This window comes from Rhizobium sp. ERR 1071 (assembly GCF_007828675.1).
In the GTDB taxonomy this organism is placed as follows: Bacteria; Pseudomonadota; Alphaproteobacteria; order Rhizobiales; family Rhizobiaceae; genus Rhizobium; species Rhizobium dioscoreae.
The window spans coordinates 1-55597 of sequence record NZ_VITM01000014.1; the positions used below are offsets into that span (position 1 = coordinate 1).

The window sequence follows — 55597 nt, forward strand, 5'->3', positions numbered from 1 at the left end:
GACAGCTTTTTCATCGTCGGCTATGAGCCATCAGCTGTTGCACATGGCGGGATCCGCAATCTGTTTCTCGCTGCCTATAGGGGTCACGATCTCATTTACGTCGGCAATGTCGGAACGGGCTTCAACGAGCGCAATGCACCCAAGCTTCGCAAGGATCTGGACAAGCTCAAGACCTCGCGGTCGCCGATCGCGCTGAAACAGCGCGGCGTCGTTTGGGTCCAGCCGACACTGATCGCCGAAATCGAGTATCGTGCCTGGACCGATGACGGCAAACTGCGTCACGCTTCGTATAAAGGTCTCCGGGAGCGGCAGGACAATGCCGAGGTCTATCGTCTACCGCTATGAGGCTCAGCACTATCCTCGGAGCGCGGTCCGTATCGAGGCGATCGCGTTACCGACATCGTGTGGTTGATTGTGGTTGGTGAACACGTCGATCTCCTCCTTGGCCGGCGCGAAATCAGTCCTCCTACTCTGAGAGGGGAAAGCTCCCTGTTGAGCGCAACCCGAAGCGGCGCCGCGAGTGGCCCAGAAACAACATTTCAACAGGTTGGCAATGAATCCAGGATCGGATCAGGCCTGAAAATCTCCGGTCCAAAACGGAGGCGGCCGTCAAATGGCCGGATGTCTTGTAAATCCAGGCTGTCGATCGCGAACGAAACGTGGGGTGTGTAGTCTCGATAAAAACCACGTCATTCCCGCCCGGCGAAACTCAGTGTGACGGCGTGAAAGCTTGACGGAACCAAAGGCCAGCACGACGATGCCTCCAAAGTTCAGGATAGCTCTTCGTTGGCTCGCGCGGATCGTCAAATCGTCCGCGGCGGGTACCACCTGCCGCCAAGCCTTCGCGTCATGGAATTTTCTGACGGTAACATGCAAAGCGGTCGCCGGTACGATCTCCCGGAAGCCTTCCGTGATCGCCCATTCAATTAAGTCGTTTCGATTAAGAAGTTCCCTGATGACGAACATGCGCTTCTTTCGCAGGAGTTTCAGGAGGGCGTTCATCTCGCGTTTTTTAAGTTATTGCAAAGGTTTATGAAATCGAGGACAAGACCTTGGTTCGATTCTCATCAGGAGCATTGGGCACCCCGTGTGCGTGACGCTTGCGCGGCCGCTGTCAGGCGATTTTGGAGGGGCAGAACCTCTACTTCTTCGGTAAGACGGAAGAACGGCACAAAGGCTCTACCTCAGCCGCAGATATTGCCACGAGACGCGGTTCCAAATTAGCCTTTATTGATCTGAGCCACACGATAGAAAACGGTATGATCACATACAGAGGTCTGCCGGCTCCACTGATCTGCGATCATCTCTCTCGACTAAAGTCGCGTGAAATCTGATCCTCCTACCGATCGTCCGTTGGATCCAGCTTCCGGACGACCGTGCCGGCCGATCTTTGTCCCAGTTGAGCAAGAATCGTGACGGTCTCGCGCATCGGGGCAACGTGCTGAGCATAACAGCCGATGGTACCGTTTTCGTTTACCAGGATGTTGCCGGGAAACGGCCCTACGAGCGCACAGTCGGACAGTCCGCGCACTCAGTCGACCAAAGTCCGCGCTTTCGAATAGCCGTTAAGTGGGACTTCGGCCTCCGCTTTACGCTGTGCAGAGGGGTCAGCGCAATGGGCCAGCTTCTTGCCGCGTCATCTTTTATACACGGCCAGTCGCGTCGAGATGGCCCATTCTTCGCTCTAGCTTTGTCATGTGATGTTTCGCGAGGGCTTGTCGATTGACCGACCAACGCTGGCCTGCGGGCAGGAATGGTCATCGCCGCCGCGAGTGGCTGAGAGCCGAGATAGAAATGAGTACTGCGATTTGATCTCGCTCGACTGGATTCGCATACTCCAGCGATACTGGATGGCTCTCCGATCATAGCGGGGAAGATGTATGGGCATCAACGTTTAATTACCACCAAAATGCTTTCCACCAGCTTTGGAGCCTGGAACAACCCCTGAGGAAGCTTACAAATTTCAACGAGCAGATCCCGGGAGCCAGCCAATAATAACCTCCGACAATGACCTAGGAGCTTCCAACGGTATCATATGTCCAACACCTTCTATGACGACAAACGAAGATCCTACCAACTCCTTGTGAAGCTCGACCGATTCTTCTCTCGATCGGAGCTTGTCGTGACTTCCGGCGATGATAAGACTTGGACATTTGATCGAACTAAGTTCACCACGCTCGTCCCGTCGAACGAGTAGTGATTGCCTTTCAAAGACCGCAAGGCCCAACCGCTGGCCCATAGCCTGAATCGAAGAGATAATATCTTCTCGGTCCGCGTTATCAGGATGAAGCGAGGACTTTATCACTGCGCTGCTCAAGCCCTTGAAGGCTTCAGGCGGGGTGTGCTGGCCGATGGCCGCCCTTCGACGTCCGTGTGCAGCGCCACCCTCTCGCGCCGAGGTCGCAATTAGTATCAGTGCGCTGACTCTCTCGGGCGCCTGCCGAACGATCTCCCGGGCCACGTAGCCGCCCATCGAAAAGCCGATCAGCACAAAGTTGGACGGTGTGCTGGCAAGGGCGCGCCGCGCCATGTCGGCAATAGAAGCGTCTTTTGACAAATCAGCATGAAAGGCGGGTCCGTAGACTCTCAACATGGGCTCGACCTCGCGCCAGAGATCGGCGTCCAGCATGAACCCAGGAACAAAGAGAATTGCCATTTACGTGCCTTTATGGATGCTCCGGCGATATCCCGCATATGGCCGGCCACGTCATGCGTAACGCGTTGGCCGTCGGTCTGGTAACGAATAGTCCAGTGATTTTGATCGATCTTAAAGATGTCATCCCTTGCTGCTTAAGCCGTGAACGACAATTCCGCATCCCGCCCGCTGCCTGTCCGCAGATCGAACACGAGTGCTTACGCGTCTATAGCCACAGAGAACAGACCGCGCCGAGGGCCAGCAAAGCGACATTGCAGCACAGTGCAACCGCGAAAGCATGGGAGTAAGAGGTTAGATCGCTGGCTGCGCCAAGCATATTGAAAAAGACGCCGCCAACAAGCGCGACGCCAAGCGCCGCTCCGACCTGGAACGTCGATATGACAACACCGGATGCTAATCCGACATGGCGCTGCTCGATGTTGCCGATCACCGCCTTGATTACCGAGGGCATGACAATGCCGAATCCGATACCCGCCACAGCGAGGCTGAGCTGCATATATGCGCTGGATCCATCGGCAACTTCCAAAGCCAACGCTCCAAAGCCCGATACCTGAACGGCGAAACCGAGGGTCAGAGCGCGCGGACCAAAACGGCGCATAATTGGGGCGGCGGCGAAAGAGGAAGCGAAATATCCGAAGCCGAAGGGAAGCATGAACAGCCCCGCCTCAAGTGGCGTCAGGCGCAGACCACTCTGAAGATAGACCGAATACGTCAGATAGAACGCGGATAGCATGTAAAAAACCAGCGCCATTATGATTCCGATCGAAAATCGCCGCTGACGAAACAGCGAGAGATCGACGAGTGGCGAGCCGCCCCGCGTCTTCAGCCGGTTCTCGTAAATGATGAACACGGCGAGGGCGACGGCTGAAGTGGTGAACATCGCGAAGATTTCGGGCGACCAACCTGTAACTGGGCCTTCGACCAGCGGATAAACGATCAACCCGAGCGATGCAGAGAGCAGAATTACGCCGCCGACATCGAGTTTCTGCGCCTTGTCCGATTTTGTGTCGGCGAGAAAGAGCAGGCCACCTACAAACGCAAATAGGCCAATCGGAATATTGATCAGAAAGATCGCCTGCCAGCCGAAACCAAAGGGACGCGCCCAGACCAGGATACCACCCAGGATCTGGCCAAGAATGTTTGCCAGACCGAACGTAGCGCCGTATAAGCCGAGCGCTTTTTCCTGCTCAGATGGAGGGAAAAGCGTGCGGATCGAGGCGAGAACCTGGGGCGCCATGATGGTAGCCGTCAGACCCTGCAAAATGCGGCCGAGGATGAGGACGCTCGGCGACCAAGCCATGCCGCACAGGACGGATGCAAGCGTGAAGCCAACGACGCCCAGCATGAACATCGGCTTGCGGCCGAGCCAATCTCCGAGCCGCCCGCCCGTGATCAGAAAAATGGCATAGGTCGTCGCATAGGCGGAGATCACGAACTGGATATCGCTGGACGTTGCGCCGAGGCCCTGTCGGATAGCCGGCAGTGCGAGGTTGACGACGTTGAAATCCAGAACCGGCAGGAACGCGCCGGTCAGCAATATTGGCAAGGCGAGCCACCGCCTGGCATCGCCCCAACTGTTGACGGCCTGCTGTTCGAGCTGCATGTTCGTATTGGTGTTCATTAAACGCTCCCGGTGGTGTCATGAGCTGCATCCGGCCAAACGGATCGCATTTGATGGCGAAGTTCACGGTTGCCGGCTTCAGAGCGTCGGATGCCTGCGATGCCAGTCTGTTACCCGCTGATAGGCATGTCCGGCTCGCAAAAGCAGTTCCTCGCCGAGATGGCGACCGACAAGCTGGAACGAGAGCGGCAGACCCTTCGCGGTAAATCCCGCTGGCAGGGTGATGGTCGGGCTGCCGGACATGTCGAAGGGCGTGGCATAGCGGAGGAAGCCGGCGAGCCCCTCCGATGTCGAGAACAGCCGCTGCTCTTCCCGTATCGTGAAATCGGCGCGCGGCTGCGTCGGGATGAGCAGGAGGTCGACCTGTGTAAACAGTGCCGACAATGCGCCGCTGAAGATCAGCCTGTCGTGATGGGCCTTCATCAGTTCCACGCCGCCAACCTGCTTGCCTGCCTCGATAAGGCCGGCAAGTCCACCATAGCCGGCGGCGCGGGCGGGATAAGTCGCTTCATGCGCGATGGCGGTCTCGACGGAGCAGTACATCCCCCATGCCGCGATCACGCTTTCGGGGTCGGGGAGCGTCGTCTCCACCAGCTCGGCCCCGAGACTTTCGAGCACGCGTCGGGCCTCGCTGACGGCGCCAATGACATCCGGGTCGCATCCGTCCTCATTGTAGGCTCGATCGAGACCGATACGAATGCCACGGACACCCCTGTCCAGGCTGGCCAGATAATCCGGAACAGGCGCCGCCAATGTCGTCGGATCCTTGGGGTCGCGCCCCGCGATGACGGCAAGTATCGCCGCCGCATCGGCGGCCGAGCGCGTCATCGGGCCGATATGGTCGAGACTGTCGGCCAATGCGAAGACGCCGTGCCGGCTGACGCGGCCCCAGGTCGGTTTCAAACCCGTGATGCCGTTGGCGGCGGAAGGGAAACGGATGGATCCACCGGTATCGCTGCCGAGCGACGCGAAACAGAGACCTGCCGCCGTAGCGACGCCGGAGCCGCTGGACGATGCGCCGGCATAGTAGTCCTCGTGCCAAGGATTGACCGGGACCGTCACGTCCGGATGATGATTGACGAAAGCGCCTTCGGTAAGTTGAAGATTACCCAAAAGGATAGCGCCTGCATCCTTCAGTCTCGCATAGACAGTCGCGTCGAAATCCGGAACATTGTCCGCATTGATCGGCATGCCGGCCGCGGTTACCACACCGGCCGTATTGACGATGTCCTTCACCGCAATCGGGACGCCATGGAGCGGTCCGCGATAATCGCCCCGGGCGATTTCGGCTTCCGCCTGACTGGCCTGGGCGCGGGCGACGTCAGCCGTAACCGTTGCGAAGGCGTGGAGGATGGGATCCAGGCTTGCAATCCGCTGAAGCATCGCCTCGGTCAGATCGACAGGCGAGAGGTCTTGCAACTTCATCGCGTCGGCAGTTTCAAGCAGGGTTTCGTAGTGGCGTTCGGACATTTCCGTTTCCTCGTCGAGATCAAGTTGCCGTTCGTTCGGCCGCGGCCGGATTTCAGATGTCGACGAAGCGTATCCGCAGTTTTAAAATAACGAAATGTGATGTATAAATATATCAAAGATAACGAATTGGTATGATGCTTATGACAGTCCTAGAAGTCGAAGCCGTACGGGCGTTTGTGCTCGTTGCAGATTTCCAGAGTTTCACCCGTGCAGCGGAGGCTCTCGACACTTCGCAGGCGGCGATCAGCATGAAGTTGAAACGGCTTGAGGAGCGGCTTGGCGAAAAGCTGATCGAAAGAACGCCGCGGCAGGTGCGAGTTTCCGCGCGCGGCGCTTCCTTCCTCCAGTCGGCGCGCGATTTCCTTGCGGCTCACGAGCGTGCGATCGCGGAGCTGACGATCGCGCCACGGCGTTTTTCTCTCGGCATCGCCGATCAGGTCGCCGGCACGGAACTGCCGGCCCTTCTGGCTCGTCTTAATAGCTACGATCCGGCTTTGCTGATCGAAGTGCAGATCGAATCTTCCCGCGCCCTACTGGATGCGTTCGATCGCGGTGCCCTCGACGCCGCGATCGTTCGCCGCGAAGACGATCGACGCGACGGCGAGTTGCTGGCTGAGGAGCGCTATGGCTGGTTTGCGACGACAGGCTTCGAGCATCGCGATGGCGATCCTCTGAGGTTGGCATCGCTCGCCGCCTCCTGTGGCGTGCGAAACATCGCCACCCGCGCCCTCGACAGGGCCGGCATGCGCTGGATCGAGGTCTTTCTGGGTGGCGGCATGACTGCGGTGACCGCCGCGGTTTCGGCCGGCCTAGCTGTCGGAGTGCTGGCGCGCCGCATCGCGCCGCCGGGCGTGATCGATGTCGGCGGAAAGTTCTCCCTGCCGTCGTTGCCTTCTTCAGACATCGTGCTGCACTCGGCGCTGACGGACAAGCGATCTCGCGGCGCCCTGAAAACGATCGCTGCTGCATTTCGCGATCATCGCGCCTCAGCGGTCTGACGCGGCCGGTTTCGACCTTCCGCTTTGCAGCAGGTTATTTGGCCGTGGCTGCGATCATGATTTCCTTCGGTCGAATTCCGCGCGTGCTTCATCCAGTTCGGAAAAGTTCTGCTCGGCCCAGCGATCGAGTACGTCGAGCGCGCCGCTAAGGGAGACGCCGATGGGGCTAAGGCGATATTCGACGTGCGGCGGCACGGACTGCATGTCATTGCGGATCACCAGCCCATTGCGCTCCAGCTCCCGCAAAGTCTGGGTGAGCATTTTCTGCGAGATACCTCCGATCTTTCGCAACATGGCGCTGTGGCGCATCGGCCCTTCCGCCAATGCCGGCAGGATCAGCACTGCCCATTTGCTGGCGATCAGTTCTAGCGCATCGCGAGCGGAGCAGGAGGGATCGTAGACGTTGCCGGATTTGTGTGTTGCGGCCATGAGGCAATAGGTACCAAAAGGTGCGTTATTGACCAAGAGTGCCTTTGCGGAAAAGACTGCCCGGCGTAAGCAAGCCGCATCGAGGCCGCCATGAATATACTGATTGTCCTTGCCCATCCCGAACCGCAATCCTTCAACCATGCATTGACGGCCGCCGCCTCGGATGTGGTCAAGGCGCGAGGTGACGAGATCCGCGTTTCGGATCTTTATGCGCTCGGCTTTACGCCGGACGAGCATTCTCGCCATTTCCGGCAGCGCGCCAATCCGGCCCTCTTTGATGTCCAGACCGAGCAGAGGTTCAATGCCGCAAAGGCGTCGCTTCCTCCCGATGTGAGACAACAGATCGAAAATCTGCATTGGGCGGATATCGTGATCCTTCAGTTCCCGCTGTGGTGGTTTGGTATGCCTGCCATTCTGAAAGGCTGGATGGATCGGGTCTTCGTCTATGGCGAACTCTATAGCGGAACCCGGCGCTTCAATACGGGCGTTTGCCTTGGCAAGCGCGCGGTTCTTTCGGTAACGCTAGGTTCTTCTACCGAAGCATGCGGCTGCGACGGGCAGGAGGGCGACACGGGTCTCATGCTTTGGCCTACCAATTACGCGCTTCACTATCTCGGCTTCACCGTGCTCGAACCGCGAACCGTTGCAGGCATTCGCCGGGGATTTAGCGATGAGGAGGCCATAACGCAGCAGCATTTTCTCAAAGAGGCAATCAAGGATCATCAATGCTGGATTGCAGGCTTAGATAAAGCCGCAGTTGTCGCCTTCAACGCCTCGGAGGATTTTGACGACCAGCGCCGTCTGAAGCCTGGCGCACCCGTTTATAACCCGTTTATCCGGCACCGCTTAGCACAGCATAAAGGATGACCTCGAAACGGTATTTCCGGGCCTTGGTTACAGATCAAGATGCAAGAACTGGCTAAAGCCGTTGGCCTTATAATCGGCGAAGGGTAGGCCGGGCTCGAAACCTTTCCTCCTGTAGAGAGCAATCGCCGGCCCGAACTTGTCTCCGCTGCCGGTTTCAAGGCTGAGGCGCTTCATTTCCCGCGCGCGAGCGGTGGAAATGCTCTGGTCCAATATTGCAGTTGCAGCACCCTTGCGAATGAAATTGGGATGCGTGCGCATCGACTTCACTTCGCCGTTGCCGTCCGCAAGCCTCTTGAGCGCTCCGATGCTGGCAATCTGCTCTGCCGACCAGGCACTCCAAAGCGTCACCTCCGGCACGCGAAGGCCAGACAGGTCCAGCGCAAAAACGTTTCCGGCTGGCGAGTCGGCATGCATTCCTGACAAATGCATGCCAGAAGCTCAAGTGTCTGAGGGTGCGTCATGTCGTCTTCGCGAACTATGAGCAATTGCATCTCCATTGTGACGTTGTGGGATTTCGAAGAAAAATCGGCTGCAATGGTCATCACCGTTCGCCCCTTGAGACATAAGGCGAGGACGACCATGCACGCGAACTGGTTGCCGACGATCGGATCCGTTACCGCTCGACATCGTCAGTCAGGTATCACCAGTGGGCCGCAGTCACTGTCGGCCACGAAGGTCGCAAGTAATTCGGCTGGCTCGGTTTTGCTGATATTCTCCGCAAATAGATGCAAGGTTCCAGGCGGTTCGAACCAGGTTTCACCCGCGCGATAAGTCCCCGCCGGGCCGCCGTCAAGCTGCGAGCGGAGAGTTCCCTTAAGCACGAAGGCCGAGACGGAGCCTGGATGGCGATGGCGTGGTGTATAGGCGTCGGGCGGATAATCGACCACTGCAACCGTAATCGATTTGCCCGGCACGTTTGGCAACGGCTCGCAGGAAATGGGTTTCACTGTGGTCTGGGGCCGTCCGACAGCATTTGGATCGGACATCTCGGCCATTTGGTGGTGTGCATGGTCTGGATCGACCCCATCGCCCAAGTTAACGGCAACGGCGAGGAGTGAAGCAATCGCGGTGGCAGTTCCTACACTCATCACAATCAACGGCGGGAGGGGGCTCTTCCAAAGAACCGAGGTGAGGAAAGAAGGGACTGGTCGTTTCAGCATTGGGTGTCTCATCGAGCGACAGTGGTTCCGACTACATCTCCCGAGTTGCGGTTCTCAGATCCGAAACTCCGACGTCCACCCGAGTTCGCGGACAGCTTTTGCGGACGTGATTTTCGGACCCGGTTCGGCAACGTTGTAGATGCCGTGCGTTCCTGCATCTATTGCAAGCAGGGCTGCCCGTGCCGCCGCATCGACGTGCACAGCGAGAGTGGCATCCGGAGCATCTGCACCGGTTGCGGGACCGTAGAGATGCCCATATCGCAGAACGATACCGGTAACGGCCGTAGGCCCTCCAAGCACGGCGGTTTCCAGCGCTACAACACCCGAGACGCTGATGCTGCGAGGCTCGGGCGCCGCAAGATCCAGTGGTGCTGACTCGTCATAAGGCTCTTTTCCGGCGGCATAGGCCCAGGCGATGCTTTGCGCAACGACACGCCCAACACCCGCTGCGATCGCGGCCTGCATGAGGTTGGCGGTCCCCTCGCGGCGGATGCGTGCATTCCGGGCAGCGAATTCGGCCCCTCGCGATGGATCGACGGCCGGTGGCAGATCGGTCAGCTGGTGGATGATCACGTCCGGTTTTGCTGCTACCACCGCGCGCTTCAGCCCATCGGCATCGAAGACATCAACCACAACCGGTCTTACGCCAACGGCTTGGAGGTCGCGCGCCTTGTCGGCCGAACGAGTCGTCCCGAATACATCATAGCCGGCCGCGCGCAATTGCGGCACAAGTCGTTTACCAATCGCGCCTGTGGCTCCCGCCAGAAAAATCGTCTTTGACATGGCATTTCCTTGTTCATCGTTGTCCAGTTACTTTGCCGCCGCTATCATCTAGAAAAAAGGACCGAGATTGAACAAAAAGACTATACCATCGAGCGAGCATCACGCCTTGGTCTTTACGGTTGAGCGACGCTCTGGAAAAACGCTTGCGGACCAGCTGACTCAGTCGATTGAGGCCGCCATTCTGGATGGTCGGCTCTTGGCAGGCGCGCGGCTGCCATCGTGGCGCGATCTTGCAAGCCAGCTCGGGATCGCGCGCGGAACGGTCAAGGTAGCTTACGATAGGTTGATCGACCGGCAACTGCTGGTCAGCCGTGGTCCTGCCGGAACGCGGGTCTGCGACCACCTGCCACCGCGTACGACGGGTGAGCGCCGAAGGCCACCCGACGACCCCTTCCAAACGCTTGGGATGACCACACCCGGCGCGCCGCCGCTTGTGTTTCAGCTAGGAGTGCCGGCACAGGATGCTTTCCCTGCGACCACCTGGTCACGGCTTCTGGTGCAGGCCAGCCGGCAATCCGCCCGGCTGCCGCTGAGTTATCCGGACCCGCGCGGCGAATTGACCTTACGCCGCGAGATCGCAGCCTATCTTGCTGTGGCCCGATCGATTGTCTGTCATGAGGAGCAGATCTTCATCACAACGGGTTTCACAGCGGCACTTGGGCTAATTGCTGACGCGCTCATAGCTGGCCCATGCAAGGCCTGGGTGGAGGATCCGGGCTATCCCCTGGCAAGGGCAGGGCTTGCGCTGAAGGGGATAACGGCGGCGCCTGTCCCGGTTGATAGCGAAGGGCTCGACGTGGCCCACGGCATGGCGCACGCGCCAGACGCTTCGCTTGCGGTCGTGACTCCCGGGCAGCAGGCGCCGCTTGGAATAACGATGTCGCTCGCCCGCCGCCGCGCGCTTCTCGACTGGGCGGCGGCCTCAGACGCTTTCATCATTGAAGACGACTATTTAGGCGAGTTGCAGCTCAACGGGCGCGCCGCGCCGGCCCTGGCATCGCTCGACGCCGAAGAGCGGGTTATCCACGTGGGGACGTTCAGCAAGACGATCAGCCCGGCGTTGCGGCTGGGCTTTTTGGTGGCGCCTCCCCGGCTATTGGACCAAATTCTGCAGCGAGCCATGTTTCTCTCGCCTGCTCCGGCGGCGGTGACGCAGATTGCGGTTGCCTCCTTCCTCGCCGAAGGCCACTTCCTTCGGCATCTGCGCAAGATGCGCCGGCTTTATGCGGAACGGAGTGGTCTTCTCATGAGCATTGTGGGCACGGCGACAAAGGAGCGTAATGGGGGCGGATTGGCGCATATTTTCAATCTTCCGGATGGCGTTGACGATGCCGCCATTGCGCGTCGCGCTCGCGACTTTGGGCTGGGGCCGTCACCACTATCTAGCTGGTATACCGATACGGCCCAAGCGCGGCGCGGGCTGCTACTGGGTGTCACGAACGTGATACCGCAGTCGATCGGTGCAGCGTGGCAGGCGTTGCAAGGAGCCATCGGCGAGTTCGTCGACGGTTGAGCCCCTCGGTCCGTGGTTAAAGGCCGATAGCAGGTAGCTCTGGGACATCGAAATAGCGATCAAGCCTCAGCTCGGAGCTCCGACAAGTGCTGCCGCGGCCTCGCCGGCGCTTTCAAAATAGACTGGGTCCCGATGAAGCAAAACCACCGAAAAAGCACCGTCGAGAAGCAGAATGATCTGCCGGGCGATTAGGCGTGCGTCTTCGGGCAGATGCCGCTCGCTAAGCAGGATGTACAGCCAGTCTTCGACATTCTTCTTGTGCCGGCGCCCCGCGACGATGGCCGGATGTCCAGGGGTTTGTACGAGTTCGACCGAAGTGCGAAGGAAACCGCAACCTTTCCACTTTGGGTGCCCGGCTGCCTTTGCGAGGTTTTGGAAGATGGCCTTGATTTTCGTCGGCAGATCGCCGTCCTTCTCCGCGTACCACGTCTTGAACGTTTCCAGATTGGGCTGGTCGCGCTGCTGCAGATAGGCGGCGATTAAATCGTCCTTGCTGCGGAAGTGATAATAAAGGCCGCGTTTGGTGACCTGCGCCTTCTCCGCAACCGCGTCCACGCTGACAGCGTGGATGCCCTCCTTGTAGAAAAGCTGGGCAGCTGCGGCGACGATGCGATCTCTGGTCGACAGGGGCGACTGACTCATACCCGATAGTATACTCACCAGTGAATATACTCAAGGCTGATGACGATTTATGGTCGGTTCAGACAATGCTCAACCTCGGTCGCTCACATGTTTCATTCTCAATCAGTCGAGATCGTCTGCGCGGACCAGACGCCGCTTGCTGGTGACCTTTGGCTTTCACGCTCGTCTGCGCTTGGTAGGATTATCATCAATCCGGCGACCGGTGTCGCCGCACGATATTATCATCAATATGCGGCGTTTCTGGCCGGGCATGGATTCGATGTCCTGACATACGACTACCGCGGCATCGGCCGCTCGCGCCCGGCTAGTTTGCGAGGCTGCAAATATCGTTGGCGGGATTGGGGCGAACGCGATTTCCAGGCGGCCTTGCGTTTCATGCATGAGAGAGGAGATAGCAATCCTATCTCTGTGGTTGGACATAGCATCGGCGGCTTTCTCCTCGGGCTTGCTACGAGCGTGCCGCTAATCGACCGGGCACTGACGGTCGGCGCACAATATGCCTGGTGGGGTGATTATGCCCGCAAGCGGCGCCTGGCGCTGTTCTGGAAATGGCATGTGGTAATGCCAATCGTCACCTCGGCCTGCGGATATTTTCCCGGGAAGCGGCTCGGTTGGCTCGAGGACCTTCCTGCGGGGGTCGCTTATGAATGGAGTTTTCGACGCCCACGCTTCGAGCGCAGCCATCCACCAGGTGACAGACGGGACGTCTTGCGCCGCGGTGCATCGGTGGAGGCGGAAATCCTTGCCCTGACGGTATCTGACGATGACCTCGGGACGCCGCAGGCGATCCGACGCGCGCTCGATTACTTTACAGGATCGCGGAGAGCGACTGTCATATTGGAGCCCCGGGACTACGGCCGCACCGCAATCGGCCACTTCGGTTTATTTCACGACAGCCACGCAAGCGGCTTTTGGCTGGATACACTCCTATGGCTTCGGGACGGGATAAACCCGTGGCCCAACCGCCTCGCTGGGTGACGGATGTCTCGTCCACATTGACCAAATCAACTCAATCTCATCGGTCTGCCGCGTGAACGTGCCCACCGCCCTCTGCCGCAATGCAAACAAACCAGAAAGGATGTTTAATGCCCCTCACTCACATTGCGCTTCGTTCCGGAAAGTCAGAATCCTATCGGAAAGCTATCTGCGATAGCTTTCACCGCGCCATGACAGAAACGTTCGATGTTTCGGAAGACAACGACTTCATAATCATTACCGAGCATGACGCAGCAAACTTCCGATATGACGCGAATTATCTCGGTATCGACCGCAGTAGCGACCTTGTTTTTATCCAGATCACCGCAAACAACACTCGAACAATCGAGCAAAAGAAAGCACTGTTCAGCCGGGTGGCAACGGCACTTGCTGAAGACCCCGGCCTTCGTTCAGAAGACATATTCATATCCCTCGTAGAGGTCGAGAAAGAGAATTGGTCGCTGGGCAACGGATTAGCGCAATACGCTTGAAAGAGGAGGAAGTTGACAAAGCATTGACCGTCGCGCGGCGATGCCTTCACACTGAAGCTCGGCTTGCAAATGCCGGTCGCAAGCTTTTCGCGCTTTCGCAGGGCGACACCGATCGTGCGGTCGAGATCATCAACTGCGATGTGTCGGGGTTCGATCAGGCCTATGTCGATGCGCTGCGGCGAACGCCGACCTGGCCTGATCTGTGCCGGCTATCGCTGCCTCTGGGCAGCGAACTCTCAGCCATCGCCGAATTTGAGCCGAACTATGCCGGCTACGCCTCGATCGATCGTCCGGTTACGCTGATTCTCGGTGAACAGAACGAAGGCCGTGCTCCTTACGGAACAGCATTCGAACGTTTCGCGAAGGCAATTCCCAATGCAAGGATAGAGCGGCTTTCAGAGGAGGGTCACCTTGCCCACATCAGTAACCCGGCAATCCTGGCCGAGGTCATTGTCCGAGCAATACTGCCATGAGTATCCCGATGGCTCTCAATTTTGAGAAAATGCAGGCGAATGGCGACGATTTCGTTATCATCGATCTGCGCGGCCGGGCATCGGATATCGATCCATCCCTCGTTGCCCGCATGGGCGATCGCAATCGGGGGATCGGTTTCAATCAACTTGCGGCAATCTTGGATTGCGACGATGCCGATGCACGCATCCGCTTCTGGAACCCTGATGGCTCGGCGCTCGACGCCTGCGGAAGCGCGACGCGCGGCGTTGCATCGAAGCTCATGCGGGAGGCGGGCGTCTCGTCCGTGATCGTCAGGACGAACCGGGGTCTCCTGCCTTGCAAGCGGGAAAGCGACGAGCTGATATCGGTCGCCATGGGCAAGCCGCTGCTGGGCTGGCGCGACCTGCCCTTGTCCGGCGAACTGGACACGCTTGAGCTCCCTCTTGCCGGAAGTCCGAGCGCTTGTAGCATGGGCAACCCGCATTGCACCTATTTCGTCGATGATGTCTCGCAAGTGGATGTCGAGACCATCGGGCGCAAGATCGAAAGCCACCCTATGTTTCCGTTGAAGACCAATGTGCATTTCGTCGAGGTCATGGGGCGCGACCGGATTCGGCTGCGAATATGGGAGCGCGGCGGCGGCATTCCGCTCGGTTCCGGCTCATGTAGTTGCGGCGCAGTGGTCAATGGTATCAGGCGCGGTCTTCTCGACGCGGTCGTGCAGGTGGAATGCGACGGCGGCGTTGTCACGGTCCAATGGGACGGCTCCGGCAGCGCTTTTCTTTCCGGCCCGGTCACGCCGGTCTTCAAAGGCAGCTGGTTCGATTGAACGGTTTTCGAAGCGCGCCATTTCATTCTTTGGAAGAGAAAGCGTCACGACATGTTCCAATACACAATCGGCCATTGGGCGACCTTCCTTGCGGCGGCCGTGCTTCTCAATGTGTCGCCCGGGCCGGACATGGCCTTTATTCTCGGCAACACCATCCGAGGCGGAAAGCGGTCCGGCTTTGCTGCGCTTTTCGGTATCTGGAGCGGCACCTTTATTCACGTGCTGATGGCAGCAGCCGGGCTCTCGGCAATCCTGTCGGCCTCGGTGTTCGCTTTCTCGGCCGTGAAGTGGGTTGGGGGCCGTCTACCTGGTATGGCTTGGCTTCCAGGCCCTGCGCTCCGCCGGAGGGGCAAGCTGGATCGCGGCGGAGGCCGGCCTACCGATCACCGCCCGCCTCTATCAACAGGGGGTGCTGGTGTCACTTCTCAATCCCAAGGTAGCGATCTTTTTCCTTGCGTTCCTTCCCCAGTTCGTCGTGAACGGCGCCGGCCCTGTCTGGGCGCAATTACTGTTGCACGGAAGCCTGATCATCGTCGTGGCAGCCTTCATAGAGCCGCCCCTCATTCTCCTCGGCGCTAAGCTGGCGGATAGGCTGCGGCAAAGCCGGAGATTGGGTCTCTGGATGGATCGCTGCCTTGGAACGCTTCTGATCGCACTCGGAATTCGGCTGGCGACCAGTTCGCGTTGGCGGACGAGCCGTGCGATCGCCGCCTGCGGATGGCGGACAGTTCGCCTTCTCTCACGCCGACCGGCCTTGCCGGAATGCAAGGGCGACTTGCAGCGGCCCATGAGAAGCCGGCGTCGAAGTCGCGTATTCTCGCCGGCGGCAGGAGCGGGACCGGGGGAGCGGTCCCAATGAAGACGCATGGCACGAAAAGACACGCATAGGAATACAGAAAAGCGCGCCCAGATCCTGGCAGCGGCGGAGCGCATATTTTTCACGCGCGGGTTCGATCGCACCTCCGTCGATGAGCTGCGGCAGGAGGCCGGCGTCTCCAAGGGCACGATCTACGCATATTTCGAGGGCAAGGAAGCCCTGTTCCGCGCCGTCTGCGAGGCGATCCATGATGGCCTCTTTCAATCGCTAGTCAGCAGGCACCCCGCGGGCAAGGCCGATGCGGCGTGGCTGGTCGGCTTCGGCGTGACATTCGCGCGCTTGATGACCACCGAGCCGGCGATCCTTGCCGGTAGAACCGTGATTGCAACCGCAGACCGTATGCCCGAACTGAGTCGAACCTTCTTCGCAAGCGGCTTTCAAAGAGGTGTAACAATCCTCAACCAAGCGCTCATCGATCGCGGTGATATCCCGAGCCACGACACGCCGCAGCTCGCGCGCTCGCTGCTTGACCTCTTCCTGAGCGGCACACACCGCGAGCGGCTGCTCGGCTTGATGACGGAGCAGGAAGCGCATGCGCGGGTGCCCGAGACCGTCGAGCGGGCCGTTGCCATCGTCTTTTGCGAAACGCAGTCCTTTTGCCGAACGGCAACCGATGCTTGCCATCATCCAACAACCCGTACTTCTGATCATCGCCTATCATTGCGGTGCCGGAAACAAACGGGAGAACAGGAATGAAGCTCTATTATGCACCGGGAGTCTGCTCTATGGCCGCCCATATCGTCGCCGCCGAGGCCGAAATTCCGCTGACGTTGACGAGGGTCGACATTCGCAGCGAACCGCACCGGATCGAGGACGGCCGCAGCTTGAAGCAGGTCAACGAGAAGGGCGTTGTGCCGATATTGGAGCTCGACGATGGCCGCGTGCTGACGGAAGGCGTCGCCATCCTGCATTTCCTTGCCGATCTGAAGCCGGAGGCGATGCTTAAGCCCGCGCCCGACAGTTTCGAGCACTATCGCCTGCATGAATGGCTGACCTTCGTTAGTTCCGAGCTGCACAAGACCTTCAGCCCGTGGCTGTTCCACCCGGAATATGGCGCGCAGGCCGCAGAGGTCGCAAGGGAAAGGCTGCGCGAGCGTTTCGACTTTCTGGACAGGCATTTCGCCTCCGAAAGTTATCTTGTCGGAGGCCGCTTCACTATCGCAGACGCCTATTGCTTCACCATCATGAACTGGTCGAAGGGACGCAATCTCGATCTTAGCCCGTGGGTCAACCTCTCGCATTACCTGTCGACGATCGCCCAGAGGCCGGCGGTATGCAAGACAATGGCCACCGAGGGCCTGCGCAACTAGCGTCGACGGCCGAGCCGGGGCCTCAGCCTGCGGACCGAGCTGCCTCATGCCTTTCTTCGTCCCTGGCCTGGTGCCCGCCGCGCCTTCCCTCCAGCAGCGCGCGGCGCGCGAGCAGGCCGCTGCCCACGTGATCGAAGAAAGCGCGAACGCGCGCCGTGCTGCGCAGATCCTTATGCGTTATCAGCCAGAGTTCGCGGGTAAGCTCCGGCAGCGGTTCCTGAATGCGTTCGATATCGGGTTCGGGATCGCCGAGATAGCAGGGAAGCAGCGCCAGCCCCACGCCCGCCTTCACAGCCATCAGCTGGTTGATGAGGCTGCTCGAACGATAGGCGAAGGCGCGCGGAGAGATGTTCTCGGTCAGCCACATGGATGCCGCGGCAATCGCGCCGCTGTCCCAGCCGACAACGACGTGGTTGGAGAGCGAGGCAATATCCGCGGGATGCCCCCGCTCGGCAAGGTAAGCGCTGCTCCCGTAAAAGGTCCAAGGTGTCGATGCGATCTTGCGGCCGAACAGTTCGCCTTCATGCGGGCGCGTCGCCCGAATGGCGACGTCGGCCTCCCGACGCAACAGATCGAGTTGCCTGTTGTCGACCAGCAATTCCAGTTCGATACCATCGTGCTCGCGACGAAAATCGGCGAGCACCTCGTTGAGAATACGATAGGCGAGCGTCTCTGACGAAGTAATCTTGAGTTTGCCCAGAAGCCTGTTGTCCTGGCCAGCGATGGATCGATCGAGCGTCATGATTTCTGCTTCGAGCCGCTCGGCGGCCATGATCATCTGGACACCGGCGTCAGTGGGGACGTAGCGGTTCATCGTCCGATCGAAGAGCTTGACGCCCCTTCTTTGCTCGAGGGCGTTCAGCCAGCGGAAGATGGTCGAATGGTCGTGGCCAAGATCCCTGGCGGCGCCCACCAGCGATCCGGCACGTCCGATCGCCAGCACAATTCTGAACTCGTTCCAGTCCTTCACGTCTTTCCACCTCGCAAATATGCCAAGCCTTCCAAATTGAGGAATTGCAAAACGGAAAGGCGGGTTTCACAAAAACAGGCGCATCGCCTGTCTTCGGACAGTACCGCCATGGTCCGCACGCGTCTTCTTGCAAAATTGCAAATCCGCCTTTCCGAAAGGAAAGCGCCCCGCTGCTCCGCAATTGCCCAACGGCAAAGCCCGCTTGCCAAACCACAACGAGCGTTGCGGGGCGGACATTCCTATCATCACAGCGGCTGCCGAGTGAAAATGCCGGCAGCCGAAACGCGGGAACCAAGACGATGGAGAATGCGGCAGGCATGGCTTGGATGTTGCTCGTCATATCAGGGGTGCTCGATGTCGGCTGGTCCATTAGCGTGAAGATGGCCGCAGGCTACAGCCGTCCGGGCTGGTCCATTCTTTCCCTCGCCCTGCTCGCCGCCTTCATTTTCTGTCTCGGCAAAGCCCTGCAGACCCTGCCGCTCGGCACGGCATACGCCGTCTGGACCGGCATAGGCGCCATCGGATCTATCGTTGTCGGCATCGTGGTATTCCGCGAGCCCGCAACGGCCGTCCGTCTGTTCTGGCTCGCCGTCACCCTTGGCGGGATCATCGGCCTCAAGCTTTCAAGTAGTTGAGCCCCGTGCGGTCGTTTATGTCATCTAAAAAGGAATGAAGATGCCCAAGCTGAATGCCGACCAGAATTTCGTCTTTTCCAGGCATGAAGAGTTGAAGGCCTTCCGAGACATGCTGCTCATCCGCCGCTTCGAGGAGCGATGCGGCCAGATGTACGGCGAAGGTCTGATTGCCGGCTTCTGCCATCTCTATATCGGGCAGGAGGCCGTGGTCGTCGGAATGCAGATGACGATAGGCGAAGGCGATCAGGTGATCACTGCCTATCGCGACCACGGCCACGCGCTGATGTCGGGCATGGATCCCAGAGTGGTGCTGGCGGAACTGACCGGCCGCATGGCCGGCGCCTCGAAGGGCAAGGGCGGTTCAATGCACATCTTCGATCCCAAGAGAGGTTTCTACGGCGGCCACGGCATCGTGGGCGCACAGGCTTCGATCGGCACAGGGCTGGCATTCGCCAACAAATATCGCGGCAATGATCGCGTCTGCCTGACATATTTCGGCGACGGAGCCTCCAATCAGGGGCAGGTCTACGAAAGCTTCAACATGGCGAAGGTTTGGGGCCTGCCGGTGGTCTACATCATCGAAAACAATCATTACGGCATGGGCACCAGCGTCGAGCGCGCCTCGGCCAATCTCAACCTGTCGCAACGCGGCCTGTCCTTCAACATTCCGGGCGAGCAGGTGGACGCCATGGACGTGCGCGCGGTCCGCGCGGCGGGAACGAAGGCGGTCGAACATGCGCGGGCAGGCAACGGGCCGATCATCCTGGAAATGCTGACCTATCGCTATCGCGGGCATTCGATGTCCGACCCGGCGAAGTATCGTTCCCGCGAAGAGGTCGAAAAGGTCAAGAACGACAACGATCCGATCAACCGCTCCCGCTCCCGCATTCTCGAAGAGGGACATGCGACGGAAGCGGACGTCAGGCTGATCGAAAAGGAGATCAAGGAGATCATCGCCGAAGCAGTCAATTTCGCCAAGACCAGCCCGATGCCGGATCCGCTGGAACTCTATAGCGACATCTATTCGTGACTTCGGACAGCGCGGCCACCGATCGGCGCAAGAAGGATAAAGCCATGACAAACCAAGACGGAAGCTTGATCGAACGGAAGCTGACATGACGCTCGATCAACGGCTTTTGGCGAGCGCCAGGCAATTCCGCGAGCGGCCTGCAATCACGGCGGCCGGTGTCCGGGCTTCCTACAAGGAGTTGTTTTCCGTCGCCGTCGGTGTCTGCGGGCGTCTGGAGGCGGAGGGCGTCAAACCCGGTCAGCTCATTGCCGTCTACGGGGAGCGGTCCTTCGCGACCTACGCCTCGATTCTCGGAATCCTGCTGGCCGGCTGCGGTTATGTTCCCCTCAATGTCGCCTTCCCGGAGGCCCGAAACAGCCAGATTCTGTCGTCCTCGGCAGCGGCAGCGCTTCTCGTCGACCGCAATGTCGCGGACGAGGCGATCCGGCAGATCGGTCCCGCCGCAACCAGCTTGCCGGTCCTGGGCATCGATCCCCCGCCGGAACAAGCGGCAAGCGGAGACGCATTCGATACCTTCGTTTCGCGCCGTGCCCTGACAACCGAAACCATTGCCTATCTTCTCTTCACCTCGGGAACCACAGGCGTTCCAAAAGGCGTGCCGATCAGCGCCGGCAATCTGACATCGTATATCGACGCTGTTCACCGGCTGATTCCAATCGATTGCAGCGATCGCGTCCTGCAGGCGGCCGACCTGACGTTCGATCTGTCGGTGCACGATATGATGCTGTGCTGGTTGAATGGCGCCGAGCTCGTCGTCGCCCCGCAGAACGGGGCGATCCTCGCGCCGCGGCTGATCAGAACCCATGAAATAACTGCCTGCCTGATCGTTCCCTCCGCGGCGGCAAAGGCGATCGAACTCGGTCTCGTCTCGCCGGATTCGATGCCATCGCTGAAATATAGTCTTTTCGCCGGCGAAGCATTGCCTGTTTCCCTCAGCCGCAAGTGGCACGTGGCAGCACCAAGCGCCGCGCTCTACAATATGTATGGCCCGACCGAGAGCACCATCCACACATCCCACTACCGCGTCGATCCGCAGGACTTCTATCAGGGATCGGTAACGCCGATCGGCTGGCCGATCGACGGCCAACGGATATCGATCAGGGATGCCGATGGTGGGGAGGTGCAGGCCGGTGATACCGGCGAGATATGGCTTTCGGGCCCCCAGATGACGGAGGGGTATTGGAACGCCCCCGCGTTGACCGCGGAGAAATTCGCGTTTCAGGCCGGCCAGCGCTGGTATCGAACCGGCGATCTGGGACGTTGGGACCCTCAACATGGCATCATTTTCGCCGGCCGCGTCGATCGCCAGGTGAAGATACTCGGCTATCGCATAGAACTGCAGGACGTCGAAGCTGCGTTGGCGAAGGCTGCCGGGACGGAGCAGGTCGCGGCGATTGTCCGACTGAAACAGGAGGGTGGTTCGGACGCGATCATTGTCGGGTTTATCGCCGGCCGCCAGGTATTCACCGATGAGATCAAGGCCGGGCTCCGGGGGCTGCTGCCATATTACATGCTGCCGAGGGAAATGCATTTCATTGCCGATCTGCCCGTCAACGCGAATGGCAAGATCGACTATCGCGCGCTGGAAAAGCTGCATGACAGCCTTCGTATGGCGGCAATCCCTTGAACATCCGCAGACCCATCCCGGCGGTTCTCGCGGTGGTGATCCGCGACGGATTTGTTCTGCTGGTTCGCCGCGCCAACCCGCCGGACGCCGGCCTATGGGGCTTTCCCGGCGGTAAAATCGAATTCGGCGAACCGCTCGCGCAGGCGGCCGTGCGGGAATTGTTCGAGGAAACGTGCGTGCAAGCCGATGCCGGGCCGATCTTCACGGCGGTGGATGCCTTTGACCACAATCTCTATGGAAGCGTTCGGGAGCACTACGTCCTTGTCGCTACGCTTTGCCGCTGGCGGGAGGGGGAACCGATTGCCGGCGACGATGCCCTGGAAGCGGGATGGTACGATATTAGCAGCCTGGACAACGATCTCCTTGTCACAAGCTTCGGGGTTACCGCCGTCGCGCGTCAGGCGAGAGATCTTGCCGCCGAGCTTTACGGAACCGAGGATTGATGCAGTGACGGCGAATCCGGCCGCAACGCGGAAATCCCGCCTTGCACATTCGCAAACTGACCTGCGCGACCAACTCGTCTAACCTCGCCCAAAATAAAAGGAATGATCCATTGCCAATGCAGCTTTACACTTTCTGGCGCTCTAATGCCGCCTTTCGCGTTCGTGTCGCACTCGCCCTGAAAAAACTGGCCGTCGAGGAGATCGAGATCGACATCCTGTCCGGCCGTCAGTTCGATCCAGGCTACGCCGATGTGAATGCCGGACATGCCGTGCCGACATTCGTGCATGACGGGCACGCCATGTTCCAGTCGCTCCCGATTATCGAATATCTGGACGAGATTCAGTCAGAGCCGCGACTGGTTCCGATTGATACGCGGGAACGTGCCTACGCCCGCGCGCTTGCCATGGTTGCCGCCGCCGATGCCCATCCATTGGTCGTGCCACGCGTGCGGGGATATCTCGCCAAGCAGCTCGGTGCCGATGCGGAAGCCGTCAAGTCTTGGTGCAGTCATTGGGCATCGGAAGGGCTCGCGACCTACGAGCGGCTCCTGACCCGACGCCCGCCGGCACCCTTCGCCCTCGGAGAAACGCCGACGATCGCCGACATCTGCATCGCTGGCCAGATCGTGACGGCGGACCTCTACAAGCAGGACCTGTCCCGCTTTCCGCAGGTCGCCGCTCTCGGCAAACGCTGCTTCGAATTGCCGCAATTCGCGGCGGCCCATCCGTTCCAGCATCCCGATTATCGGGACGTCTGAAGCATGGCCGACGATTGATGACGCAAGTCGATGAAGGCGGATCGAAGAGGGGCGTGGGCGTGGACATGCCTGCGTCGCACCGCAATGTTGGGGTGTCTGCGTGTTAGGGCGCCATTGCCTCCCGGCTCGGCGGATAGCCGTGTTTGCGACTGAATGATCGGGAAAAGGCCTCAGCACTACCAAATCCGACGGCTGCGGCGACAACCTTGACGCTCCTGCCGGAACGTAGTTGCGCCCGGCCCAGCGCAAGACGCCAATCCGTTAAGTAGGTGGCCGGCGGCTGGCCGATGGTTTTGGTGAAGGTGTCGATAAAACGGCCGCGCTTCATGCCGGCGATACTGGCGAGATCGCCTATATGCCAGCGCCGCGCCGGGTCTTCGTGCATGGCCACCAGGCAGGGATGAAGCTCTCGATGGGCCAGCCCCGCCAGCAGCCCCGCATGGACCGTGCCGACCGCCAGCGCCTTGCGGATCGCAAGAACAACGACCACCTCGCAGAGCCGCGCATGGATGGTGCCGCCGCCGCAGCGTCTATCGATGCTCTCCGAAACGATCAGATCGGCCAGTCCGCGCAATTGCGGCTCCAGCGCCAGACTGAAGCGCAATTCATCCGGCAGGGCGCCTACAAGCGGATTCAGGGTCTCGCTGAAATCGATGGCCGCCGCCGCCAGCACCGTCATGCCCCGTACGGACATGCCGGCCGAACGCGGCCGGTAGATCAGATGGGTCGGTGCTCCGGCATCTTCGCTATCGACGATCAGAAGGTTGGCGCCCTCGCCGTGGCCGCGATAATCGGCCCGGAGTCCATAGGCTTTGAGGAAGGCCGCAAGGCGATCATGCTTTTGAAGCGTGTCCGAACGTTCGATCATGTATTTTTCTGAAATTCTGCCTTTAATCTGAATAATCTCTTTTCGGCGGCCATTCCAGCCGTGACGGCAATTGTTGATGTGGATTTCATGACAGGCAGTTCCTCCTCCAAATTCGATCAGTCGCGCGCCGATGAATATGGCCGCCAGAGCCGCATTGCGCTGGCAGGATACGATGCCTGTCACGAGCTCTGCGCCTGCATGCTGGCGGCTTCGGCAATAGATGTGCAAGCCCCGCGCATTCTGGTCGTCGGTGCCGGCGGAACGGCCGGCGAAATCATCGCGGCCGCCAGGCTGGAGCCGTCCTGGACCTTCGTCGCGGTCGATCCCTCGCCGTCCATGGCGGAGGTGGCGCGCGCCAACCTCGCGCAAGCCGGGCTCGCTGAGCGTGTCGAATTCATCGAGGGCAGCCTTGCGGATATCCCCGGCGATGCCTCCTACGACGCAGCCATCATGGTCGGCGTTCTGCATCATCTGCCGGGGGAGATCGCGAAGCGCAATATCATGGCCGAACTTGCGGAAAGGCTGAAAGCCGGCGCGCCGCTCGTGCTCGCCGGAAACTATCGCGCCTACAGCTCCGAACCGCTGCTGCTGGCCGCCTGGGCGCAGCGGTGGCGAATGAACGGCGCCGGCCCCGACGAGGTGCGCGCGAAGATGGACCGCATCCTGCAAGGCGCCGAACCGCCCCGGTCCGAAGAGGCGGTCGCCGCACTTATTGCCGACGCCGGCTTCGAGGCGCCGCTGCGATTCTTCTCGAGCCTCTTCTGGGGCGCCTGGTTCACGAGACGAACGGCGACGATGCCGCAACGACACGATTGAAGGGACACTTCATGTCTGAAACATCATCGGCGAAGGAAAAGGCGAACTTGCGAATTTCCTTCCTTCACACGGTCGCGGCCAACCAGCCGCTGTTCGACGAGGCCGCGGTTGCGACGGGCCTGTCTCCTCAAAACATCCGGCACGAATTGCGGGCCGATCTCCGTGAGGCGGTCGAAGAGCGTGGAGCCCTGACCGACGATCTGAGGTCGCAGACGATCGAGCGTCTGCAAGCCCTGGCATCGCAGTCCGATGTTGTTGTGCTGACCTGCGCGACACTCGGGCCGACCGTAGATGGACTTCAGGATGCCGCTATACCAATCCTGCGGGCAGATATGGCGTTGCCGCGTCTGGTTGCGGCAATGAGTGGAAAAATATCGGTTCTGTGCGCGGCGGAATCTGCGCTTGCATCAACGCGTCGCATCTACGAACAGGAGGCGAGGGAAGGAAAAGTCCAGCTGGCTGTCATCCACCTGCCGCAAGTCTGGAACCTTTTCAAGGCTGGCGATCAGGAAGGTTGTCTTGAGGCAATCGCCGCATCAGCCAGAAGCGAATACCAGGCGGGCGCCGATATCGTTACCTTCGCGCATCCATGGATGGCGCCTGCGGCTGCGCTTGTCACGGGTGACAAACGACCACTTGATATACCGCGCGCGGTACTTGAACTGGCGGTGCGACGTGGCCAGGCGCGTAGCGAGCCTACAACCAAGAGCGACGGATGACGGATTGTGGGCGAAATCCAGTGCTTCGTCACATGCATTTCAAAGCTGGGCTGTAGTCATCAAGTTGACGTCTAGTTATTCCGCCGACATGTCGGCCACGCGACATTGACCAACCTCTAGCACCCACTGTCTTCAGGGTCGCACACCGATCAAGAGGAGTAACCAAATGAAGATCGTCGCTATTAAGGATCGACTGATCCCCGTTTCGCGATATGCCGATACGGTGTCACGAGGGACGACTCTAACAACTAGCGTCGTAGCGATCGAGACCGATGTCATTCGTGAAGGTCGCCGCGTCGTTGGTTACGGTTATGCATCAGTCGGCCGTTTCGGGCAGAGTGGGCTGATCCGCGAGCGCTTCGCTTCGCGTCTGCTGGAAGCGGACCCTGATGAGATTATTGGTGAAGACGGCAATCTCGACCCCTTTCGCGCTTGGAGGGTGATGATGGCTGGTGAAAAGCTGGGCGGGCACGGAGAACGATGCGTCGCCATCGGAACGCTAGACATGGCGATCTGGGACGCTGCCGCCAAGATTGCAGGATTGCCGCTCTACAGGCATCTCGCGAAATGTCTCGGTCGCGACGTTTTCTCGTCGCCCCGCGTTCGTGTCTATGCCTCAGGTGGCTATTTATATCCATCTGACGATCTCGCGAAGCTTTCGGACGAAATTCGCCGCTTTGTCGATCTCGGATATCAGCAGGCCAAGATCAAGATCGGCCAGACAAGCCTTGCACAGGATCAGTTGCGCATCGAAATTGCTTCACGGCAATTGGCAGGCCCAGAGAGCCTTTCAGTCGACGCGCTCAACGCCTACGACGCTGTTCAGAGCTTAAGGGCTGCAGCAATGTTGGCGCCGTTCCAGCTTAATTGGTTTGAAGATGCTTGCGACCCGCTCGACTTTCGGACGCAATCTCATCTGGCCAAAGTCTACGAGCCGGCTGTTGCTGCGGGCGAAGCGCTGTTTTCGCTGTCTGAAGCAAAGCTGCTTGCTGAGCATGGTGGATTGCGCCGTGGCAGAGATGTTCTCGTTTTCGATCCTGTCCATTGCTATGGACTTCCGGGCTACCTGCAAATCGTCGAACTCTTCACATCGCTCGGATGGTCGTCCAATGCCTTTTGGCCGCACGGGGGACATCTCTTTGCGCTTCACGTGACCTCGGCGCTGGGTCTTGCTGGCGCTGAGGTGACCCCCTTCGCGTTTCACCCATTTAATGGGCTTTTTGAAGGCGCGGTAGTTGCCGAGGGTCACACGAACCTTCCAGAAATTCCAGGTATCGGTTTTGAATTGGCAAAGCTGGCGTGGCGGGAATTGAGATCATTGTCTGATGCGTAGGTCGTCAGGGACTATATGCGTACGCGCCATCGAGAAGCAGGGTAAACCTGTCTGATGAACCCGCTCGCTTTCGAGTTTGTGCAGCGCGTTGGGTAACTTCGCTATACGGCGGCCAATTGCTTCCTCGACATCAGCGGTCCCCCTAATCCCGAAACCGCATCCTAGTTTCATAAATGTCCTTTATGCCGCAGAGCCGAATTTTCAGCGCCTTGGGCAGTCCAATTTGGGAGCCAACGGTTCGAATCTACTCAAGAGCTGCGACAACGAGCTGATCCACGCGCCGAATGCCACCTGGCCGCATTGCGTGACTTCTTCGAACTCCCTTTAGGCGAAGCGCGGTAATCGCAGCGAGAGAGCCCGCCGGACGGCGGGACGGTCCTCGCCATGCAATCAAAGGCGTACGTCCGGAATACCGGCCCTTCGCCTGAGGAGACAAAGTCGAGGACCTCGGTTCATCGCCGGCCCGGATCAGGCGGCGGAAATTGCGGGAGCCGTGAACTCTTCGACCTTGCCGCCGGTATAGCCCGGACGAGCGCCCTCGAGGACGTTGTAGGGGAAGGCCGTCGGGATCGCGCTGACCTGATCCAGGCGCGCGATCTGCTCCGTCGACAGAGTGACCTTTGCGGCGTCGAGGTTCGACTTGAGCTGCTCGACGGTGCGGGGACCGATGATCGGCAGCGTGCCCTTGGCAGCGACCCAGGCGATCGCGGCTTCACCTGGCGCGACGTCCAGCTCGCTCGCGACTTCGATGAGGGTATCGAGGATCGCCGTGCGCTGCGGCGAATTCTCCTGCTGGAAGACGTTGCCGCCCATTCCTTCCTTGCGGCCGGTTTCGCCCTGGCGGTACTTGCCGGTAAGAAGGCCGCCGCCAAGCGGCGACCACGAGACCATACCGAGGCCGAGCGATTGGCCGGCAGCAAGCAGCTCCTGCTCACTGGAGCGGACTACCAGGCTGTGCTCGAACTGGAGGCCGGCAATCGGAGCCGCACCGCGCAGCTCCGCGATGGTGACGGCGCGCGCGGCACGCCACGCGGGGAAGTTCGACAGACCAGCATAGAGGACCTTGCCTGCCCGAACGAGGTCGTCGAAACCGCGCACAATCTCTTCGGCCGGCGTCACACCGTCCGACATGTGAACGAACAGAATATCGATATAGTCGCTCTTAAGCCGCTTCAGGCTGTCCTCAACCGAAACGACCATCGCCTTGCGGCTATTGCCGGTGACGAGGATGCTGCCCTTTGCGCCGGCGGGCATCGTATACTTGGTGGCGACGACGAAATCGTCACGACGGCCGACCAACGCATCGCCGATGATTTCTTCCGATTGACCGCCCTGATAGACGCCCGCCGTATCGATGAAGTTGCCGCCTGCATCTGCATAGGCGTCGAGGATGCGACGGGATTCATCGCGCTCCTGACCATAGCCCCAGCCCGTACCGAGCATGCCGGTGCCGAGCACCAGCTCGGAAACGCGCAGACCTGTGTGCTGGCCGAAAAGTTTGTAACGCATGCCTGTTTCTCCTTTGGCATATTTTAATTGCGATCGCAATGTATCGCGATTGGCAGCACTACTTGACTTTAATTGTGATCGCAACTAAAAAATTCGACAGTTTGAACCGGAGAGTTTTTCATGCGTGTTTCCAAGGAGAAGGCGGCGGAGAACCGCGACGCGCTTCTCTGCGCGGCCAGCCGTCTCTTTCGGGAGCGGGGGATCGATGGAGTAGGCGTAGCAGAGGTCGCCAAGGAAGCGGGGCTCACGCACGGCGCGCTCTACGCGCATTTCAAGTCGAAGGATGAGCTCGCCGCAGCGGCATTTTCACATGGCTTCGCCGCCAACATGGATGCCACGCGTGAATGGATCGGCGACCGACAGTTGGCGTTCGAGGAACTGCTCGACGGATACCTTTCTCCCTATATGCGCGAGAAGGTGTCCGACGGTTGTCCGATGGCCGCGTCCGTCAGTGAAATCAGCCACCATGACGAGGCCGTCAGCGAGAGTTTCACCAGCGCGTTCCTGACTTGGGCTGCAATGAACGAAGGCTCTCTCGAACCTTCGATCCCCGAGGGCGACCGGCGAAGACTTGCGCTCGCCGCTACTGCTGCTGAAATCGGCGCTCTCGCCATTTCGAGGGCTGTGGCCAAGGCAAACCCTTCGCTATCGGATGAGGTGCTTGAAGTTGTCCGAGCCGCCTTCGCTGACGCCCACGAGGTCGTAAAGACGCGATCTAAATAACCCTCTGCGCGAGCGCGCAGCCGCATTCACGCCCAGCACTGACAGCGCCGCCGCAGATTATCAGCGCGCGACCGATGGCGCTTGCGCTGAACACACCAGCTGGAAGGAGCTCGAATGACCGACACTCAGCACTCTCGAACACACACACCTGCCACAAAATGGAGAAGTAAATCATGGCTCAGAATCTGCAAGGCAAAGTCGCGCTTGTGACGGGCGGCAGTTCCGGTATCGGGTTGGCCGCTGCGAGGCGGCTGGTTGCCGAAGGCGCATTCGTGTTCATCAGCGGCCGGCGCAAAGCCGAGCTCGACAAAGCAGTCGCCGAGATCGGCAATGGGGTCGCCGCTATCCAAGCCGACTCGTCCCATGTGGGCGATCTTGATCGTCTCTATGAGGAGATTCGAGCGTCTAAGGGGAAGCTAGATATCCTGGTCGCAAACGCCGGTATTTTGGAGAAGGCGACGCTTGGCGAGATCACTGAGGGCATGGTCGATCGTCTTCTGTCGGTGAATGTGAAAGGGACGATCTTCACCGTCCAGCAGGCATTACCATTACTCAGCGACGGCGCATCGATTGTGCTGACCTCGTCGGTTGTCGCGAACAAGGGCCTGCCGGGCGGCAGCAGCGTCTATGCCGCGACCAAAGCCGCTATTCGCGCTCTTGCTCGTAACTGGATTCTCGACCTTAAGCCGCGTGCTATTCGCGTGAACGTCGTTAGCCCCGGGCCGATCGAGACGCCCGGCCTTAAGGGCGGCGCCCCAGCGCAAGTTTCGGCTGACGCCTACCTCGCGGCGCTTTCTCAGCATGTTCCAGCCGGCCGCGTCGGCAACCCGAACGAGATCGCCAACGTCATCGCCTTTCTCGCTTCCGATCAGGCAAGCTTCATCACAGGGGCGGATATCCAGGCCGATGGCGGTTTCGCTCAAATCTGACGGTATTTGCTGGAGCGCCGGGTGCGTTCATCGCCTGCTCGGCCGCGTACGGGTCTATGGAAAGCCCGGGGGCGCAGGTGTCGCGGCTATCTGGACAGCAGTTCTGTCAGCTCATCGGCGCTGGCCTTGCCGATGCCGTCGCTTATGGGGTCTTGTTTCTCGCCAATCCCGACCTCGTCGCGCGGTTCGCAGATGACGACGAGCATTTCAACAGATCCCGGGCTGGCCGATATCTTTTTGGTCGCTGTGTATTCAGCCATCGAGACCCGCAGCCTCTTGGGATGCTGGCGCAACGACTGGTCTGTGGCTCGCGTTTCGGAACTCTCGCGGTGAAGCACCAGTTATGCGCTTGAACGCATTGCTGAAGCTGCTCTCCGACGCGTACCCGACCGTGGTTGCTATCGAGGCGACAGGTTGTCTTGCCTCCTCCCGCAGGGCTCGTTCCGCCAATCGCATGCGCCAATTTGTGAGATATGTCAGCGGTGCGACCCCGGCTACGGTCCGGAAACGCTCAGCGAACGTCGTTCGTGACATCGCGCATGCTTCGGCGAGATCCTCAAGGTGCCAGGATCGTGCTGGGTCGGCATGCATCAGCCGGATAGCAGGCGCAATGCCTGGATCGGTCAAGGCCCGCAGCCACCCAGTTTGCTCGACGTCGTTCTGTGCAAGGTGGGCGCGCAGGATTTCAATGAACAGCAGTTGAGCGAGTTGAGCCGCGGCCAGTTCGGCGCCCGGCAGCTTATTGGCCCGCTCCTTCGCCAGGCGATCCAGAAGCCATTTGAAGGTCGCTGCCTCAGGACGATCGGCCTGAACATGGATCCAGGGCGGCAATACGTCCGCGAGGACCCGGCCGCTCGTCGGGTCGAGCAGCACATGGCCGCCGATATGCGCGAACTCTCTCCCGTCACCAATCTGCACGTCGGTCTTTGCAGCCCCAGAAAATAGGCTCATCGCATCGACGGGAGGAAGAGACGGATCGCTGGAGAGCTCAAAGGCCAGCGGCGCGGACAACAATCCGACATCGCCCGCGCAGAAATGGATCGCTTGCTGCCCATCAAGCGTGACCCAGCAACTACCCTTGAGCACCGCAAAGAACTTGATTGTCTTGGGGACCGGGAAGCGGATTGCCCATGGTCCGCCAGCGGTGAAGCCGCCTGTCACCAGCGTTTCCGCACGGGTTAGCTTTAGAATATCGGAAAAAGGTTCATTGGCCATCGCCGGATTGTCGCGCAAGTATTACGGACTTTCAAGCATTCTAAGTACCGGCCGTGCGAGATATGACGGAGCCTCCACGGAGGTACTGATCATGACATTGAGCAAACGTCGGCTGGGAACACAAGGATTGGAGGTCGGCGCTGTCGGCCTAGGCTGCATGGGCATGAGCCAATCCTATGGCCCAGCAGATGAGGCCGAATCCGTTGCCACGTTGCACCGAGCGATAGATATCGGCTGTGATTTCTTCGACACCGCCGAAGGCTACGGCCCCTATACCAACGAAGAGCTGCTGGGACGCGCCTTTCGCGATCGGCGCGAAAAGGTCGTTATCGCGACCAAGTTCGGCTTCAAGTTCGAGAACGGCCGCCAACTCGGTGCGCAGACCGACAGCCGCCCCGACGCTATCCGCCGTGCTGTCGAGGGATCGCTGCGCCGGCTCCAAACCGATCACATCGATCTTTTGTACCAGCATCGCATCGATCGGAACGTGCCGATCGAGGACGTCGCTGGCGCGGTGGGTGAACTGGTGCAGGAAGGCAAGGTGCGCTTCTTCGGCCTATCTGAGGTGGGTGCCGCTACACTGCGACGCGCCCATGCCGTCCATCCTGTATCTGCTCTGCAAAGCGAATATTCGCTCTGGGAGCGCAATCTGGAAGTCGATGTGATCCCGGCAATGCGCGAACTTGGCATTGGTCTGGTGCCGTTCGCACCGCTCGGTCGTGGCTTCCTTACCGGTGCGGTCAAGCGGGCTGAGGAATACCCTGCCAATGACACCCGTCACAACGACGAGCGATACCAGGGAGCAAACTACGACGCGAACATTCGGGCCGCGCAAGCCGTGTTCACCCTTGCGAATGCCAAGGGCGCCAAGCCCGGCCAGATCGCGCTGGCGTGGCTGCTGCACAAGGGCGGCGACATCGTCCCGATCCCGGGCACCAAGCGGCACGCCTTTCTGGAGGAGAACGTCGCATCGGACGTGGTCCGTCTATCCGACGAGGATATGCAGACGCTCGACCAGACGCTGGCAACGGGAACGGTTGCGGGCAATCGCTATCCGGCCTGGATCATGGCTGGGATCGACCGTTGAGCGCCAACAACCCGGAGAAGGAAATGAACGACGATTTGGTATTGGTAACCGGCGGCAGTGGGTTCATCGCGCAATATTCCATGCTGGCGCTCCTCCGGGCCGGCTATCGGGTGAGAACCACCCTCCGGTCGATGTCGCGCAGGCAGGAAGTGCTCGACAATCTGAAGACCGGTGGTATCGAACCGGGCGACCGCCTGTCATTTATCCAGGCGGACCTCATGTCCGACGCTGGCTGGCCTGAGGCCGTGAGCGGCTGCAGCTACGTCATCCATGGAGCCTCGCCAACACCATCTGGCGATCAGGTCCGCGAGGAAGACTGGGTGAGGCCGGCGGTCGATGGCAATCTCCGCGTGCTGCGGGCCGCGCGTGATGCAGGTGTAAAGCGGGTGGTGCTCACCTCGGCATTCGGCGCAATCGCCGGCGGGCGCTCTAAGCCACGCAGCCGCCCCTTCGACGAGACTGACTGGAGCGATTTGGCCGGCAACATCGCGCCGTACCAGAAGTCGAAGACGCTCGCCGAGCGTGCGGCCTGGGACTTCATTGCCCGGGAAGGAAACGGTCTTGAGCTTGCAACTGTCAATCCAACGACGGTACTCGGACCAGCACTCGGCCCTGACTATTCACATTCAATCCGGCTGATCAAGAACATGCTCGATGGCCAGCCGGGTTGCCCCAAGATCAACACCTGCGTGATCGATGTCCGCGACGTCGCCGATCTTCATTTACGTGCGATGGTCGGCCCTGCCGCCAAGGGCGAGCGTTTCCTCGCCGCGAGCGGCAATAGCCTTTGGTTGGTCGACATTGCCAAATTGCTGAAGGCGCGCTTCGGTTCGGCCGCGCGCAAAGTGAACACACGTGTATTGCCCAACTGGTTTATCCGACTCGTAGCCGTTTTCAACCCGGCAATGCGCGGGATCATCTGGCAACTCGGTGCCGACATGAACGCCAGCGGACGAAAAGCGGAATGCCTGCTCGGCTGGAAGCCGCGCTCACGCGAAGAGGCGATCATCGCGACAGCCGAAAGCCTCGTTCGCCTGAGGTTAGTCGGCTGAACCATACGGCGATGGTGTAAGCCGCAGTTTGTCGCGCTCCGCCTCGGACCGATTTAGGTTTGCTGCGATAATACTTGCGATGCTCCTGGCCTGATCGAACTCGCGCTGACTGGAGACCTTCTTCACATTCAAAAAGCGTACACGATTCAGATCAGCGGCTGCGCGTTGATTTTCTGCCTGCGGATGCGTCACCCCGGCCTCTGCGTATAGTCGTAGACGCTGAACCGAATGAAGCTTGGAGTTGTGAATTTACACATATTTAATACTTAACCCCCAGAACCTGATGTCTGAACGTGGTTGGAGATTTAAGCTTGCCATTTTCCCGCGCCTTTGCTCTCAGCAATCCTTTAGAAGAGGCTCCCGATTTAAGATCGCTGCCCACCCGTCGCCAGGTTGTTTCGCATCCATTTATTGAGAAGCTGCGCGGAGCCGTCTCGTTTGATTTCTTCGCAGTGTCAGGCCTTGACCTCGATGGCTACCGGTTCGGGAGCGGACACTCGATCGACACCGACGTGCCGCCAGCCTTTCTCGACGCCTATTACGGGGATGATCTCCTGAAATCCGATCCGTTCGTGATGGCATCGATGTCGGCTGCAAAGGTTATCGTTGAGGAGGAAGTCTATGCCAAAACACCTCCTCCTCAAAGGCTCCAATACCTTGCCAGGACCTTCGGTGTGCTCAATCGTACGCTCTTCCCGATCCGACGCGGCGACGTGGTGTTCGGCGCCGTCACGTTCTCTCGTACGTCGCCTTTCTCGGGGGCCGAAATCGAGTTTCTGAGCGAAATCGCCGAGATCACGCACCGTGTGCTGACCCGACCTATCATGGACAAGTTCTCCGCACAGGCCCTGAAACTGATCGAGGGCGAGATCAGGTGCCTAAGATTTGCAAGCCTCGGCAAGACGACGGACGAGATCGCCGCGGCGAGCGGTTATACACCTGATACCGTCAATAGCTACATGAAGGCCGCTATCCGGAAGCTCGGTGCGGACAATCGCGTTCACGCGATCGCTGAGGCGATCCGACGCGGGCTAATTTCCTAGCTTACGATTCGACGGAAGTGGTGTGATCGCGTTCGCTGCCTCAGCGAGGCGGCCTTCGAACGCGCTTTGCAACCTTGAGGGGGTTTGGACTTGAGCAGAATGTACACCTGCTGAGCGAATGCTCATGCGCGCCCACCGAAATTAAGGTTTCGTTGGGTGTTTGACCCTAGAAATAGGGGGCCGGGAGGAAGGGTTGTCACAATATCGATCAGCCGGCTGACCTGTAACCGAAAGCCACGGCCTCTAAGTCCAACAGAACCTGATCAGCGGACACGAGCCCTCGGCAGACATGGAGCGCATCTTGGGTATTATGTCTTTGGGTTTCTCATCCGACGCCGGGGCCGTGCTCGCTGCAATGAGCAAGTCGCAAGCGATCATCGAGTTCGATCTCACGGGAAAAATTCTGTCTGCTAATGCGAACTTTTGCGCGGCGCTCGGTTATGAGCTGAGCGAAATCGTGGGCCAACATCATCGGATGTTCGTCGATCCAGCCGAGGCCTCGAGCGCCGAATACCGCCAGTTCTGGAGCGATCTGGCCGCTGGCAAGTTTGACCAGCGTCAATACAAGCGCATTGGCAAAGGCGGCAAGGAAATCTGGATCGAGGGCTCCTACAACCCCGTCTTCAAGGGCGGTAAGCCGTACAAAGTCGTCAAGTTTGCAACTGACATTACGACCCAAAAGCTGAAGAGCGCCGAGGATGCCGGAAAACTGGACGCGCTGTCGCGCGCTCAAGCCGTGATTGAGTTCACACCTGCGGGCGAGATCCTGACAGCCAACGAGAACTTTCTCAACACTCTCGGATACCAGCTGTCGGAGATCAAGGGAAAGCACCACTCGATTTTCTGCGAATCCGCCTACACCAACAGCGACGACTATCGCAAATTCTGGACCCGGTTGGCGGGAGGAGAGTTTGTTGCAGATGAGTTCATGCGCCTGGGCAAGGGCGGAAAGAAGGTCTACATCCAAGCCTCGTACAATCCGATCTTCGACATGAACGGCAAGGTCTTCAAGGTCGTCAAGTTCGCGACGGATGTCACGAAACGCGTCGAAAACGTCGACCAGCTCGCATCCGCTCTACAAGCACTTGCAGACGGCGATCTTACCCAGCAGCTCAGCACGCCCTTCTTGCCGACGCTGGAGAAGCTCCGGTTGGATTTCAACAGCGCTGCCTCCAAACTCCGCTCGGCCATGGAAACGGTATCGCAGAATGCCGCGGCCATTGCCGCCGCCTCGCAGGAAATCCGAACCGCTTCCGATGATCTCTCCCGCCGCACGGAGCAGCAGGCTGCTTCCGTCGAGGAGACGGCCGCCGCTCTCGAGGAGATCACTACTACCGTATCTGGCTCGAGCAACCGGGCTCAGGAAGCTGGCCAACTCGTGCGCAGGACGAAGGAGAATGCCGAGCGCTCCGGCCTCGTGGTTCGACAGGCGGTTGAGGCGATGGGTAAGATCGAAGCCTCAGCATCGGAGATCGCCAATATCATTGGTGTGATCGACGAGATCGCGTTCCAAACAAATCTTCTCGCCTTGAATGCGGGCGTTGAAGCCGCTCGCGCCGGCGACGCCGGCAAGGGCTTTGCGGTTGTCGCACAAGAGGTTCGTGAGCTTGCTCAACGCTCTGCCAAGGCCGCGAAGGAGATCAAGGATCTGATCGGTACGTCCAACGGTCATGTCAAGAACGGTGTTGCTCTCGTCGGCGAAACCGGCAAGGCTTTAGAGGAAATCGTAGGGCAGGTTGTCCATGTCGACAGCAACGTCGGGGCGATCGTAGACGCCTCCCGCGAGCAAGCGACAGGTCTGAAAGAAATCAATACGGCCGTCAACACGATGGACCAAGGCACGCAGCAGAACGCTGCTATGGTCGAAGAGACATCTGCGGCCGCCCACGGTCTCGCCAAGGAGGCTGACGCCCTGTTCCAACTTCTGTCCCAATTCAATATCGGCGGGGTGCAATCCCAGCGTTCGACTCCAAGGGCTGCATCTGCCACATCTCGACCGGTTGGCAATCCGGTGCGTCAGATGACAGCCAAGGTCGCGCATGCGTTCCAAGGGAGCGCCGCCGTTAAGGGCGGCGACAGCTGGGAGGAGTTCTGATGACGCGCTTGAGCACCAACATGAACGGTCAAACGACGCTGGACATCATTGCATTCCAGCTCGGCGAGCAGACATTCTGCATTCAGACGACGTCCGTTCGCGAAATCCGCGGATGGGCAGCCTCGACGCCACTGCCACACACGTCCGATGAAGTTCTCGGTGTGATCAACTTGCGCGGAACAGTCATTCCGACAATCGATCTGGCCCGCAAGCTTGGGATGCGGTCAGGCGAAACGACCGAGCGCAGTGCGATCGTGGTGGTGGAGGTGCACGGAAAGCCGATGGGACTTGTTGTAGACCGGGTGACCGACATGCTCTCCGTCACCGCGGATCAACTTCAGCCGCCGCCGGACATCATCGGCTCCGTCGATCGATCCTGTTGCGAAGGGATCATCACGCACCCATCGGGAATGATTTGCTTCCTTCATTTGACGAACATGTTCGCACCGGGGGATGAGAATATAGCAGCATAGATCGTTCGCAGCGGCGTCGTTCACGCCTGTCTTCTGCTCCCTCAGCACCGCAATCATTTGTCCGTCCTTTAATGACGAACCTTAGCGTATCACTAGATGAAGAGAGTGCATTGAACCATGTCTAGCTCCGATCGGGAACCGATGAGTGAACGCCGAAAATTTGCCAGAACGCGTGCTCTTAAAGGAGCTCGGATTTTCTACGGCAATGGCCCGCTGACCCGAGATTGCGCCGTGAGGAACCTTTCCACAAACGGGGCGAAATTGGTTATGCCAAGTACCGCAGGTATCCCGGACAGTTTCGAGCTTGCGTTCGAAGATGGCGCTCGGAAAAACTGCGCTGTTCGTTGGCGAAAACTGACGGATATCGGAATCGAGTTTGTCGGCGAAGCCTGATCGGCAGCTATTCATTGATGGTTTGAGCACATTAGCGCCGACGATAGACACAGGCAATGTCAGTTATACGACTGGAGCCATGCGAAGGGATTGCGATTGAAATCAAGCTGCCGCGCCGGTCACAGCCTTCGACTGCGCTATAGCGCGGATTCGATGAATGTGTATGGCAAGGGCGGAGTGCTTCTGGTGGGACGGGACGAAGTGATTTCTGATTGCTATTGAGTATCGCGAGATACTCATTTGGCGGTGGTTGCTTTCGCCACGATCCACGCGTGATGTAGGCGAGATCGCAGTCGTCCAGAGCCGCGACTGGTTGACCACGAGATTGCCGATCGTCGTCACGATGACGTCCTCACCGGGAGACTGGAACTCCCGGCGATAGATCGGTCCGCCCGCCATACTTAGTTGGACGCCCTGGTGAAGCGCGAGGTCCGACAGAGCTTCGATAACCGCGACCGCAGGCTCCAAGATCAAGGTAGGGCCCAATCTGCAAACAGTTCATCTCTTCGACAATTCGGGAATAGCGATCCGTTGAAGGTCGCGTGGTGCGCCAAGACACCGGATATGAGAATCTCTGTCGCCTAGCTCAGCGTTTCGCCACCAGATATCTCCATTTGCGATATGCAATTAAAGGCAGATTGCGCGGCATCGCCAAAACTACAATAGCGCAGCCGATATGTTATCACGGCTGCGAACTGCAAGTATCCGAGGATGGGAGTGTTTGAATGCGAGGACCTCATGCTCTTCGTTGAAGCAAAAGTCTGTCACGTTCGCAAATTGTAGAAGAAAATTCCAAATAGCGGTCGGTGTTCGCAAAAGATTCAACAATAGCGGATACGGGAGCGTCGACGAACAACCTTTGGTGTTGAATGGCTACTCAACTGGACCTCCCGACTGTCCTCTTCCTGCAGAAGACGTCCTATATAGCGGGTGCTATGACCTTAAGCTATCTGCGGCTAACCTCCACCGAGAGCCCAGGGGTCGGGCTTCTCGCGGTGAGCTTCTTAGTCCTTGCGGCGGGCGCGACGTTGGCAGGATATGCAGAACTTTATCCGGCGCTTTACGGGGCTCTCAGCCTCATCAACATCGCATTGGCCGTGTTGGGATACTGTCTTTTGAGCTTGGCATTCGTTTTGATCAGCAATCCGGCCCGCACGTTCAATCTATGGCTTATATTCGTGCCGGCAGTTGGGACTTTGGTGGCGGGACTGATAACGGATTTTCATCTGAACAATACCTACCGGGCAGCAACCTTTACATTACTTGGTTGTTTGACCATGGCTGCGGCGGCAGGGATCGTGTACCGCGACGCGTCTCACGAGCCGCTACCGATCCGTAAACTGGTTGCCGGAATACTTGCGGCTTCCAGCATGCTCTCATTGATCATGGGAACGGAGTTCTCCTTTCACACTTTCCCACTACTGGGTGTGGTCGACGGCTTTTCTCTGATGATCCTGTCCAAGTTTGTGCTTGCCATTGCAATCGTGATTTTCATAAACGAGCGCCAGCACGTCGCGATTAAAAATCTGGCTGATCGCGACCCTCTGACAGGGCTCTATAATCGTCGCTCATTTAATGCGAAAGCACCAAGCGAGCCACAGGAGGGCGACGCCGTTCTGTTTCTGGATATAGATCACTTCAAACAGCTGAACGATCGTTTCGGACACGCCATCGGGGATCAAGTTCTTTCGATGATGGCGCGGGCGGTAGAGTCGATCTTGCCGGCATCGGCTTTATTCGCACGCCAAGGTGGGGAAGAGTTTGTCGTTTTCCTTCCGGCAAGCGTGGGAGATGCCGTACTCCATGCGGAGCGGATCCGCAAAACAGTGGCAGACCTTCGCTTTCCGACCATCGGCGCCGACCTCACGGTGACCACAAGCGTCGGCATTGCGAGAGCAGGTCATCAAGGGGATACCCTCTCGGATCTTTGTCGCGAAGCCGACCGAGCACTGTACCTGGCGAAAGCTCGTGGGCGAAATCGGGTGTGTGACGCTGACCGTGAACAGGCTTGGGTATGAAATTCACGTTCAGTTCGACGCAAGGAACGAGATATCCTGAAAATGATCGCGGGCTCTGGTTCACCTGTATGCGGCGCGATTCATGCAAAGTTCCATAAATTAGACTATGCCGGATCGGATTGTAGCGGCTATTTAGTAATGCGACAGTTGGGCCAGTTAGAGATGCGACAGTCTTGCCTCTCGACGCACTGGTCAAAGCCAACGTCGGGAGCAAGGATGACGACCTTCAGCCTGGTCGAGACCATGAGCGGTCGGAGTCGTCATGTCCTTTATGATCACCATGTCGCAGAAAGAATTGCATCGCCTCGAACTCATCCAGAAGATCCGCGACGAACGCCTGAGCGTTGTCCAGGCTGCCGAACAGCTCGACCTCAGTCGAAGTCAGGTCCATCGGCTGCTGCAGGCCTATGACCGGGATGGTCCGGCTGGCCTTGTTTCCAAGAAGCGATCGCGCCCGAGCAACCGGCGCCGTAGCGAGGCGTTTCGCAATGCGGCGCTGGATCTGATCCGCGAACGCTATCTGGATTTCGGTCCGACGCTGGCACGTGAGAAGCTGATCGAGTTGCATCGGATCTCTGTCGCCAAGGAGACGCTGCGACAATGGATGACCGAGGCTGGTATCTGGGTCTCGCGCAGAGAACGCAAAAAACGGATTTTCCAGCCACGCGGCCGACGTGATTGCTTTGGCGAACTGGTGCAGATCGATGGGTCTCATCATTGTTGGTTCGAGAACCGCGGCCCCAAATGCGCCCTACTCGTCTATATCGACGATGCCACTGGAAAGCTCTTACATCTTCGCTTTGCTGGCTCGGAGAATACGTTCGACTATCTGCATGCGACGAAGGCTTATCTGCAGCAATGGGGCAAACCGCTGGCCTTCTACATTGACAAGCACGGCGTCTTTCGTTCGACCCATGCGTCGGAGAAGGACCGGACGAGCGGCCTGACACAATTCGGCCGGGCGCTTTATGAGCTGAACATCGACATCATCTGTGCCAATACCCCGCAGGCCAAAGGCCGTGTGGAACGTGCGAACCAGACATTGCAGGATCGGCTGGTCAAGGAGATGCGGCTTCGCGGCATCGACACGATCGAGGAAGCCAACGGCTATGCGGCTGAGTTCATTACGGATTTCAACGCACGTTTCGGCAAACAGCCGCGCAATCCGAAGGACATGCACCGGCCGTTGGCCGATCACGAGAACCTTGATGGCGCCATGTGCCGCAAGGAAGTCCGCACGCTGTCGCAGGCTTTGACGCTACGCTACGACAAGGTGCTGTTCATTCTCGATCCGACCGACGTTTCCAGACCCTTGGCCGGCCAAAAGGTGATTGTTTGCGATTATCCGGACGGTCGCCTCGAGATCATGCACGAGAGCTTTGCCCTACCCTACAGAACCTTTGACAAGCTGCGGTCGGTCCATCGGCCGGAAGTCGTCGACAACAAGCGTCTGGACGACATGCTGTCAATCGTCGCCGAGATGCAGGCTGGACGACAACAGCAGCGGAGCAAGAGCGGCCCTCGCCGCACCGGACAGACGGATCATATGTTCGGCATTCGGGACGGCAGCACAGCCAACGGCTATCAGAAGCGAGGCCGCAAGCCGAGGACAGATTACATGAACGATCCGGCGGTGATTGCGCGGCGAGAGAAAGCGTTGTTGCGGCAACCAACGGCGGAATAAAGATCGTCAGTGCACGCCGATGTCGCTTTGTGTATCTGATTCCAGCTGCAGGCAGGCGGACCAAAGCGGCGTCTTGTGGAAGGCTCCGTCTTGAAGAAGCGTGAGCCCTTCTCGTGCCTCATAAAGCAGGCCCAGCCAGCACAGGCGCCGAAGGACACCATATTGGAGATCGGATTTTAGCTCCCAGGCTTCCAGGGTCATTTCGGTGTCGGACAGAGGTGCCATGTCTGGATAGAGGATCTTCACGACCTCCAATGGCGTGCAGCCCTCTCTCGCCTTGATATTGAGAAGATTGAGGAACATGCGCCACCAAGGTAACCGAGCTTGGACCTCTTCTTTGCGCTCGGTGGCGTGGACATAGGAATAGAGATAATCCGTGGCGACGCGATCGAAGAAGGCTTGCGGACTCATCAGGAACTCGCGGCCACGTCTGGTTGGCAGCAGCACATCCTTTTTCCGGCGAAGCAGCTTCAGATGACGGGTCATGTCGCGCACGACCCAGAGCGGCGGCATGTCGCTTTCGTTCAGCACTTTGTTCATGCTGTAGAGGTCTTGGGGCGTAAAGTCGGGCCAGAGGAAGTTCACAGCGGCCCAATGAACGAATTTGCGGTTCATGGCGCCGGTTGCCGTCAATCCTATGCCACCTTCACCGTCAGCATAAGCAACAGCAAGAAGCATGCCGCGAATAAGTGGCGACAGCGCGGCGACATCGACGTCACCCTGCAGTTTGATTTCCGGAAGCATCGTTGCGCTTTGATCCCTACTCGCCCCATGCGGTGCAAACGAGTATCAGCCGGCGATAGAAGAATTGCTACTGAGAAAGCTCACATGAGGATTTCGCCGTCAAGTTCAATCATAGTTTCATAGCTTGCCTTTTCGATTTTGTATCGAACCCATGGTCTGAGCCACCTTGCATGACGCGGCACGTTTCCGTCACCGGTTCAAACTCACATACGGTCGCCGTTTTGCCCGGCAGCACCATTATCCCGCTTTCGTAGCGGCAAGGCTCAGGAGAACGGGACCAATCTAAAGCGCGGCATTTAAAGCCCGACTTTGAGGCGGTTCGCTCACCTGGATCCGCCAGGAGTGATCAGTCCTGGAAGATTTGTGTATTCGGCAATCTTTTGGGGTCGTCAGGCGGTCTTCATGACAGCCCCCTCGATGACAACACCCGCAGTGACAAACTTCCACAGCGCGATAAGGAGTTTGCGCGCCAGGGCCACTATCGCGGCTTTCTTTAAGCGTCCACCATTCGACTGAACCCGATCCACAAACCAACGGCTAAGCGCTGATGCTGGCTGATTGCGTAGCCACAACCAAGACAGTTGGATCATCGTAGTGCGCAGCCGAGGGTTTCCTGCCTTTGAGACACCCTGTTCGTGGTCGATGGTCCCGCTCATCCATGGGGTTGGTGTCAAACCTGCATAGGCGGCAATCTGCCGCCGATTATCAAAATGCCGGGACAGGGCTTCGGTCCAAAGAACGGCGGCAAATTCAGCGCCAACACCCTTTAAGGACAGCAGCATCGCTGCGGGCGAGGTTGCCTCAACCGCTGGCTGCTCGTCCATCGATAGGAGAGAATTACGCTCGCTCTCCACTGCAGCGATCTGTTCCAGCAGCAACTCGAGACGGTCGAGTTCGCGATTGATTTGAGCCTTCAGGTGTTTCGGTAACTCGCGCCCATCTCCGGTCTGGAGTTCCTCCAGCCGCTGACGGCGATCCTTACGGAGCGGTTGATAGCCGCTGACGCCTTGAGCGAAGAGTAGCCCCTTCACGCGATTGACATGCCTGACCCGCTCAGCAATCAAAACTTTGCGTTCCCGGCAAATCCGACGCCGATCTTCGTCCTTCGGATCTGGCGCTCTGACCATCGCACAGACGCGAGGCTCGCCGCGCTTGAACGCAAGCAATGTGCGCGTCAGAGCCTCTCCATCGATCTTGTCGGTCTTCGCACGCCGACGTCGACGGGAAGTCGCGATCGAAGCTGCGTCGACGACGTAACTCTCGATGCCGTGAGTCTCCAGCACGCGGTGGATCCAGAAGCCGTCCAATCCTGCCTCTTGGATCGTCACGATGGGAAATAACTTCCCTGTTCTCAACCGCGCCTTCTGTTGTAGCTGCTCAAATCGATCCAGCAGCTCGGCTACATTGCCACCGGCCACTACGTGCTTCGACATCTTCTCGCCACTGCCCGGCGACAACGAAGTGATCAACCAGGTCGATCGGCTCAGTTCCAATGATACAAAAATTGCGCCAAGATCAATGCGGACAGCGGTCGGATGAATGGATGCAGGTTCCATAAACTGCTCCTCCTGAGCGAGTGTTTTGATGCAACCTCACTCTGCCAGAGCGGCGGCCGCTGTTCACTCCTCATGGGATCTAAAGCCGAAGGGGAGCTTCATTACCCGCCCCCGCTCCGCCCTTTCAACCCGGCCCAGCCGGTCGGACCGGGGGCTGATCGTCAGAACAAGAAGACCCTGTTGTCGCGCTTCTAACCGGCTGACCACGTCGCAGCCCTATCCAGCTTTGACAACAACGCTCCGCTTAATTAAGAGACCGGTTTTCAATCGCTTAGCGCATTAAGCGCCGCGAAAATTGGATTGCGCGAAATATTAACGACAATATCTATACGAGCCTTGTAAAGATATTGTCGTTACGCTATATGGGGGCAAAAGGAGTTTCCAATGCCGACCTCACATACAAGCAAAAGCCCGGACGCAAGCGTACCACTGAATATGCGCATCAAGCCTGCGACCCGCAACTTGATTGATCGCGCCGCTGAGTTGCTTGGTAAAACGCGAACGGATTTCATGCTGGAGGCGTCCGAGCGCCGAGCAGAGGAAGTGCTGCTCGACCGCACTATCTTCACGGTAAGTCCCGAAACCTATGCTGAATATCTTGCTCGGCTCGATGCACCCACGCAGCCCAATGAGCGTTTAGCACGCACCATGTCGACCAAAGCACCGTGGGATGAGGCGTGACACTCAGCGCACCGACTCCTCTCGCCGATCATCATCAGCTGGCCGAGTTTAATTCCGGTGTCCTTGAGTTGGACGACTGGTTGCGACGTCGCGCGCGTTCTAATCAAACGAGCGGCGCATCGCGGACCTTCGTCGTGTGCGAGGAGAGCCGCGTCATTGCCTATTACGCGCTCGCTTCCGGCGCTGTCAAACAGCCGGAAGCGCCTGGCCGTTTTCGGCGCAATATGCCAGATCCAATTCCGGTCGCTGTGCTTGGTCGCCTCGCCATTGATCAGTCCTACCAGGGGCGTGGTCTCGGCAGGGCATTAGTGCGCGATGCGGGCCTGCGCCTGCTCAATGCCGCTGAAGTACTTGGCATCCGAGGCATGCTGGTTCATGCGATTTCAGATGACGCACGAGCCTTCTATGAGGCCGTGGGCTTTCTGTCTTCTCCGTCCGACCCCATGATGCTGATGGTCGGATTGCATGACCTCAATCAGGCGCTGAACCCTTAAGCGAAACTCATCAGTAATTTCGGTTGGATGCATTCTATCTCTGCTCTAAGTCGCTGTATTTGCGGCAGAAGGTCCCGGACCTCAAATGAGGCCGCGGGTTCGATTCCGCTCAAGAGCGAGACATTCGACAGGAGGGCAATGCCTGTCGAATGGGCTATCCTAGCAGTTCTTCATCACCTGTGGCTTTGCGTTGCCGAGTATTTTCTACGCGGTATGCGAATTGTGCTCTAGTCAGTCCAAGCATACGAGCGGCGGCGGAAAGATTTCCATGCGCCCGATCCAAGGCCGCGGTGTATAGTGCCTGTTCAAGAGTACTGAGTGAAAATCCTTCGGATTCTAACAATTGATTGGGATCGGTCGGCGTTCCCCTGTATTCGTGGCTGTTGCTGCTCCCCGAACTGATAGCGAAGCGTGTCAGTTGAGCTTCGATCTGTGCAGCGGAAATCGTTGTATTGTTGGTCTTTGTGTCGAGCACGGCGACAAGTACGTTACGCATCTGGCGCAGGTTTCCTGGCCAGAGTTCTGCCTCAATCAACTCCTCGGCCGCCGCTTCGAAGCGGAGAGGCTCGAGGCTCATTCGATCCGCAAGCACCGGCAACATCGAGCGCGCCAACGCCACTCGCTCGCCTTCCCTTTCACTTAATGTCGGCATGCGAACGGTTATCGGGGAGAGAACGGAAAAAAGTTCTTTTAGAGAGCCTTGCTCCTTCGTTGCAAAGCATTGGTCAGCGACCGCGACGACGCGCGGTCCACCAGTCGCGATGCCTTCCTCGATTGCGCGGGCGAAGTGGTGCTGGACGTCGTGGGGTATAGTTTCCACAGCGTCGATGACGATCATCTCGCGATGGGATGTTCGTCGGGTTGCCTTCATCGGCCGTGCGACCTCGGCGCAAAGCGCAAGGTCGACCTGCACCCCAACCAAGCGTCGCAGATCGGTCGCAGACGCAGCAGACCTGCGGTGCAGATAGCGCGCCGCTATACCGCGTCCCGTCCCCGGTGCACCCGTTAGCAGCACGGGCAGGGTTGTGGCCGCGAGGCGGTCGAGTTTGTCGCGGACCGGCATCAGGATCAGGTTGTCGAGGCTGGAGAAGGACGTGTCGGTGGCGCGCGCGGCGCTGCCGCGCGAGGCGGGAGCGGGGCTGATGTCGTCGGCAACATCGATACGTTCGCGGAAAAGCGTCACTTCTGGATCATTGAGGCCCCAGCCATCGGCTGGTTTTCCGACCACTCGGCAATGGCTGTGGCCCTGCGCGGCACATTCGATCTCCTTGTACACGATCAGCGTGTCAAAGAACTCGCTGGCATAACCCGAGGCGTAGCCAAGCTGCGTCCAGCAGACGGATTCGGATGCCAGTCGCGTCTTACTGAACTCGGCGGCTTCGACGCTGTCGCGCCAAAGGAATTCGGCAGAAAATCGCTTCTTGCGGAAGTCGTAGGAGTTGAAGACAGTCTCTACGCGCACCACGCCGCTAAAAGTGTGTAGCCGCGTTCCGGCCGTGAATGCGTCACCTATGTCCAGATTTGGCCAGCCGGCGCGCACGAAGCGTGCGTCCGAGCGGCCGGACATGAAGCCCAGGCGCAAAAGGAAGACGCGCGCCTCTTTCTCGCCGAGCAACCGCACAAGTTCCCGCCTCAGATCGGAAAGGGCGGACGCGCGCTGCATGACGATGCGTGCGCCATTCAGCTGGATCGTTCCGTCATTGGGATTGAAGACCAAGCTGGAGAGAAGCTGCCGGACGGTTGGATTGCCGCCTCGATCCAGCATCCTAGAAGATTCGACCAATCCCTGCATCAAGACCTCTTCCGCGCAGCGAGCCGTTTGGCGATCCTTTCTCGGACGCCGATTTATCATTTCATCAAGTCGCTTCATCTTTTCAGTAAGCGATTGCCTTGGCAAGCCACGTATGTGGGAGCGCGCATCCCAAAAAATACCGTTGTATTTCAACATATTGGAGTTTGGTCGAGAAACTTCTTTCATTCCCCCGCCTGCGTGTTTGACAGGCGGTCGGGAGTTCTCGTCCTAATGAACCAGTTCTGCTGCGTCGGGGAGGGCAAGGCAGAATGGAGGAAGTTCGGGCCGAGGCTCCGGCATGCCATCCTCGACGGCACGGGAGGAAAGATGACGAGCTTGCAGGATATGTTCGACGTTCGTGGCAAATCGGTCATCGTGACCGGCGGCGCGAGCGGCATAGGGCGGGCCTATGCGGAAGTGATGGCGGATAACGGTGCTCGTGTCTGCATCTTCGATATGGATGGCGAAAATCTCGACCGTGTCGTGGCGGAAATCGCCCGACATGGAGCTGACGTTTGCGGTCTGGAGATCGATGTCTCGGATCGGCCGGCCATGGCGGCGGCTTTCGACGCGGTAGCAGAGCGTCAGGGACGGATCGACATCGTCTTTGCAAATGCGGGCATCGATGCTGGGCCTGGCTTCCTGTCGACGACAGGTGAGCGGCTCCAAGGCGGCGCCATCGATGTTCTCGACGATCATCACTGGGATCGGGTGATCGAGGTCAATCTCTCTTCGGTCTACACAACCGTCAAGCATGCGGCCCGGCACATGAAAGCGACGGGGGGCGGTCGTATCATCGTGACCTCCTCGATCGCTGCCCAGATCAATGAGGCGATCGTTGGCACGCCCTACATGCCAGCCAAGGCCGGCGTAGACCATTTCGTGCGCCAGATGGCGATGGAATTGGGCCAATTCGGCATTCTCATCAATTGCATCTCGCCTGGTCCCTTCATGACCAATATCGCCGGCGGCAGGCTGCGGATACCGGCGGATCGCAAGGCCTTCGAACAGCAATCGCTGATCGGGCGGATTGGCGATCCCGAGGACATCAAGGGGCTTGCTCTCTATCTCGCGTCGCCGTGCTCGTCCTACGTCACGGGCAGCCAGATTGTCATTGACGGAGGTTCGATGCACCGCATCAAGTAAATGAACTTCGCCGGATGCGGGAGGAGGAAATCGCAGCCGGCGAATGAGCTTCAGAGGGAGGATAAAATAATGGAATCGAAAAGCAGTTTGTCGATGCCTTCTCGCCGCACGGTGCTGAAGGGAATAGGCGCCGGCCTTGCCGCCTCGGCGCTCGGTGCGCCGACGATTGCCCGCGCGCAATCGGCCGGCACGATCAAGGTCGGCTTCATCACGCCGGCGACCGGGCCCCTTGCCCTTTTCGGTGAGACCGACGGCTGGGCTCTGGAAAAGGTCAAGGCGCAGCTCAAGAATGGTCTGGAGACGGCGGCCGGCCACTACGATGTCGAATTCCTGATCCGCGACAGTCAGTCGGACCCCAACAAGTCGGCGGAAGTCGCCGGCGATCTCATTCTCAATGAGGGCGTTCACCTGCTGCTGCCGGCGTCTACGACCGATACGGTAAGCCCTGCTGCCGATCAGGCCGAACTCAACGAATGCCCCTGCATTTCGACAGGCGCGCCTTGGCAGGCGGTCATCTTCCCGCGTGGAGGCAAGGACAAGCCGTTCAAATGGACCTATCACTTCTTCTGGGGCCTGGACGAAGCGCTGAACACCTATGTCGGCCTCTGGAACACGCTGGACAGCAACCGCAAGGTCGGCATGCTGTTTCCGCAGAACGCCGATGGTGAGACATGGGGCAACATGGATTATGGCCTGCCTGCACCCACCAAGAAAGCCGGCTTCGAGATCGTCGTTCCCGGCTTCTTCCAGCCGCGCACCAACGATTTTTCGGCGCAGATCACGGCTTTCAAGCAAGCCGACTGCGATATCATCGGCGGTATTGCCTATCCGGCCGATCTGAAGACCTTCGTCAACCAGTGCGCCCAGCAGGGCTATAAGCCGAAGGCGATCACGGTCGCGGCTGCATTGCTCTTCGCCTCGGGCGTGGAAGCCATGGGCTCGCTCGGGGAGGGCATGTCTTCGGAAGTTTGGTGGACCCCCGCCTTTCCCTTCAAGTCGACGCTGACCGGTCAGGTGAGCCGCGATCTTGCCGACCAGTGGGAAGCGGAAAAGAAGAAGCAGTGGACGCAGCCACTCGGCTACAGCCATGCCATCCTCGAAGTGGCGATCGACATTCTCAAGCGCTCCAAGAACCCACTCGACCGCACCGCCAATCTCGAGGCGGTTGTCGCCACCAACACGCAAACGTTGATCGGGCCAGTCAATTTTGCCAAGGGACCGCATCAGAACGTGGCGACCTCGCCGATTTTCGGCGGGCAATGGGTCAAGGGCGACAAATGGCCGTATGATCTGAAGATCGTCGACAATACCGTCAACAAGCTCTTCCAGCCGGAGCGCAAGATCGTGCCGCTGCCCTGGCGGACTGCCTGAACAAGGCGTGAAGCCAAGGCAAAGCGAGATACCGCCCCTGCTTGATGCGATCGGGCCGGGACGGATCGGACGGAGGATCGAAGGGCGCGCCCAAACGCGCCGCCGGCATTAAAAGGCCGGGGTGGAGGAGCATGGAAAACGGCGTACTACTCGAGGCACGCGACCTCAGCAAATCGTTCGGGGCTCTCAAGGTCCTGCACGAGGTGAGTTTTGCGGTCGGCGCTGGCGAGGTTCTGGGCATTGTCGGCCCGAATGGTGCCGGCAAGACAACCCTATTCAACCTGATCAGCGGCGACATGCGTGTCGATGGCGGTGAGTTGGTCTTTGACGGCCAGAAACTCGTTGGTCAGCCGCCCTATCGCCGCTGCAAAATCGGCATTGGCCGGACCTACCAGATCCCGCGTCCCTATGTCGGTATGACGACCTTCGAAAACCTCCTCGTCGCCGCGTTTTTCGGCAGCGGCACCAAGGATGCCGAGAGCTATCAGCGCTGCGCAGAGATCCTCAAGGCCTGCGAGTTGTCCGACAAGGCGAACCGTTCGGCCGGCTCGCTGACGCTGCTCGATCGTAAGCGGCTGGAACTGGCGCGTGCGCTTGCCTCGTCGCCAAAGCTCCTGTTGCTCGACGAAATTGCCGGTGGGCTTACCGATGAGGAGGGTAGGGCGCTCGTCTCGCTTATTCGCCGCATCCGCGACAGCGGGGTCACTATTGTCTGGATCGAACATGTGCTGCACGCGCTGCTCGCCGTCGCCGACCGCATGCTGGTGCTGAATTTCGGGGAGAAGATCGCAGAAGGTGTGCCGGCCGAAGTCATCCAAAGTCCGGAGGTGCGAAGGGTCTATATGGGGGTCGAGGCATGAGCGCAGCACTGCTTTCCACACATGGACTGGTCGCCCGCTACGGCGATTTTCAGGCTCTTTACGGTATCGACTTCGAGATTGCCGCGGGCGAGGTCGTCGCCCTGATCGGGGCAAACGGTGCCGGCAAGTCGACGCTTCTGAAATCGATCATGGGCCTTCTGAGCGTTGCGCCGGGCATGGTGCAGCTCGAGGGACGGCCGGTCGGCGGCGCCAAGCCGCACCGGATGGTGGCCGATGGCGTGGCGATCGTGCCCGAGGGCCGTCGCCTCTTTGTCGGCATGTCTGTCATCGACAATCTGCGCGTCGCTATCGACCATGCCGGCAAATCCGCCGCCAATGGCTGGACGCTGGAGCGCCTGTTCGCGCTCTTTCCGGTCCTGAAGGAAAAGCAGGCCGTGCCTGTGCAGTCCCTGTCCGGTGGACAGCAGCAGATGGTGGCGATTGGCAGGGCGCTGCTCAGCCAGCCGCGCGTACTTCTATGCGACGAAATCAGCCTGGGCCTCGCGCCGAAGGTGGTGAAGGAAATCTACCAGGCGCTGCCGTCGATCTGTGAAACAGGTACGGCGATCGTGTTGGTGGAGCAGGACGTCGGGCTCGCCCGCTCCTCGTCGAACCGGCTCTACTGCATGCTCGAAGGCCGCGTCAGCCTTACCGGCCGATCAGCTGATATCTCGCGCGAAGCGATTGGCGAAGCGTATTTCGGAGGGGCCCATGCTGTGGCTTGACGGCCTTGTCCAGGGCATTCTTCTCGGCGGTCTCTATGCCCAATATGCGCTCGGTATGGCGCTGATGTTCGGCGTCATGCGCGTCGTCAACATCACCCATGGCGACCTGGTGATCCTCCTGGCGCTGATCGGCATCAGCCTGGCTACCACATTCTCGCTCGGCCCGTGGTCGGTGCTGGTGATCCTCGTGGTGCTTGGGGCCATCATCGGCGTCATCCTGCAGCGACTCATCCTCAACCGCGTCGTCGGCGCCGATCCGCTTCCCTCGCTGATCGCCACCTTCGGGCTCTCCATCGCCCTGCAGAACGCCATGCTGCAGATATGGTCGGCCGACACCCGCTCGCTAGGCGGCGGCGACATCGTGCATGCCTCCTTCCAACTCGGGCCGCTCTTCGTCGGCGTCTTGCCAGTGATCGTGCTTCTGACGGCTACCGTGCTGACCGGCGGCCTCGATGTCGCGTTGCGCTCGACACGCTTTGGCCGTGCCCTGCGCGCAGCTTCGGCCGATGTGGAAGCCGCGGCGCTGACAGGTGTCAACCCGAAGACGGTCTATACCGGGGCAACGGCAATCGCTGTCGCGATCCTCGGATTTGCCGCGGTCTTCCAGTCGTTGCGTTCGACCGTGGCGCCTGCCGACGGGGCCTTCCAGCTGATCTACGCCTTCGAGGCTGTCATCATCGGCGGCATGGGGTCGATCTGGGGTGCCTTCCTCGGAGCGATGGCGCTCGGGGTCAGCCAGTCGGTGGGATTCCGCATCGACCCCGGCTTCGGCATCCTCGCCGGCCACCTCGTTTTTCTGATCATCCTCGCCCTGCGTCCCCAGGGCTTCCTAGGAAGGGGTTGAGCCGTGACCAATGCCTTCGCCGCCCGCTTGACCGATGCCGTCCCGCGGCCCGCCGTGCGCGTACAGCGCCAGACGCGCTCGAGCCTGATTGCACTCGTTATCAGCGTCGCGCTGCTCGCGGCTGTCGCTTCGATGCCGCTCTGGGCAAGCCAGGGCCTCATCCGCGATGTCGTTGAACTATGCTGCTACATCACCGTCGCGCAGATGTGGAACCTGCTCGCCGGTTATGGTGGCCTCGTCTCCGTCGGCCAGCAGGCCTTCGTCGGTACGGCCGCTTATGCAATGTTCATCATGGCGCAGCTTTGGGGCTTAAGCCCCTTCCTTGCCGTGCCTTTGTCGGTCATCGCACCGGCGATACTGGCGGCACTTACCTATGGCCTGCTGCATCGGCTCGATGGCCCATATTTCGCTATCGGCACCTGGGTGGTGGCGGAAGTCATGCGCCTTGCCACGTCCGTCTTCAGCTATGTCAATGCCGGCGCCGGCATGAGCCTGCGTGTCATGTCCAGCTATACGCCCACTGAACGCGCAATCGGCATTTCGGTACTGGCGGCGCTGATGCTGCTTGTCGCCGTCGGCGGCAGCTATCTGCTATTGCGTTCGCGCTATGGCTTGGCGCTGGTCGCCGTGCGAGACAATCCGATTGCCGCGGCAAGCCAGGGCGTCAATGTGGGCCTCCTGAAATTCCTGATCTGGGTTGCCGCCGCCATCGGCACTGGCCTTGCCGGTGCCATCTACTTCATGGCGCAGCTGCGCATAACGCCACCGGCCGCCTATAGCCCCACCTGGGCGAATGTGGCGATCTTCATCGTCATGGTGGGCGGGCTCGGCTCGCTCGAAGGGGTGCTGATCGGCGCGCTTGTCTATTTTGTCGCCGACCGCCTGTTCGGACAGTACGGCGCCACCTATCTCGTCGTCCTCGGGCTACTCACCCTCGTCATGGCGCTTTTTGCCCGCGGCGGTCTCTGGGGATTGATCCAGAAGGCGACAAACGCCTCCTGGTTCCCGACGAGGCGCACGCTTCTGGAGGACCCGCGATGAGGGCGGCACTGTTCGAGGCAGTCGGACGACCCCTGGATGTCAAAACGATCGAAACGCCGCAGCCCGGCGCTGACGAGCTATTGCTCCGCGTTGCCGCCTGCGGTATTTGCGGTTCCGACCTGCACATGACGGAAGATCCCGAAACCTTCGCGCTCAAAAGAGGCGGCGTCCTCGGCCATGAAATTTCTGGCGAAGTGGTGACCTGCGGCGCTGAGGTCGCGAATTTCAAAACCGGCGACCGGGTTGCCGTCGCACCGATGCGCGGCTGCGGCCACTGCGACAGCTGCTCGCGCGGCGAACCCGCGTGGTGCGCCGAGATGCGGCTGATCGGCGGCGGCTATGCCGAATTCGTCACCGTCGCTGCCCGTCAGTGCCGCCGGTTGCCGGACGATTTGCCGACCGAGGAGGGGGCTCTGGCCGAACCGGTTGCAGTCGGCCTGCATGCGGTCATGCGTTCGGGGCTGAAGCCGGGCAACCGCGTGCTGATTCTCGGTGCAGGCCCCATCGGTCTTCTTGTCGCCTTCTGGGCGAGGCGGCTGGGGGCGGCCCATGTCGTCATCGCCGATCTGAACCGCCACCAAGCAGAGCGTGCCGGCGAAATCGGCGCCACCGGCTTCGCACTCTCCGGGGAGGGTCTGGCAGAGGAGTTTCGCGCATTGACCGGTGGCGTACCGGACATCGTCTTTGAATGCGTCGGCAAACGCGGGTTGATCGATGCTGCCTGCCGGCTGGTACGCGTGCATGGCACGGTGGTCGCGGTTGGCCTCTGCGTCGGCGGCGACACATGGGACCCGTTCGCGGCGATTTCCAAGGAAATACAGGTGATCTTCGCCGTGTTCTTCACCATGGCGGAGTTCGACATGGCGCTGCAGGCGCTCAGTCCTGGCCGCCATCGGCCGCAGGCGCTGGTGACCGGCCGGATCGGTCTTGCCGCCGTGCCAGAGGCATTCGAAGCGCTCAAGCGACGCACCACGCAATGCAAGGTGCTGATTACGCCCGCGGTCGGCTGGAACGGCATAGGAGGAGGTTTGGAATGAATTTCGAAACGGTGCATTACGACATCGAAGGTGTTGCGACCGCTGTACGCGTCATCGGCAAAGGCCCGGCCGTGCTCGCGCTGCATGGCGCCGCCACCATCGAAGGCACGGAATGGGCGCGGGGTCTCGCCGATCGCTTCCGCGTCTACTTGCCCTATCATCCCGGCTTCGGCGACAGCGGCGAAGCGCCGGATATTACCGGCATGCAGGATATCATTGTCCACAACCTGCATCTGGTCGCCGCCCTTGGCCTCGATCGGCCGCATCTCGTCGGCCACTCCATGGGCGGTTGGATGGCTGCCGAAATGGCCGTCGTCGCAGGCGAGCGTTTCGGCAGGCTGGTGCTGAATGCGCCGGCTGGCCTCAACGATCCAGATCATCCTGGCGCCGACCTGCCGGCGATCGCGCCCGAGGCGCTACCCGGCTATCTCGCGCATAATATCGACGTTGCCTTGCGCTATTTTCCGGGCGGAGCCGAATGCCCGCCACTCGACGCCTTCCTTGCCGCCCGCGAAAAGGAGGCGCAGGCGCTCGGCAACATCGTCAAGGCCCACGGCATGGGCCATCCCAATCTCCGCCGCTGGCTTTCCCGCATCCCGAACGAGACACTGATCGTCTGGGGCGAGAAGGACCGAATGCTGCCCGCGTCGCAGGCGCCGCTCTGGGAAAAACGCATTCCAAACGCCCACACCTTCATGGTGCCGGATGTCGGCCATTTCGCCATGCAGGAGGACCCGCGCGTGGTGACCGCCATCGGCGATTTCCTCGCCGGCTGAGACAGCTTGCCGCGAGAACACACCAGATTGTCAGGAGGAACAGATGAACGCACCTTTGAAACATGGCGCCGGGTATTGGGGCACCAAGACAAACTTCGCCAGCCTTCTCGAGCATATCAGCAAGATCGGCCCGATTCTTGAAGAGAATGCCGTGGCTACCGAAAAGCTCGGTAGGCTGAACGAGCCTACTTTCGAGGCGCTGAAGCCGCTTCGTATGTCGCACATCTTCGCGACCGAAGAACTCGGCGGCGCACAGCTTTCGCCGACACAAGGCCTGCAGTTGATCGAGGCCATCACCTACCACAGCGGCGCTGCCGGCTGGGTGTCGATGGTGCATGCCTGCATCGGGGCGATGTCCGCCGCCTTCCTGCCCGACACCGCGATCTCACGGCTCTTCGGCGGTGGCACCGACAACCGCTTTTCGGGTCAGGGCACACCGACCGGCATGCTGAAGAAGGTCGATGGCGGCTATTTGTTGAACGGCAAATGGTCCTATGCAAGCGGTATTCACCACGCCACGTTCACCCATACCGCCGCCCTGCTCGACGACGGCAACGGCCATCCGGCCAAGGATGAGAATGGTAACGTCGTGGTGCTGTGCGCCCACGCGCCGGTCGGCGAGCATGGACTGCTCGGCAATTGGAACGTGCTCGGCCTGCAGGGAACCGGCAGCATCGACTACGACGCCAAGGATGTCTTCATCGCCGACGACATGGTTTTCCCGATCATGACCGCCGAGCCGCAGCGCCAGAAGGAATTCTTCAGCCTCGGCGTCGTCGGGCTGGCTGCCATCGGCCATTCGGGCTGGGCGATCGGCGCATCCCGCCGCATGCTCGATGAAATGGCCAAGTTCGCCGTGACCAAAACCGGTCGCGCCGGCATGCTCGGCGAGAGCGATAAATTCTGGTTCGATTACGGCCGTGCGGAAGCTCGCGCGCGCGCCGCCCGCGCCTTCTTGTTTGAGGTCTGGCGCGACGTGGAGGCCTCGATCGAGGCGGGGAACCGGGTATCTACGCGGCAGATCACCCTCGTGCATCTCGCCAAGTCGGAAGTGCACGAGGCGGGCGTCGATGCCTGCCACTTCGTCTACCGCGCAGCCGGTGGTGCGTCGCTGCGCGACGGCGTGATGCAGCGCACTTACCGCGAGATGCTGGTGGCGGCCAACCATTTCACGATCAACACCAACATTGTCGGTGCCGCCGGCCGCGAGATCGGCGGGCTGTGGAGCGATCGCGTCTGGCAGTTCTACGACCTGGTGGAGAAGAAATGATGGCGCAGTCCGGAAAGCAGGAGCGTGAAGCTCCGGCGACGGTCGCTGCCGGCGTGACGGAGGCTTTCATGATGGCCTTCCGCCATCATCCGGCGGGCGTTGCCATCATCACCGCCGATCCGGGTGACGGGCCGGTGGCCCTGACGGTAAGCTCGCTGATCTCAATCAGTGCCTCGCCGCCGATGGTGGCTTTCTCGCTGTCGGATAATTCCTCCAGCGCGCACGCCGTGCGTCGGGCGCAGACGGTGGTCGTGCATTTCGTGCGACGCAGCGATAGGGAGCTTGCCCGGCTCTGCGCCACCAGCGGCAGGGATCGTTTCGGGCCGGATGTGCGCTGGGCGCGGTTCGAAAGCGGCGAACCTTATTATCCGGATGTCGGCCTCTGGTTCCGGGCAGCGGTTCGCGGACTGTTTCCGCTCCCCGGCGCCTGTCTGGTCTCAGCCGAACTCCTTGAGGCCTCTCCTGGGGCGCACGAGGAGCGCCGGGATGACGCCTTGGTCTATGCCAACCGCGCCTGGCACGGACTGCGCCCGATGGCCGATGCCGGCTTGGCGCCGTTGTTCCTATGGCCGGACGATTCTGCAACATTTTGAAGAACGTCATGAGCCGTCACAGGCTCCAGATCACCGCCTGCTCATGGCGCTTGATCAGGTGCCTGAGGTTTTCGAAGCTCTTGCGAATATGGGCGCAGAAGGCCTCGACTGCCGGGACACGGATTTCCTCGGTGCGCCGCAGGAGACCGAGCGCGCGCTCGGGATGAGGAATA

At 59.6% G+C, this 55597-nt stretch carries 56 protein-coding genes and 3 pseudogenes (1 of these 59 cut by a window edge); 40 read left to right on the forward strand and 19 right to left on the reverse strand.

The window, feature by feature from the left end; all coding sequences use genetic code 11:
• Window positions 1-345, forward strand: a pseudogene (locus FBZ99_RS29070) (non-homologous end-joining DNA ligase); the annotation flags it as partial.
• A 264-nt stretch (window positions 346-609) separates the two neighbouring features.
• Here the strand turns inward: FBZ99_RS29070 and FBZ99_RS29075 are convergent.
• The 4 genes from FBZ99_RS29075 to FBZ99_RS29095 all read right to left on the reverse strand — a co-directional run bounded on the left by FBZ99_RS29075 (window position 610) and on the right by FBZ99_RS29095 (window position 5747).
• Window positions 610-1002: a hypothetical protein gene (locus tag FBZ99_RS29075; RefSeq protein ID WP_145636337.1), complete on the reverse strand. Its 393-nt coding sequence runs from the start codon at window positions 1000-1002 to the stop codon at window positions 610-612.
• Window positions 1003-1963: 961 nt separating this feature from the next.
• Window positions 1964-2656 (reverse strand): alpha/beta fold hydrolase, encoded by a 693-nt coding sequence (locus FBZ99_RS29085; protein WP_145636340.1) that lies wholly within the window; start codon window positions 2654-2656, stop codon window positions 1964-1966.
• A gap of 205 nt (window positions 2657-2861) precedes the next feature.
• Window positions 2862-4277: an MFS transporter gene (locus tag FBZ99_RS29090; RefSeq protein ID WP_145636342.1), complete on the reverse strand. Its 1416-nt coding sequence runs from the start codon at window positions 4275-4277 to the stop codon at window positions 2862-2864.
• Between the two features lie 78 nt (window positions 4278-4355).
• The gene (locus FBZ99_RS29095; protein WP_145636344.1) at window positions 4356-5747 is read right to left on the reverse strand and encodes an amidase; all 1392 of its coding nucleotides are present in this window, start codon (window positions 5745-5747) and stop codon (window positions 4356-4358) included.
• A 140-nt stretch (window positions 5748-5887) separates the two neighbouring features.
• Here FBZ99_RS29095 and FBZ99_RS29100 point away from each other — a divergent pair, with 140 nt between their 5' ends.
• Window positions 5888-6745: a LysR family transcriptional regulator gene (locus tag FBZ99_RS29100; protein ID WP_145636346.1), complete on the forward strand. Its 858-nt coding sequence runs from the start codon at window positions 5888-5890 to the stop codon at window positions 6743-6745.
• Window positions 6746-6799: 54 nt separating this feature from the next.
• On the opposite strand, the gene FBZ99_RS29105 is transcribed toward FBZ99_RS29100, so the two are convergent.
• Window positions 6800-7291, reverse strand: a complete 492-nt coding sequence (locus tag FBZ99_RS29105; protein WP_246661217.1) for a winged helix-turn-helix transcriptional regulator — start codon at window positions 7289-7291, stop codon at window positions 6800-6802.
• A 27-nt stretch (window positions 7292-7318) separates the two neighbouring features.
• Between FBZ99_RS29105 and FBZ99_RS29110 the strand changes: the two genes are divergently transcribed.
• On the forward strand, window positions 7319-8041 hold the full coding sequence (locus FBZ99_RS29110) for an NAD(P)H-dependent oxidoreductase (protein WP_246661218.1): 723 nt from the start codon (window positions 7319-7321) through the stop codon (window positions 8039-8041).
• A 27-nt stretch (window positions 8042-8068) separates the two neighbouring features.
• Here FBZ99_RS29110 and FBZ99_RS29115 read toward each other — a convergent pair whose 3' ends face one another.
• The 3 genes from FBZ99_RS29115 to FBZ99_RS29125 all read right to left on the reverse strand — a co-directional run bounded on the left by FBZ99_RS29115 (window position 8069) and on the right by FBZ99_RS29125 (window position 9984).
• A complete protein-coding gene (locus FBZ99_RS29115; protein ID WP_246661219.1) occupies window positions 8069-8470 on the reverse strand; it encodes a GNAT family N-acetyltransferase in 402 nt (133 codons plus the stop codon).
• Between the two features lie 200 nt (window positions 8471-8670).
• Complete coding sequence (locus FBZ99_RS29120) at window positions 8671-9201, reverse strand: cupin domain-containing protein (RefSeq protein ID WP_145636350.1); 531 nt, start codon at window positions 9199-9201, stop codon at window positions 8671-8673.
• 54 nt (window positions 9202-9255) lie between these two features.
• Window positions 9256-9984 carry an NAD-dependent epimerase/dehydratase family protein gene (locus FBZ99_RS29125; RefSeq protein ID WP_145636352.1) on the reverse strand — a complete coding sequence of 243 codons (729 nt, stop codon included), beginning with the start codon at window positions 9982-9984 and terminating at the stop codon, window positions 9256-9258.
• A gap of 67 nt (window positions 9985-10051) precedes the next feature.
• Between FBZ99_RS29125 and pdxR the strand changes: the two genes are divergently transcribed.
• Window positions 10052-11497, forward strand: coding sequence for a MocR-like pyridoxine biosynthesis transcription factor PdxR (pdxR, locus tag FBZ99_RS29130; protein ID WP_246661220.1), 1446 nt, complete (start codon window positions 10052-10054; stop codon window positions 11495-11497).
• A gap of 66 nt (window positions 11498-11563) precedes the next feature.
• On the opposite strand, the gene FBZ99_RS29135 is transcribed toward pdxR, so the two are convergent.
• The gene (locus FBZ99_RS29135) at window positions 11564-12139 is read right to left on the reverse strand and encodes a TetR/AcrR family transcriptional regulator (RefSeq protein WP_145636356.1); all 576 of its coding nucleotides are present in this window, start codon (window positions 12137-12139) and stop codon (window positions 11564-11566) included.
• Window positions 12140-12226: 87 nt separating this feature from the next.
• Here FBZ99_RS29135 and FBZ99_RS29140 point away from each other — a divergent pair, with 87 nt between their 5' ends.
• From FBZ99_RS29140 to gstA, 7 genes and pseudogenes are all read left to right on the forward strand, one after another.
• Complete coding sequence (locus FBZ99_RS29140) at window positions 12227-13117, forward strand: alpha/beta hydrolase family protein (RefSeq protein WP_145636479.1); 891 nt, start codon at window positions 12227-12229, stop codon at window positions 13115-13117.
• Between the two features lie 107 nt (window positions 13118-13224).
• The gene (locus FBZ99_RS29145) at window positions 13225-13605 is read left to right on the forward strand and encodes a tautomerase family protein (RefSeq protein WP_145636358.1); all 381 of its coding nucleotides are present in this window, start codon (window positions 13225-13227) and stop codon (window positions 13603-13605) included.
• Window positions 13606-13628: 23 nt separating this feature from the next.
• Window positions 13629-14078: an alpha/beta fold hydrolase gene (locus FBZ99_RS29150; RefSeq protein ID WP_145636360.1), complete on the forward strand. Its 450-nt coding sequence runs from the start codon at window positions 13629-13631 to the stop codon at window positions 14076-14078.
• Window positions 14079-14086: 8 nt separating this feature from the next.
• Window positions 14087-14887 (forward strand): diaminopimelate epimerase, encoded by an 801-nt coding sequence (gene dapF / locus FBZ99_RS29155; RefSeq protein ID WP_145636362.1) that lies wholly within the window; start codon window positions 14087-14089, stop codon window positions 14885-14887.
• A 51-nt stretch (window positions 14888-14938) separates the two neighbouring features.
• Window positions 14939-15572, forward strand: a pseudogene (locus FBZ99_RS29160) (LysE family translocator); the annotation flags it as partial.
• Window positions 15573-15752: 180 nt separating this feature from the next.
• Window positions 15753-16460 carry a TetR/AcrR family transcriptional regulator gene (locus tag FBZ99_RS29165; RefSeq protein WP_145636364.1) on the forward strand — a complete coding sequence of 236 codons (708 nt, stop codon included), beginning with the start codon at window positions 15753-15755 and terminating at the stop codon, window positions 16458-16460.
• A complete protein-coding gene (gene gstA, locus FBZ99_RS29170; protein WP_145636366.1) occupies window positions 16457-17074 on the forward strand; it encodes a glutathione transferase GstA in 618 nt (205 codons plus the stop codon). The genes FBZ99_RS29165 and gstA overlap by 4 nt, the downstream gene beginning before the upstream one ends.
• A gap of 22 nt (window positions 17075-17096) precedes the next feature.
• Here gstA and FBZ99_RS29175 read toward each other — a convergent pair whose 3' ends face one another.
• Entirely contained in the window at window positions 17097-18044 is a 948-nt protein-coding gene (locus tag FBZ99_RS29175) for a LysR family transcriptional regulator (RefSeq protein WP_145636368.1), read from the reverse strand.
• Window positions 18045-18361: 317 nt separating this feature from the next.
• On the opposite strand from FBZ99_RS29175, the gene FBZ99_RS29180 reads away from it, so the two are divergent.
• The 5 genes from FBZ99_RS29180 to maiA all read left to right on the forward strand — a co-directional run bounded on the left by FBZ99_RS29180 (window position 18362) and on the right by maiA (window position 22537).
• Entirely contained in the window at window positions 18362-18679 is a 318-nt protein-coding gene (locus FBZ99_RS29180) for a DMT family transporter (RefSeq protein WP_145636371.1), read from the forward strand.
• A 34-nt stretch (window positions 18680-18713) separates the two neighbouring features.
• Window positions 18714-19709 (forward strand): pyruvate dehydrogenase (acetyl-transferring) E1 component subunit alpha, encoded by a 996-nt coding sequence (gene pdhA / locus FBZ99_RS29185; RefSeq protein WP_145636373.1) that lies wholly within the window; start codon window positions 18714-18716, stop codon window positions 19707-19709.
• Window positions 19710-19794: 85 nt separating this feature from the next.
• Window positions 19795-21336: an amino acid adenylation domain-containing protein gene (locus FBZ99_RS29190; protein WP_145636375.1), complete on the forward strand. Its 1542-nt coding sequence runs from the start codon at window positions 19795-19797 to the stop codon at window positions 21334-21336.
• The gene (locus FBZ99_RS29195; protein ID WP_145636377.1) at window positions 21333-21779 is read left to right on the forward strand and encodes an NUDIX hydrolase; all 447 of its coding nucleotides are present in this window, start codon (window positions 21333-21335) and stop codon (window positions 21777-21779) included. The genes FBZ99_RS29190 and FBZ99_RS29195 overlap by 4 nt, the downstream gene beginning before the upstream one ends.
• Window positions 21780-21895: 116 nt before the next feature.
• On the forward strand, window positions 21896-22537 hold the full coding sequence (maiA, locus tag FBZ99_RS29200; protein WP_145636379.1) for a maleylacetoacetate isomerase: 642 nt from the start codon (window positions 21896-21898) through the stop codon (window positions 22535-22537).
• Window positions 22538-22640: 103 nt separating this feature from the next.
• On the opposite strand, the gene FBZ99_RS29205 is transcribed toward maiA, so the two are convergent.
• The gene (locus FBZ99_RS29205) at window positions 22641-23405 is read right to left on the reverse strand and encodes a helix-turn-helix transcriptional regulator (RefSeq protein ID WP_145636382.1); all 765 of its coding nucleotides are present in this window, start codon (window positions 23403-23405) and stop codon (window positions 22641-22643) included.
• An 87-nt stretch (window positions 23406-23492) separates the two neighbouring features.
• On the opposite strand from FBZ99_RS29205, the gene FBZ99_RS29210 reads away from it, so the two are divergent.
• From FBZ99_RS29210 to FBZ99_RS29220, 3 genes are all read left to right on the forward strand, one after another.
• Complete coding sequence (locus FBZ99_RS29210; RefSeq protein WP_145636385.1) at window positions 23493-24221, forward strand: SAM-dependent methyltransferase; 729 nt, start codon at window positions 23493-23495, stop codon at window positions 24219-24221.
• A gap of 11 nt (window positions 24222-24232) precedes the next feature.
• Window positions 24233-24940 carry an Asp/Glu racemase gene (locus tag FBZ99_RS29215; protein ID WP_210248401.1) on the forward strand — a complete coding sequence of 236 codons (708 nt, stop codon included), beginning with the start codon at window positions 24233-24235 and terminating at the stop codon, window positions 24938-24940.
• Between the two features lie 166 nt (window positions 24941-25106).
• Window positions 25107-26273: an enolase C-terminal domain-like protein gene (locus FBZ99_RS29220; RefSeq protein ID WP_145636387.1), complete on the forward strand. Its 1167-nt coding sequence runs from the start codon at window positions 25107-25109 to the stop codon at window positions 26271-26273.
• Window positions 26274-26741: 468 nt separating this feature from the next.
• Here FBZ99_RS29220 and FBZ99_RS29225 read toward each other — a convergent pair whose 3' ends face one another.
• Window positions 26742-27782, reverse strand: coding sequence for an aldo/keto reductase (locus FBZ99_RS29225; protein ID WP_145636389.1), 1041 nt, complete (start codon window positions 27780-27782; stop codon window positions 26742-26744).
• A 120-nt stretch (window positions 27783-27902) separates the two neighbouring features.
• Here FBZ99_RS29225 and FBZ99_RS29230 point away from each other — a divergent pair, with 120 nt between their 5' ends.
• Entirely contained in the window at window positions 27903-28505 is a 603-nt protein-coding gene (locus tag FBZ99_RS29230) for a TetR/AcrR family transcriptional regulator (protein ID WP_145636390.1), read from the forward strand.
• A 173-nt stretch (window positions 28506-28678) separates the two neighbouring features.
• Complete coding sequence (locus tag FBZ99_RS29235) at window positions 28679-29434, forward strand: SDR family NAD(P)-dependent oxidoreductase (RefSeq protein WP_145636392.1); 756 nt, start codon at window positions 28679-28681, stop codon at window positions 29432-29434.
• 86 nt (window positions 29435-29520) lie between these two features.
• Here FBZ99_RS29235 and FBZ99_RS33285 read toward each other — a convergent pair whose 3' ends face one another.
• On the reverse strand, window positions 29521-29694 hold the full coding sequence (locus FBZ99_RS33285) for a hypothetical protein (protein ID WP_186450365.1): 174 nt from the start codon (window positions 29692-29694) through the stop codon (window positions 29521-29523).
• Window positions 29687-30667, reverse strand: coding sequence for an AraC family transcriptional regulator (locus FBZ99_RS29245; protein WP_246661222.1), 981 nt, complete (start codon window positions 30665-30667; stop codon window positions 29687-29689). Before FBZ99_RS29245 ends, FBZ99_RS33285 begins: the two co-directional genes overlap by 8 nt.
• Before the next feature lie 73 nt (window positions 30668-30740).
• Between FBZ99_RS29245 and FBZ99_RS29250 the strand changes: the two genes are divergently transcribed.
• The 5 genes from FBZ99_RS29250 (at window position 30741) to FBZ99_RS29270 (ending at window position 36399) form a co-directional block, all read left to right on the forward strand.
• A complete protein-coding gene (locus tag FBZ99_RS29250) occupies window positions 30741-31736 on the forward strand; it encodes an aldo/keto reductase (RefSeq protein ID WP_145636397.1) in 996 nt (331 codons plus the stop codon).
• A 23-nt stretch (window positions 31737-31759) separates the two neighbouring features.
• Window positions 31760-32788: an SDR family oxidoreductase gene (locus FBZ99_RS29255; RefSeq protein WP_113408951.1), complete on the forward strand. Its 1029-nt coding sequence runs from the start codon at window positions 31760-31762 to the stop codon at window positions 32786-32788.
• A 311-nt stretch (window positions 32789-33099) separates the two neighbouring features.
• Window positions 33100-33831 carry a helix-turn-helix transcriptional regulator gene (locus FBZ99_RS29260; RefSeq protein WP_145636399.1) on the forward strand — a complete coding sequence of 244 codons (732 nt, stop codon included), beginning with the start codon at window positions 33100-33102 and terminating at the stop codon, window positions 33829-33831.
• A gap of 310 nt (window positions 33832-34141) precedes the next feature.
• A complete protein-coding gene (locus tag FBZ99_RS29265; RefSeq protein WP_145636486.1) occupies window positions 34142-35926 on the forward strand; it encodes a methyl-accepting chemotaxis protein in 1785 nt (594 codons plus the stop codon).
• Complete coding sequence (locus tag FBZ99_RS29270; RefSeq protein WP_145636401.1) at window positions 35926-36399, forward strand: chemotaxis protein CheW; 474 nt, start codon at window positions 35926-35928, stop codon at window positions 36397-36399. Before FBZ99_RS29265 ends, FBZ99_RS29270 begins: the two co-directional genes overlap by 1 nt.
• Before the next feature lie 495 nt (window positions 36400-36894).
• On the opposite strand, the pseudogene FBZ99_RS33935 reads toward FBZ99_RS29270, so the two are convergent.
• A pseudogene (locus FBZ99_RS33935) lies at window positions 36895-37035 on the reverse strand (IS6 family transposase); the annotation flags it as partial.
• 626 nt (window positions 37036-37661) lie between these two features.
• On the opposite strand from FBZ99_RS33935, the gene FBZ99_RS29280 reads away from it, so the two are divergent.
• Both FBZ99_RS29280 and FBZ99_RS29285 read left to right on the forward strand, forming a co-directional pair.
• Complete coding sequence (locus FBZ99_RS29280; protein WP_145636405.1) at window positions 37662-38810, forward strand: GGDEF domain-containing protein; 1149 nt, start codon at window positions 37662-37664, stop codon at window positions 38808-38810.
• Window positions 38811-39072: 262 nt separating this feature from the next.
• Window positions 39073-40494, forward strand: a complete 1422-nt coding sequence (locus FBZ99_RS29285; RefSeq protein WP_145636407.1) for an ISNCY family transposase — start codon at window positions 39073-39075, stop codon at window positions 40492-40494.
• 6 nt (window positions 40495-40500) lie between these two features.
• Here FBZ99_RS29285 and FBZ99_RS29290 read toward each other — a convergent pair whose 3' ends face one another.
• Together FBZ99_RS29290 and FBZ99_RS29295 are read right to left on the reverse strand one after the other, a co-directional pair.
• Window positions 40501-41238 carry a hypothetical protein gene (locus FBZ99_RS29290; protein ID WP_145636409.1) on the reverse strand — a complete coding sequence of 246 codons (738 nt, stop codon included), beginning with the start codon at window positions 41236-41238 and terminating at the stop codon, window positions 40501-40503.
• 389 nt (window positions 41239-41627) lie between these two features.
• Entirely contained in the window at window positions 41628-42794 is a 1167-nt protein-coding gene (locus FBZ99_RS29295; RefSeq protein WP_011053406.1) for an IS110-like element ISRel9 family transposase, read from the reverse strand.
• Window positions 42795-43178: 384 nt separating this feature from the next.
• Here FBZ99_RS29295 and FBZ99_RS29300 point away from each other — a divergent pair, with 384 nt between their 5' ends.
• Together FBZ99_RS29300 and FBZ99_RS29305 are read left to right on the forward strand one after the other, a co-directional pair.
• The gene (locus FBZ99_RS29300; RefSeq protein ID WP_145636411.1) at window positions 43179-43475 is read left to right on the forward strand and encodes a type II toxin-antitoxin system TacA family antitoxin; all 297 of its coding nucleotides are present in this window, start codon (window positions 43179-43181) and stop codon (window positions 43473-43475) included.
• Entirely contained in the window at window positions 43472-43969 is a 498-nt protein-coding gene (locus FBZ99_RS29305; RefSeq protein WP_145636415.1) for a GNAT family N-acetyltransferase, read from the forward strand. Before FBZ99_RS29300 ends, FBZ99_RS29305 begins: the two co-directional genes overlap by 4 nt.
• A gap of 154 nt (window positions 43970-44123) precedes the next feature.
• Here the strand turns inward: FBZ99_RS29305 and FBZ99_RS29310 are convergent, their stop codons facing one another.
• Window positions 44124-45947 carry a XylR N-terminal domain-containing protein gene (locus FBZ99_RS29310; protein ID WP_145636417.1) on the reverse strand — a complete coding sequence of 608 codons (1824 nt, stop codon included), beginning with the start codon at window positions 45945-45947 and terminating at the stop codon, window positions 44124-44126.
• 141 nt (window positions 45948-46088) lie between these two features.
• Between FBZ99_RS29310 and FBZ99_RS29315 the strand changes: the two genes are divergently transcribed.
• From FBZ99_RS29315 to FBZ99_RS29360, 10 genes are all read left to right on the forward strand, one after another.
• Window positions 46089-46907, forward strand: coding sequence for an SDR family NAD(P)-dependent oxidoreductase (locus FBZ99_RS29315; RefSeq protein WP_112341950.1), 819 nt, complete (start codon window positions 46089-46091; stop codon window positions 46905-46907).
• Between the two features lie 69 nt (window positions 46908-46976).
• Complete coding sequence (locus FBZ99_RS29320) at window positions 46977-48278, forward strand: ABC transporter substrate-binding protein (protein WP_233790213.1); 1302 nt, start codon at window positions 46977-46979, stop codon at window positions 48276-48278.
• A gap of 131 nt (window positions 48279-48409) precedes the next feature.
• Window positions 48410-49138 (forward strand): ABC transporter ATP-binding protein, encoded by a 729-nt coding sequence (locus FBZ99_RS29325; protein ID WP_113396038.1) that lies wholly within the window; start codon window positions 48410-48412, stop codon window positions 49136-49138.
• On the forward strand, window positions 49135-49863 hold the full coding sequence (locus FBZ99_RS29330; RefSeq protein ID WP_113396037.1) for an ABC transporter ATP-binding protein: 729 nt from the start codon (window positions 49135-49137) through the stop codon (window positions 49861-49863). Before FBZ99_RS29325 ends, FBZ99_RS29330 begins: the two co-directional genes overlap by 4 nt.
• Window positions 49850-50707 carry a branched-chain amino acid ABC transporter permease gene (locus FBZ99_RS29335; RefSeq protein WP_113396036.1) on the forward strand — a complete coding sequence of 286 codons (858 nt, stop codon included), beginning with the start codon at window positions 49850-49852 and terminating at the stop codon, window positions 50705-50707. The genes FBZ99_RS29330 and FBZ99_RS29335 overlap by 14 nt, the downstream gene beginning before the upstream one ends.
• 3 nt (window positions 50708-50710) lie before the next feature.
• The gene (locus tag FBZ99_RS29340) at window positions 50711-51748 is read left to right on the forward strand and encodes a branched-chain amino acid ABC transporter permease (protein ID WP_246661223.1); all 1038 of its coding nucleotides are present in this window, start codon (window positions 50711-50713) and stop codon (window positions 51746-51748) included.
• Window positions 51745-52785, forward strand: a complete 1041-nt coding sequence (locus FBZ99_RS29345) for a zinc-dependent alcohol dehydrogenase (protein ID WP_145636419.1) — start codon at window positions 51745-51747, stop codon at window positions 52783-52785. The genes FBZ99_RS29340 and FBZ99_RS29345 overlap by 4 nt, the downstream gene beginning before the upstream one ends.
• Window positions 52782-53561, forward strand: coding sequence for an alpha/beta fold hydrolase (locus FBZ99_RS29350; RefSeq protein WP_113396034.1), 780 nt, complete (start codon window positions 52782-52784; stop codon window positions 53559-53561). Before FBZ99_RS29345 ends, FBZ99_RS29350 begins: the two co-directional genes overlap by 4 nt.
• A gap of 43 nt (window positions 53562-53604) precedes the next feature.
• Window positions 53605-54831 carry an acyl-CoA dehydrogenase gene (locus FBZ99_RS29355; RefSeq protein WP_113396033.1) on the forward strand — a complete coding sequence of 409 codons (1227 nt, stop codon included), beginning with the start codon at window positions 53605-53607 and terminating at the stop codon, window positions 54829-54831.
• The gene (locus FBZ99_RS29360; RefSeq protein WP_233790218.1) at window positions 54828-55424 is read left to right on the forward strand and encodes a flavin reductase family protein; all 597 of its coding nucleotides are present in this window, start codon (window positions 54828-54830) and stop codon (window positions 55422-55424) included. Before FBZ99_RS29355 ends, FBZ99_RS29360 begins: the two co-directional genes overlap by 4 nt.
• 16 nt (window positions 55425-55440) lie before the next feature.
• Here the strand turns inward: FBZ99_RS29360 and FBZ99_RS29365 are convergent, their stop codons facing one another.
• Window positions 55441-55597, reverse strand: partial view of a LysR family transcriptional regulator gene (locus FBZ99_RS29365; RefSeq protein ID WP_145321087.1) — the final stretch only. 794 nt of this gene lie beyond the right edge of the window; the window shows 157 of its 951 coding nt (coding positions 795-951); its start codon lies off the right edge, out of view; the stop codon is at window positions 55441-55443.

Bases quoted from the DNA above. Each gene is read 5' to 3' on its own strand.
- FBZ99_RS29125 (WP_145636352.1), bottom strand. From the start codon at position 9,984: ATGTCAAAGACGATTTTTCTGGCGGGAGCCACAGGCGCGATTGGTAAA.
- FBZ99_RS29085 (WP_145636340.1), bottom strand. From the start codon at position 2,656: ATGGCAATTCTCTTTGTTCCTGGGTTCATGCTGGACGCCGATCTCTGG.
- FBZ99_RS29095 (WP_145636344.1), bottom strand. From the start codon at position 5,747: ATGTCCGAACGCCACTACGAAACCCTGCTTGAAACTGCCGACGCGATG.
- FBZ99_RS29230 (WP_145636390.1), top strand. From the start codon at position 27,903: ATGCGTGTTTCCAAGGAGAAGGCGGCGGAGAACCGCGACGCGCTTCTC.
- FBZ99_RS29115 (WP_246661219.1), bottom strand. From the start codon at position 8,470: ATGCATTTGTCAGGAATGCATGCCGACTCGCCAGCCGGAAACGTTTTT.
- FBZ99_RS29135 (WP_145636356.1), bottom strand. From the start codon at position 12,139: ATGAGTCAGTCGCCCCTGTCGACCAGAGATCGCATCGTCGCCGCAGCT.
- FBZ99_RS29215 (WP_210248401.1), top strand. From the start codon at position 24,233: ATGTCTGAAACATCATCGGCGAAGGAAAAGGCGAACTTGCGAATTTCC.
- FBZ99_RS29325 (WP_113396038.1), top strand. From the start codon at position 48,410: ATGGAAAACGGCGTACTACTCGAGGCACGCGACCTCAGCAAATCGTTC.
- FBZ99_RS29360 (WP_233790218.1), top strand. From the start codon at position 54,828: ATGATGGCGCAGTCCGGAAAGCAGGAGCGTGAAGCTCCGGCGACGGTC.
- FBZ99_RS29285 (WP_145636407.1), top strand. From the start codon at position 39,073: ATGTCCTTTATGATCACCATGTCGCAGAAAGAATTGCATCGCCTCGAA.
- FBZ99_RS29255 (WP_113408951.1), top strand. From the start codon at position 31,760: ATGAACGACGATTTGGTATTGGTAACCGGCGGCAGTGGGTTCATCGCG.
- FBZ99_RS29220 (WP_145636387.1), top strand. From the start codon at position 25,107: ATGAAGATCGTCGCTATTAAGGATCGACTGATCCCCGTTTCGCGATAT.
- FBZ99_RS29100 (WP_145636346.1), top strand. From the start codon at position 5,888: ATGACAGTCCTAGAAGTCGAAGCCGTACGGGCGTTTGTGCTCGTTGCA.
- FBZ99_RS29075 (WP_145636337.1), bottom strand. From the start codon at position 1,002: ATGAACGCCCTCCTGAAACTCCTGCGAAAGAAGCGCATGTTCGTCATC.
- FBZ99_RS29345 (WP_145636419.1), top strand. From the start codon at position 51,745: ATGAGGGCGGCACTGTTCGAGGCAGTCGGACGACCCCTGGATGTCAAA.
- dapF (WP_145636362.1), top strand. From the start codon at position 14,087: ATGGCTCTCAATTTTGAGAAAATGCAGGCGAATGGCGACGATTTCGTT.
- FBZ99_RS29180 (WP_145636371.1), top strand. From the start codon at position 18,362: ATGGCTTGGATGTTGCTCGTCATATCAGGGGTGCTCGATGTCGGCTGG.
- FBZ99_RS29355 (WP_113396033.1), top strand. From the start codon at position 53,605: ATGAACGCACCTTTGAAACATGGCGCCGGGTATTGGGGCACCAAGACA.
- FBZ99_RS29140 (WP_145636479.1), top strand. From the start codon at position 12,227: ATGTTTCATTCTCAATCAGTCGAGATCGTCTGCGCGGACCAGACGCCG.
- FBZ99_RS33285 (WP_186450365.1), bottom strand. From the start codon at position 29,694: ATGGCTGAATACACAGCGACCAAAAAGATATCGGCCAGCCCGGGATCT.
- FBZ99_RS29350 (WP_113396034.1), top strand. From the start codon at position 52,782: ATGAATTTCGAAACGGTGCATTACGACATCGAAGGTGTTGCGACCGCT.
- FBZ99_RS29310 (WP_145636417.1), bottom strand. From the start codon at position 45,947: ATGAAAGAAGTTTCTCGACCAAACTCCAATATGTTGAAATACAACGGT.
- FBZ99_RS29330 (WP_113396037.1), top strand. From the start codon at position 49,135: ATGAGCGCAGCACTGCTTTCCACACATGGACTGGTCGCCCGCTACGGC.
- FBZ99_RS29225 (WP_145636389.1), bottom strand. From the start codon at position 27,782: ATGCGTTACAAACTTTTCGGCCAGCACACAGGTCTGCGCGTTTCCGAG.
- FBZ99_RS29165 (WP_145636364.1), top strand. From the start codon at position 15,753: ATGGCACGAAAAGACACGCATAGGAATACAGAAAAGCGCGCCCAGATC.
- FBZ99_RS29190 (WP_145636375.1), top strand. From the start codon at position 19,795: ATGACGCTCGATCAACGGCTTTTGGCGAGCGCCAGGCAATTCCGCGAG.
- FBZ99_RS29090 (WP_145636342.1), bottom strand. From the start codon at position 4,277: ATGAACACCAATACGAACATGCAGCTCGAACAGCAGGCCGTCAACAGT.
- gstA (WP_145636366.1), top strand. From the start codon at position 16,457: ATGAAGCTCTATTATGCACCGGGAGTCTGCTCTATGGCCGCCCATATC.
- FBZ99_RS29290 (WP_145636409.1), bottom strand. From the start codon at position 41,238: ATGCTTCCGGAAATCAAACTGCAGGGTGACGTCGATGTCGCCGCGCTG.
- FBZ99_RS29335 (WP_113396036.1), top strand. From the start codon at position 49,850: ATGCTGTGGCTTGACGGCCTTGTCCAGGGCATTCTTCTCGGCGGTCTC.
- FBZ99_RS29265 (WP_145636486.1), top strand. From the start codon at position 34,142: ATGTCTTTGGGTTTCTCATCCGACGCCGGGGCCGTGCTCGCTGCAATG.
- maiA (WP_145636379.1), top strand. From the start codon at position 21,896: ATGCAGCTTTACACTTTCTGGCGCTCTAATGCCGCCTTTCGCGTTCGT.
- FBZ99_RS29105 (WP_246661217.1), bottom strand. From the start codon at position 7,291: ATGGGCAAGGACAATCAGTATATTCATGGCGGCCTCGATGCGGCTTGC.
- FBZ99_RS29270 (WP_145636401.1), top strand. From the start codon at position 35,926: ATGACGCGCTTGAGCACCAACATGAACGGTCAAACGACGCTGGACATC.
- FBZ99_RS29235 (WP_145636392.1), top strand. From the start codon at position 28,679: ATGGCTCAGAATCTGCAAGGCAAAGTCGCGCTTGTGACGGGCGGCAGT.
- FBZ99_RS29250 (WP_145636397.1), top strand. From the start codon at position 30,741: ATGACATTGAGCAAACGTCGGCTGGGAACACAAGGATTGGAGGTCGGC.
- FBZ99_RS29205 (WP_145636382.1), bottom strand. From the start codon at position 23,405: ATGATCGAACGTTCGGACACGCTTCAAAAGCATGATCGCCTTGCGGCC.
- FBZ99_RS29295 (WP_011053406.1), bottom strand. From the start codon at position 42,794: ATGGAACCTGCATCCATTCATCCGACCGCTGTCCGCATTGATCTTGGC.
- FBZ99_RS29320 (WP_233790213.1), top strand. From the start codon at position 46,977: ATGGAATCGAAAAGCAGTTTGTCGATGCCTTCTCGCCGCACGGTGCTG.
- pdhA (WP_145636373.1), top strand. From the start codon at position 18,714: ATGAAGATGCCCAAGCTGAATGCCGACCAGAATTTCGTCTTTTCCAGG.
- FBZ99_RS29210 (WP_145636385.1), top strand. From the start codon at position 23,493: ATGACAGGCAGTTCCTCCTCCAAATTCGATCAGTCGCGCGCCGATGAA.
- FBZ99_RS29280 (WP_145636405.1), top strand. From the start codon at position 37,662: ATGGCTACTCAACTGGACCTCCCGACTGTCCTCTTCCTGCAGAAGACG.
- FBZ99_RS29300 (WP_145636411.1), top strand. From the start codon at position 43,179: ATGCCGACCTCACATACAAGCAAAAGCCCGGACGCAAGCGTACCACTG.
- FBZ99_RS29120 (WP_145636350.1), bottom strand. From the start codon at position 9,201: ATGCTGAAACGACCAGTCCCTTCTTTCCTCACCTCGGTTCTTTGGAAG.
- FBZ99_RS29315 (WP_112341950.1), top strand. From the start codon at position 46,089: ATGACGAGCTTGCAGGATATGTTCGACGTTCGTGGCAAATCGGTCATC.
- FBZ99_RS29145 (WP_145636358.1), top strand. From the start codon at position 13,225: ATGCCCCTCACTCACATTGCGCTTCGTTCCGGAAAGTCAGAATCCTAT.